This is a genomic window from Streptomyces sp. NPDC055140, assembly GCF_053607285.1.
Window position 1 is genome coordinate 1 of record NZ_JBSGTG010000010.1, and the last position, 56,985, is coordinate 56,985.

The window sequence follows — 56,985 nt, forward strand, 5'->3', positions numbered from 1 at the left end:
ACGAGCACACCGACGGCCGAACACTCGGCTTCATGGGCGAGCCCCGCGTCAACGTCCTCGAACTCAACATCGCCCTCAAGGAATTGGCCGCGAAGAGCTGATGGCATTACGCGACCCCGGCGGGAGTTGGCGGCCCGGGAGGCATCCCGTAGCCGTCAACTCCCGTTGCCACGAGGCTGGTTGCGCTGTCCCCGGCGTCCACGGCTTCACGTACGACTCGAAAGGCGCACACTCATGACCCGGGTGCTGGTGGTGGAGGACGACCCGCAGCTCGTACGGGCACTCGTGATCAACATGGAGGCACGACGGTACGGAGTGGACGCGGCGCGCGACGGCGCCACGGCCCTCCGGCTGGCGGCCGCTCGCCGGCCCGACGTGGTGCTGCTCGACCTCGGGCTGCCCGACATGGACGGCGTCGACGTCATCAGGGCCCTGCGCGGCTGGACCCGGGTACCGATCCTCGTCCTGTCCGCCCGCCAGGCGTCAGACGAGAAGGTCGCAGCCCTCGACGCCGGCGCCGACGACTACATCACCAAACCGTTCAGCATGGACGAGCTGCTGGCCCGGCTGCGCGCGGCCGCCCGTCGCACGGAGGCCGTGCCGCCGGCCCCGGAGACAGTCCTGGTTGCCACCGAGGAGTTCACCGTCGACCTCGTCGCCAAGAAGGCCACCCGCGCCGGACGCGACATCCGCCTCACCCCGACCGAGTGGCACCTGCTGGAGATCCTGGTCTCTCATCCCGGCCGCCTCATCACCCAGCGGCAGCTGCTCGAAGAGGTGTGGGGCGTCTCCCGGAGCAACAAGACCAACTACCTCCGGGTCTACATGGCCCAGCTGCGGCGCAAGCTGGAGGCCGACCCCTCCCACCCGCGCCACCTCATCACCGAAGCGGGCATGGGCTACCGCTTCGAGAACTGAACGATCACCCCCGCGGTCCCTCCCGGCCGCATAGACGCAAAAACACAGAGAACGCAAAGACGCAAAAGCACAGCGAACGCGAAGACGCAGAGAGCGCAAAGACACAGAGACGAAGAGACGAGAAGACGAGAAGATGGCACGCGGCAAGCTTCGGATCTACCTGGGCGCGGCGCCTGGGGTCGGCAAGACGTACGCGATGCTCTCCGAGGCGCACCGCCGTGTCGAGCGGGGCACCGACTGCGTGGTCGCCTTCGTGGAACACCACAACCGGCCGCGCACCGAGGTCATGCTGCACGGCCTGGAGCAGATCCCGCGGCGGGAGCTGGAGTACCGCGGCAGCGTCTTCACCGAGATGGACGTGGACGCGGTACTCGCCCGTCATCCGCAGGTGGCCCTTGTCGACGAGTTGCCCCACACGAACATCCCCGGCTCACGCAACACCAAGCGCTGGCAGGACGTGGAGGAACTGCTGGCCGCGGGCATCGATGTGATCTCCACGGTCAACATCCAGCACCTGGAGTCGCTCGGCGACGTGGTGGAGTCCATCACCGGCATACGGCAGCAGGAGACGGTCCCGGACGAGGTGGTGCGGCGGGCGGACCAGATCGAGCTGGTCGACATGTCACCGCCGGCGCTGCGCCGCCGTATGGCGCACGGCAACATCTACCAGTCCGACAAGGTCGACGCGGCACTGTCCAACTACTTCCGGCCGGGCAACCTGACCGCGCTGCGCGAACTGGCGCTGCTGTGGGTGGCCGACCGCGTCGACGAGTATCTGACCGAGTACCGCAGAGACCATCAGGTGTCGAAGATCTGGGGCTCGCGCGAGCGGATCGTCGTCGGCCTGACCGGAGGTCCCGAGGGCCGCACATTGATCCGCCGTGCCGCAAGGCTCGCGGAGAAGGGTGCGGGCGGCGAGGTCATGGCCGTCTACATCGCCCGAAGCGACGGGCTGGCCTCCGCCTCGCCAGGGGAACTCGCCCAGCAGCGCACCCTCGTCGAGGATCTCGGCGGCACCTTCCACCATGTCGTCGGGGACGACGTCTCCACGGGCCTCCTCGAGTTCGCGCGCGGGGTGAACGCCACGCAGATCGTCCTCGGAGTGTCCCGCCGCAGGGACTGGCAGTACGTCTTCGGGCCCGGCGTCGGCGCGACGGTGGCCCGTGAGTCGGGGCCCGACCTCGACGTCCATCTGATCACCCACGACGAGGCGGGCAAGGGCCGTGGCCTGCCCGCTGCCAGGGGCGCGCGCCTCGGCGGTCCGAGGATCGTATGGGGCTGGCTCGTCGGTGTGCTCGGCCCCGCGCTCCTCACCGCCCTGCTCACCGGCGTCGCCCCTGAAGTCGGGCTCGCCAACGACATGCTGCTGTTCCTGGCGCTGACGGTGGCCGCGGCCCTGCTCGGTGGCCTGCTGCCGGCACTGGCCTCCGCGGCGGTCGGCTCGCTCCTGCTGAACTGGTTCTTCACCCCTCCCGTCCATGCCCTCACCATCGCCGACCCGAAGAACATCGTCGCCATCGCGATCTTCGTCGGTGTCGCGGTCTCCGTGGCCTCCGTGGTGGACCTCGCCGCCCGCCGTACGCACCAGGCGGCCCGGCTGCGCGCCGAGTCGGAGATCCTCTCCTTCCTCGCGGGCAGCGTGCTGCGCGGCGAGACCAGCGTGGAGGCGTTGTTGGAGCGGGTCCGCGAGACCTTCGGCATGGAGTCGGTGGCCCTGTTGGAGCGAGAGAGCGAGGTGGCTCCGTGGACCTGCGCGGGACATGTGGGCGGGGGAGCGCCGATGGCGCGGCCGGAGGACGCGGACGTCGACATGCCTGTCGGTGACCACATGTCCCTCGCGCTGTCCGGTCGCGTGCTGCCCGCCTCCGACCAGCGGGTGCTGGCCGCCTTCGCCGCCCAGGCCGTCGTCGTCCTGGACCGCAGACGCCTTCAGCAAGAGGCCGGCCGGGCCAAGGAGTTGGCCGAGGGCAACCGCATCCGCACCGCGCTGCTCGCCGCTGTCAGTCACGATCTGCGCACGCCGCTCGCGGGCATCAAGGCGTCGGTCTCGTCCCTGCGGTCGGAGGATGTCGAGTGGTCCGACGAGGACCGGGCGGAGCTTCTGGAGGCGATCGAGGACGGCGCCGACCGGCTCGACCTCCTGGTGGGCAACCTGCTGGACATGTCCCGGCTGCAGACCGGTACCGTCAGCCCGCTGATCCGTGAGATCGATGTCGACGAGGTGGTCCCGATGGCCTTGGGCGGCGTGCCCGAGGACAGCGTGGAACTGGACATCCCCGAGACGCTTCCCATGGTGTACGTGGACAAGGGGCTGATGGAGCGGTCGGTCGCCAACCTCGTGGAGAACGCGGTCAAGTACAGCCCGGTGGGTACGCCGGTACTGGTGTCCGCGAGCGCCATCGCCGACCGTGTCGAAGTCCGGGTGATCGACCGCGGGCCGGGTGTCCCCGACGAGGCGAAGGAGCGCATCTTCGAGCCGTTCCAGCGTTACGGCGACGCCCCGCGCGGCGCCGGTGTCGGCCTGGGCCTCGCGGTCGCGCGCGGCTTCGCCGAGGCCATGGGCGGCACCCTCGACGCCGAGGACACCCCCGGTGGCGGACTCACCATGGTGCTCGGTGTGCGGATGGCGCCGGCGCAGCAGCCCGAGCAGTCCGACCTCTCGGTCACGGCCTAGAGAGGCAACGCTCTTCCGGAGTCAGGTCCGTCGGCCGGGGTTCAGGTCTCGGGCCGTACGGACTCGTGGGCCAAGTGCCGTGCGTCCAGGCGCAGTCGCCAGGTGTTGCGGCGATGCGCGCTGGTCAGTTCGGCCTCCAGCGGGGACGGCGGCACCGCGAGAACCGGGCAGCCGGCGTGAGCCAGGCAGTAGCGGCTCACGGAGCGGGAGAAAGCGCGGTGGCAGTAACTCCGCCGGCCGGCGCCGACAACCAGGATGTCGTCCTCACCGTCGGCGATCTCCACCAGTGCCCGGCCCGGGGTGCCTCGTGCGACAAGTGCGCTCATCGGCACCCCGGGGCCCGTCCTGCCGAACGCGTCGTCGAGCACGGTGAGCAGGTTCCGGCACGCGATGCGCCGCCAGTCGTCGAGCAGTACGTACGACGAGGAGCGCCGGGCGGCGAGATCCCCGCCCGGCGGTTCCCAGGCCAGGACGGGCCACAGCGCGGCACCGCGGCGCCGGGCCTCGACGGCGGCCCGGCACAGAGCGGTGAGGCTGCCGAGGGAGCCACTCACCCCCACCACGACGCGAGCGGCTGTGGGGGTGCCGGAACCAGACATGACTCCACCGTTCTTCTTCGCGCGCGCCCATGGGTTGTTTCCCGCGGGCAGTCCTGAGGGGCCGGTTCCATCTCACTCCTGGTCCGGGGCCTTCGGACAGCCCGAACGCCACTTCTTGGCGCTCCTCTGACGGGTGTCCCCACCGTCGATCGCTCCTCGTGTCAGCGTCCCGTATGCGTCGGCCCGATCACCGTCAGCGTCCCGTTATGAGGTGTCGGCGAGCGGGGGTGGGCGGGCATAGCTTCAGCGGTGAAACCCGGGTAGCCGTCGGCGTCCCGGGCTCTCGAACCCCGCATGTGAATCACCCCGGATCCTCCAGGAGGCATCCCATGTCACGACCCTCGTACCCCGAAGACCCGGAGCCCCTTGATCGGTTCCCGGCCGGACCGTTGTTTGTTCCGGTCCGGCCGGGACCGGCAGGATGCGCGGCCCGGCTCTTCCGTACCCCCCTCGGCGACCGCACGGCCGTCGGCTTCACCTCGGAGCGGAAGCTGACCGCGACGCTCGGGTCCGAGCAGGCGTGGATCAGGCTCGCCGAGCCCGCGCTGCGTGCGCTGGCGGCGCCGCTGGGAGTCACCACTGTCACCGTGGACCCCCAGTTCTCGGCGCTGGCTCCCGCGCCCGCCAGGCCCGTCGCCCCCGTGCCGGACGGGGTCTCCCGTTCACGCGTGAGCACATGGGATCCGCAGGCCGTCGGGGCACTGCGGGTGACCGGCGCCGCCGCGCTCGTCTCGGCGCTCGCTCTGTGGATCGGTTGAGAGGGAAACGCACGATGACCACTGTTCACGAACCCGCAGTCACCACCGCCACCGCCGACGAGTTGTCGGTGTGGCCCGCCTCCACCACCGAGCCCCACCCGGGCGACCTGACCGTCGGCGGCGTACCGCTGGCCGGGGTCGCCGACCGCTTCGGCACCCCCGCCTATGTACTCGACGAGGGCGAGGTACGCGAGCGCTGCCGCACCTACCGGAACGCCTTCCCGGACGCCGAAGTCCTGTACGCGGCCAAGGCGTTCCTGTGCCGGGCCATGGCCCACTGGGTGGACGACGAGGGTCTCGGGCTCGACGTCTGCTCGGCCGGTGAGCTGGAACTCGCGGTCACCACCGGGTTTCCGCCCGAGAGGATAGTGCTGCACGGCAACGCCAAGTCCCCGCACGACCTGGAGTCCGCGCTGCGCCTGGGCGTCGGGCGCATCGTGATCGACAGCCCCTCCGAGATCGCCCGGCTGGCCGCCGCGGTCGGTCCCGACGGACACCAGAAGGTCATGGTCCGCGTCGTGCCCGCGATCAGCGCCGGTGGCCACGAGAAGATCCGCACCGGCACCGACGACCAGAAGTTCGGTCTGTCGATCTCCGACGGCTACGCCCAGCACGCCATCGCCCGCATACTGGACCAGCCGCAGCTCGAACTCACCGGCCTGCACTGCCACTTGGGCTCGCAGATCACCAGCGTCAAGCCGTATCTGGCGGCTGTGCGGCGCATGGTGGGGCTGATGGCCCGGCTGCACGAGCAGCACGGCATCGCCCTGCCGGAACTCGACCTGGGCGGCGGACATGGAATCGCCTACCGGCCTGGTGAACAGGCCATGGACCTCACCACCTTGGCCCGCAAGGTGCGAGCGGAGCTCATCGGGGCGTGCGCGGCGGCCGGACTCGATGTGCCCCGCCTGGTCATCGAACCGGGGCGCGCGATCGCCGGACCGGCCGGTATCGCCCTCTATCGTGTACTCGCCGTCAAGCGCACCGGTGCGCACACCTTCGTGGCCGTGGACGGCGGCATGAGCGACAACCCTCGGCCGGCGCTGTACGGCGTGCGCTACGCACCCCGCCTGATCGGCCGTCACAGCACCGCGGACCGGACCGCGATGACCGTGGTGGGCCGCCACTGCGAGGCCGGAGACGTCCTGGCCACCGACGTCGAACTCCCCGCCGACGTACACCCCGGAGACCTGCTCGCGGTGCCCGTGGCCGGCGCCTACCACCTGTCCATGGCGTCCGGCTACAACCTGGTCGGCCGCCCGCCGGTGGTCGCCGTGGACGGCGGACGCGCCCGCCTTCTGGTCCGCCGGGAGTCCCTCGACGACATCCGCAGCCGCGACGTGGGGCTGTAGACGCCGGCCCTCCTGTACAGCCTCCGGTCGAGTGACGGCCCGGCCCTCGGCCGGAGGCTCCCAGCCACCCCTGCCTCCCGCGGGCCGCGAAGCCTTCGCCACCACCGCGGAATGGCTCAGCCCATCCCGTAGCGCGCCTCGATCCCCGCGATCACCAGGGCGAGACCGTCCTCGAAGTGCTGCTCGTAGTCCTCGAAGATCTCCGCGCCCGCCGCGGCCGACAGGGGGAAGTCGGCCATCCGGCGGGCGCGTTCGTCGATGTCGTACCCCTCGCGGCGCTCGCCCGGCAAGGGCTGGACGCCCTGCTCCTCGGTGACGAAACCGAGGGTGTACATGTACGCGGTCGTGGTGGCCCGCACCGCCTGGGTGAGCGTGAACCCGGCGTCGGTGAACAGACGCAGCGTCCGCTCCATCTCGACCGCGTGCAGCGTGCCGGTGAAGCGTGAGCCGCTGAAGACCTTGGCGCCGTCGCGGTGACTCAGGAGCGCGGTGCGCAGTCCACGGTTGGACGTCAGCAGGCGCTCCCGCCAGGTGGCGTCAGGAGTGAGCGGGTCGGCTGCCGTCATGCGGCGGTACATCTCCGTCGCCATCTCGTCCAGCAGTTCCTGCTTGTTCTTGAAGTGCCAGTAGAGCGCGGGCGCCTGGACGTTCAGTTCCTTGGCGATGGCGCGGAGCGTGAGGCCGTCGAGGCCGACGTCGTTGAGCAGGCGCAGCGCAGTGTCGACGACCTGCGTCTTGTCCAGCTTGGGGGATCTCGGGGTAGCCACACTTGACAGTTTAACGCCGTTAAGCGCATGCTGCGAAGCATGGAACTTAACGGCGTTAAGGGGTTGGTCATGGGCACCAGTACAGACGCGATCACGCACACCGAGGTCCTCGTCGTCGGCGCCGGACCGACCGGCCTCGCCCTCGCTGTCGACCTCGCCCGGCGCGGGGTCGACGCCCTCGTCGTCGAGCGCGCCGACGCGCTCTTCCCCGGGTCACGCGGCAAGGGGATCCAGCCGCGCACCAGGGAGGTCTTCCACGATCTCGGCGTGCTGGACGCGATCCACGCCGCCGGTGGCCCCTACCCCGTCGGCATGATCTGGCAGGACGGCACGCGGGCCGGCGAGCACAGGATGTACGACCCGGCGGAGGCGAGCGACGACTCCCCGTACGCCGATCCGTGGATGGTGCCGCAGTGGCGCACGCAGCAGATCCTGTTCGAGCGGCTCACGGAACTCGGCGGCCGGGTGGAGTTCGGCCGTGAGCTGGTGGCGGTCGAACACGACGCGGACACGGTGACCGCGCACTTCGCTGACGGAGACCCGGTCCGCGCGCGGTACGCCGTCGCGGCCGACGGCGGCCGCTCGACCGTGCGCCGCGCGCTGGGCATCGGCATGACAGGCGAGACCGTCGACCCGCATCCGATGCTCGTGGCGGACGTGCGCATCACCGGCCTCGACCGCGACAACTGGCATGTGTTCCCGCCCCGCGAGGGGGGCGACGGCTTCCTCGCGATCTGCCCGCTCGCCGGCGTCGAGGACTTCCAGGTGACCGCGCAGTTCCCCGAGGGAACGGTGCCCGACCTCTCCCTCGACGGCATCCGCAAGGTGGTCGCCGCGCGCTCCCATCTGGCCCCCGAGGACGTGACCGAAGTGCGCTGGGCCTCGGACTTCCGGCCCCGGGCCGCGCTGGCCGACCGCTTCCGCGCGGGGCGCGTCCTCCTGGCCGGGGACGCCGCGCACGTCCACTCGCCGGCCGGTGGCCAGGGGCTGAACACCAGCGTCCAGGACGCGTACAACCTGGGGTGGAAGCTGGGCGCGGTGCTGCGCGACGGCGTCCCGGACTCTCTCGTCGAGACGTACGAGGAGGAGCGGCGTCCCGTCGCCGCGCACATGCTCGGCATCTCGACGGGCGTGCACCGCGGAGAGATCCGCCGCGGCGAGGCGACCCGCCAACTGGGCCTGGGCTACCGCGAATCGTCCCTCGCCGTCGACGCCCGCTCCGCTGCGGGCCCGGTACGCGCGGGAGACCGGGCGCCGGACGGAACGCTGGACGGCGGCCGGCTCTTCGACACCTTCCGCGGCCCGCACTGGACGCTGCTCACGGTGGGCACGGACGCCGAACTCCCCGTGCTCGGCGTCCCCACCGCCCGCATCCCCGCCTGCGAGGCGTACGGCACGGGCGTGTACCTGGTCCGGCCCGACGGCTACGTCGGGTGGGCGGGCGACACGGCCGACGGCCTCGCGGAGTACGCGCGGGGGATGGGCCTTCAGGGCACGCGAGCGACCCCGACGTAGAAGCCGCTCAGCTCCTCCTCGGGTGCGGGTGTGTCCTTGTACCACTCGGTCGCCGTGACCAGTCCCGGCTCGACCAGCTCCAGGCCCTCGAAGAACGGCTCGACCTCGGCCCGCGTACGCATCCGCAGCGGGATCGCGCCCTGCCGGTACGTGTTCTTCACCGTCTTCGCGAGGTGCGGGTGCTCATCGGTGGTGCCGTGGGAGAACACGAAGTAACTGCCCGAGGGCAGGGTGTCGATGAGGGTCCGCGCGAGACCGTACGGGTCCTCCTCATCGGTGATGAAGTGCATCAGGGCGAGCATCGACAGCGCGAGGGGCCGGGTGAAGTCCAGGAACGTACGGGCGTGGTCGAGGATGACCTTGGGCTGACGGACGTCTGCCTCGATGTAGTCGGTCGCCCCCTCCGGAGCACTGACCAGCAGCGCCTCCGCGTGCCGCAGAACGATGGGGTCGTTGTCGGTGTACGCGACCCGCGCCGACGGCACGATGCCCTGCACGATCTGGTGCAGGTTCGGCTTTGTCGGTATGCCCGTGCCGACGTCGAGGAACTGGTCGATGCCGTTGCCCGCCAGCCAGGCCGCCGCACGGTGCATGAACGCGCGGTTGCGCTGGGCACTGAGGCGCGACTCCGGCGGCAGCTTCTCCCCGACTTCCTGATCGACCGGATAGTTGTCCTTGCCGCCCAGCAGCCAGTCGTAGACACGCGCCGGGTGAGCCCTGCTCGTGTCGATGCGGCTTCCGGAGGACTGTGCCGTCATGCGTGACTCCAGCGTGTACTAGATCGCTGACCGACTCACCGGGACCGCTGCGCGCACCCTGGGTCAGGCCGGGAAGGACCTCGCGATTATGTCACTGGCCACGTCTTCGCGCAGAGCCGTCGGTGAACGGTGCTGGGGCCATCTCGCTTACGGTGACCGTGAGTTGGGGGAAAAATGCCGGGGACTCGGTACGGCGGGCGGCGCCTCCGACGCCGTACCGAGCCCGGCTCCTCAGTGCGGTGGTCAGGCCGTGGTCAGCGTCAGACCGTACCGGTTGAGGATCTCGTTGATCGGCTGGTACCAGGTCTCACCGCCGCCGGAGCAGTCGCCCCAGCCGCCCGAGGTGACACCCTGGGCCTGGTCGCCGCTGATGAACGAGCCGCCCGAGTCGCCCGGTTCGGCGCACACGTTCGTCTTGGTCATCTCGTGCACCGCGCCCTGGCTGTAGTTCACGGTCTCGTTCTTGGCCAGCACATTGCCGCAGTGCCAGTGCGAGGTGGAGCCCGAACGGCAGATGGACGCGCCGATCGGCGCCTCGGCCGAGCCGCGCACCAACTGGTCCGGGACGGTGCCCCAGCCGAGGACCACGGGGACGGTCCACCAGCCGCTGCCGACGTTGACCCAGGCGTAGTCGTTGTCCGGGAACGACGACCCCTGGAAATTGCCGATGTACGAACCGTCCCAGCCGTTCACGGCGGCGCCGGCGCCGCTGCAGTGACCGGCCGTGACGAATCCGCCGTTCACCGAGAAGCCGATCGAGCAGCGGACGTTGCCCGTGTAGTAGGGATCCCCTCCGACCGTGCCGGCGGCGAGGGTGCGGGGCGCGTGGGCCGTCTTCTCGACGGTGACGGGGCCGGCCTCGCGGGCCTGCGCGAGGAAGTGCTTGACATCGTTGTCGCCCTGCCGTCCGGCCAGGGTCTCGATCACGATCCGGTTGGACGCCGGATCGACGTGCCAACTTGCCACGCCCTTCGGTGCCTTGAGGGCGTCGATGCGTTCCTTGGTCGCGTCGAGCTGCTTGGCGCTGTACTTCACCAGCTTGGCCTCGGCGCCCGTCGACCGGACGGCCGCAGCCTTGTTCCGGTCGGTGACGGCCACGGTCAGGCGGCCGCTCAGCGGTGTGAACCAGGCGCCGCCGTAGGACGATCCGGCGGCTCGCCGTGCCTTTCCCTCGACGGCCGTGGCCTTCTTCTCCGCCCTCAGCCGAGCCTCGGCCTGGCTCTTGGTGAGGCCGAAGTCGCGCTGCATGGCGGCGAGCATGGACCCGGAGGCCGGTGCCTTCTCGTCCGCGGGGGTGGCGGCACCGGCCGAGGCCGGTACGAACCCGGCAGACACTCCGGCGACGAGTAATGCGGACAGGGCGATGCGCAGGGGTTTCGTGCGTCTCATGGGGTTGGCCCTTCGTTGTTCCAGCATCGTGGGGGTGGAACAGCAAAGCCTGGGAGCGCTCCCAGGAAATGCCCGATGGGGAGCATATCGAAGGATCATGGACAGGTCCATGCCAATGTGTTGGCGATGTGCTTGGGGTGTGACGCGTACTGGCTCCGGTCCGGTGCGGGTGCCTCAGACCTCCGTCCCGCGGATCAAGCGCACGGCTGCGCTGGACCAGTCGCCGGGCGGCAGATCGAGGTGCGTTCCGTACTCGGTGAGTACGGCGGCATGGTTCACGGCGCCGGTGCGTGCGTCGGGGTAGCGGGCCTTAGGGGTCAATCCCCACAAATACGCGGGTAGTTGTGGACTTCCATGACCGGAGGTGCGCCGCCATGCGAGCAGCAGGGTCTCCGTGGCGTCCGGCGCGCTGTACTGCACCACCGAGGGGGTGCCGCCAGAGGGCGGCGACAGGCGGTCCAGCCTGCCGTGCTGCACGAGACGGCGCACGTTCTTGTACTCGGCCACCAGCGCGGCCGCCTCCCGCAGTTCGTCCTCGGGCCGCGTGGTCCAAGTCCGGTTCGGTCACCGGCATGGGCGCGTGCAGAGGCCTCGTCGTCGATCTGCGCCGGCGGCACGGCAGGCCCGCGGAGGCCAGGATCCGCAGCGTCGGCGGGTGCACCACCACGGTGTCGTACGGCGGGACGTCCCGGGAGGTCAGCCTGTAGCCGGGCGAGGCCACGGTCCCCGGGGGGTTCGGCCGGTGAGGGGTCAATTGGTCATGCGTAGTACGTCAGTTGGCCTGTGGCGTCGCCTCTCCGCCATCGCCGTCACGCTACTGATCGCCACTGCCTGGGCACCCGTGGCCGAGTCCGCCACCGCCCGTGCGGGCCCCTCGGGAGCCCGGCGCGATGTGATCACCTGGACCGCGAGTGCCGACCGTATGGGCGACGCGGTCAACGTCAAGGGCCTGACGGCCTGTTGGCGGCAGCACCGACTTTTCATCACTGCGCCACGCAGCCGGGTGCCGCTGGGCAACTGAAGCGCAGACAATGACGCGGGCATGCCAGATTCGTTCGCGCCTGTCCACACCCCCCACGGTTCATCAGGAGGACGCAGTGAAGAAGAGCTCGCGGATCCGCAGAGCGGCACTCACCCTCGGCAGCGCCGTCGCGCTGGTCATAGTTTTCCCGGGCATCGCGCTCGCGGACCCGCCCCCGGCGCTGCCCGCCAACGCGGACGGTCTGGAGCAGACGTTCCAGCCGGCCTACGACTACGACGGTGACGGCTGCTACCCGACGCCCGCCATCGGCCCGGACGGCACCATCAACCCCGGCCTCAACCCGTCCGGGGCCGTCAACGGCCAGTGCCACGACTCCTGGGACCTCGACAGCACCAACGGATACGCCCGCTCCAAGTGCAACAACGGCTGGTGCGCCATCATGTACGGCCTGTACTTCGAGAAGGACCAGGCGGTCGCGGGCAGCGGCCTCGGCGGGCACCGCAACGACTGGGAGCACGTCGTGGTGTGGGTGCAGAACAATGAGGCCAAGTACGTCTCCACCTCGGCCCACGGCAACTTCGACGTGTACAGCAGTGACCAGATCCGCTGGGACGGAACCCACCCCAAGGCCGTCTACCACAAGGACGGCCTGGGCACACACTGCTTCCGCCCCGCCACCGCCAACGACGAGCCGCCGGAGAACCACCGTCACACCTGGCAGTTCCCGAGCCTCGTCGGCTGGAACGGCTACCCCTCGGGCCTGCGGGAGAAGCTGAGCCAGGCCGACTTCGGCAGCGCCGTCTTCGGCCTCAAGGACGGCAACTTCAACTACCACCTCGAGAAGGCCAAGCCGGCAGGCATACCCTTCGACCCCAACGCCTGAGCGGGCAGCATCGCCCGAGCGCGCAGCTGAAAAGGTTTGGGCGGGATGCCTGCCGGTCGGTAGCGTCCCGCCCAGGCCGCGGCAGATCACCCTCCCGATCGAGTTCGCGCTCCGGTGGGACGACGAGCACATCCCGCGCGAGTCCGGTCCGGCGTTGTTCGACGCCTTCGCCTCGAAGGACAAGACGCTGCGCGCCGACGCGGGCCGGCGCGAGGAACTTCCCAGCTTCGAGGCCGACAGCGCGGTCCACTTCTTCGTCCGGCATCTCGGCGGGGTGGCCACAGCGCCGTCGTGACCTGATCCGACCTGACGGCTGCGGCGTCCGGGTGCCGCAGCCCGCCGGTGGATCATCGGCGGGTGGCGGCTCCCGGCGGATGGAAGTTACCCTGCGCTGCGGCGCTGATCGGCGGAGATTGGTCGCCGATCCCATGGGAGGTCATTCGTGGACGTGTCACTTCCGGTCCTCCTCGAGGACCACCCGGTCGTCGCCAGCGTCATAGACGACGACGGGCTTCACGCCGTCATGGACTCCGAGTGCAAGGTCGTCTTCCTGCTGTACGGGTCCCTGTTGAACCTCCCTGCGATCGTGCAGCAGCTCAAGGACAGGGGCAAGGTGGTCCTGGTCAATGTGGACCTGCTCGAAGGGTTCAGCGGCAAGGACATCGTGGTGCAGTACGTGAAGGAGCACACCTCCGCCGACGGGGTGCTCAGCTCCAAGGCGCACATGGTGCGCGCCGCCCGCGAGGTCGGCCTGTTCGCCGTCCACCGGTTCTTCCTCATCGACTCGAAGTCGTACCGCAACCTCGCGCCGCAGGTTCGCCAGTCCAAGGCCGACTGCGTGGAAATCCTGCCGGGCTGTATGCCGCGGGTCATCTCCTGGGCCGTCCAGGACATCGACGTGCCCCTCATCGCGGGCGGGCTCGTGTGCGACCGCGAGGATGTGTTCGCGGCGCTGAAGGCAGGGGCCGCGGCCATCGCCTCGTCGAATCGTGACGTCTGGGCCATGTAGACGTCACGGCCGTCCAAGGGAATGTGTCACAGGACTCTATTGACACTTTCGAGCGGCCCTGCCTAGCATGGCGAACGCACCCGGAGTTCATGTCATGGCCACGGGCGCGACAATCAAATAAAGGTTCCGGCCTCGCGCCGGGACAGTTACTAGAGACCAGAGAACAGTAACCTCCGAACATCGGAGTTTGCTGTTCTTTTTTTGTGCCCATTTCCTGTCCACGACGAGGTGGCTGCGATGATCCGGATGAACAAGGCCCAGAAGTGGCTGAGCTTCTTCGCGCTCTCCATGACCGGCGGAATCATTTTCCAGGTCGCCTACATCAGGTTCGTGTACCTCGAACCTACCTATACGGCGCTGAATCTCAGCTCGCAGCAGTACGGAAACATCGTCTCGGCATTCGGCGCCGTGGCCATCGTCATGTATTTCTTCGGCGGCTGGTTCTCCGACAAGTTCTCGCCAAAACTCCTCATCGTGATTTCGCTCGTCGGAATGGGAATCGCCGACCTCTATCTCGCCACCGTTCCCGGATTCTGGGGAATCGTGGCGGCGCACATCCTGATGGCCGTCGTCGGCATGGGTCTGTACTGGTCGGCGCTGGTGAAGTCGATCAGCATGCTCGGCGACTCCGGCGAGCAGGGCCGGCTCTTCGGCTTCCTCGAAGGCACCCGCGGCATCGTCTCGACGGCCATCGGCTTCATCGGCACCGCGATCGTCTCCGCCTCCGTCGTGCCCGCGCACGGCGTCCTCACGCTGATCCGGATCTACGGCGTGCTGAGCTTCGTGTTCGCCGCCGTCGTGTTGCTCGTCGTACGCGAGGACAAGACGAGGCTCGCCGGGCTCGGTTCGGCGACCGTCACCCTCAAGCAGCTCCTCGCGGCGGCCCGCAACCGGTACACCTGGCTCATCGGCGGCACGGCCATGCTGATGTACTGCTTCTACACGACGCTCGGCTACTTCTCGCCGCTGCTCCAGGACAACTACGGCGTCTCCGCCTCCATGATCGCCGTCATCGGCGTCGTGCGGTCCTACGTCTTCCAGTTCGTCGCCGGACCCGCGGGCGGCGTCGTCGTGGACAAGGTGACGCGCTCGTCCGCGGTGTTCCTGCGCTGGATGTTCGCCGGCGGCGCCGTGCTCGCCGCACTCTTCCTCGTACTGCCGCGCACCGCCTCGCTGGCCTGGCTCGCGCTGGTCATGATGTTCGTCCTGTGCGCACTGGTCTTCGCCTCGCGCGGCGTCTACTGGTCCACGGTCGGCGAAGTGGAGATCCCTGAGCAGGAGCGCGGGGGCGTCATCGGCCTCGCCTCCGGCCTCGCGTATCTGCCGGACGCGTTCCTGCCGTCCCTGTGCGCCTGGTGGATCGGTGACGCCTCGGCGAGCCCGAAGGTGCCCGAACAGGGCGGCGGCTACAGCGCGCTGTTCGTCTTCCTGCTCGTGGCCGCACTGCTCGGCCTGGTGATGACGACACTCACCGCCCGCACCCGCCGGCGCGAACTGGCCGCCCGCCGCAGGCCCCCCGTCAGTGACCGCGTCCTGGCAGGGGTGTGATCGCCGGGTCCTTCGGGTCACCGCCCCGAGCGCGTAGAACGTATCCATACAGAGATTTACAAAGATGTACAAAGACCAAAAAGAGTCACGAAGAGTAAGAAGATCGGCAGGCATCACATGGACATCACGGACTTCTCCCGGGACTTCTTCTCCCTCGACGGGAAGAACGCGATCGTCACCGGCGGCAACACCGGCCTCGGTCAGGCGTTCTCCCTCGCCCTCGCCAAGGCGGGCGCCAACGTCCTCGTCCCGGCGCTCGCCGACGACGGCGGCGAGACGCGCAAGCTGATCGAGGCCGAGGGCCGGCGTATGGAGTTCCTCGAGGCCGACATCACCGGGGCTGGCGTGGCCCGGCAGGTCGTCGAGCACTGTGCGGACACCCTCGGGTCGGTCGACATCCTGGTGAACTCGGCGGGCATCTGCAATCTCGCCTCCGTCGAGGAGTTCGACCGCCGCGCGTGGGACCCGATGCTGGCCGTGAACCTCACAGCGCCCTTCGAACTCGCCCACGAGGCAACGAAGTTCATGATCCCGCAGCGCTCCGGGAAGATCATCAACATCGCTTCCCTGTTCTCCTTCCTGGGCGGGCAGATGTCTCCCGCGTACGCCGCCACCAAGCACGGCATCGTCGGCTTCACCAAGGCGTACTGCGACGAACTCGCCCAGCACAACATCCAGGTCAACGCGATCGCCCCGGGCTACTTCGCCACCAGGATCACCGAGGCCACGCGTGCCGACCCGCAGACCAACCAGCGCGTCCTCGACCACATCCCGGCCGGCCGCTGGGGTGATGTCGCCGACCTCATGGGCGCCACCGTCTTCCTCGCCAGCCGCGCCGCCGACTACGTCAACGGCCATGTCCTGACCGTCGACGGCGGCTATCTCGTCCGCTGACCCCGACCCGACACCCACTTCTCCCTCACCCCCACACGTACACACACACGTACAAAGAAGGTTGATCCACATGGTGCAGTCCGCATCGAAGCTGAACCGAGAAGAGATCGTCGACCGCCTCACCTCCCTGGTCGGCGCGGGCGCGGTCGTCACCGACGAGCAGCAGCTGCGCGAGGCGAGCGTCGACCGCTTCAAGAAGTACCAGGCGGTGCACGGGATCTACGACGCCCCGCCGCCGGCCGCGATCGTCAACGCCACCAGCGTGGACGACGTGTCCAAGGTGCTCGCGTTCGCCGACGAGAACCGCATCAACATCGTGGCCCGCACCGGCCGCACCGGCACCGAGGGCGGCCTGGAGACGGCCGTCACCGACACGATCGTGCTCGACGGCTCGGGCCTCGACGAGATCATCAAGATCGACGAAGAGAACATGCAGGTCACCGCCGGGTGCGGCGTTCAGCTCCAGGTCCTCGAGGACACGCTGCGCGCCAAGGGCTACACGACCGGGCACTCCCCGCAGTCCAAGCCGCTCGCACAGATGGGCGGGCTCGTCTCGACGCGCTCGATCGGCCAGTTCTCCACCCTGTACGGCGCGATCGAGGACATGGTCGTCGGTCTGGAGGCGGTCTTCCCCGACGGCACCGTCAGCCGGATCAAGAACGTCCCGCGCCGCGCGACCGGCCCGGACATCCGGCACATCGTCATCGGCAACGAGGGCGCCCTGTGCTACATCACCGAGGTCACGGTGAAGATCTTCAAGTACCAGCCGGAGAACAACGAGTTCCACGGATTCCTCGTCGACGACATGGCGACCGGCACCGCCATCATCCGCGAGGTCGTCGTCGGCGGCTTCAAGCCGTCCGTCGTGCGCGTCTACTCGCCCGAGGACGCCGGCCAGCACTTCTCGCACTTCTCGAAGGACAAGTGCGTCGTCGTCTTCGTCGCCGAGGGCCCCAAGGGCATCGTGCGCGCCACCAGCGAGGAGATCGAGCGCGTCGCCGGCCGGCACGCGCACGAGAAGGTCGACCCGAAGCTCATCGAGGCGTGGTTCGACAACCTCAACTGGGGCCCGGACAAGATCGAGGCGGAGAAGGAGGTCATGCGCGCCAAGGCCGAGCTCGGCTACACCACCGAGGTCTCCTGCGACTGGTCGAAGGTCACCGAGCTGTACGGCGCCGTCATGAACCGCATCCGCACCGAGTACCCGCACGCCGACGACCTCACCCTGCTCGGCGCCCACTCCTCGCACAGCTACCAGACGGGTACGAACCTCTACTTCGTCTACGACTACAAGATCAACTGTGAGCCGGAGGAGGAGATCGACAAGTACCACGTGCCGCTCAACGCGATCATCGTCGAGGAGGCGCTGCGCGTCGGCGGTTCGATGGTCCACCACCACGGCGTCGGCAAGTACCGCACCGCGTGGACGAAGCAGGAGCACGGAAGCGCGTACCACATGCTGGCCAAGCTCAAGGAGGCGTTCGACCCGAACGGGATCATGAACAAGGGAACGATCTTCCCGCTCGACGCCTGATCCCCAACTGTCGTACAGGGGGTCGCCGTCGGTCGGCGGCCCCCTCCTCTCTCGCACCCCGGAGTGGGCCATGACTCGCTACTTCATCGGCATCGACAACGGCTCCCAGAGCTCGAAGGTGACCGTTTTCGACGAACACGGCCGGGCCGTCTGCGAGGGACGGCAGAGCCTGCGTCCGTACGCCACCCCGCGCCCCGGCGTCGTGGAACATCCGGACGACGACCTGTGGACGTCGATCGGAGAGGCCAGCCGCCAGGCCATGGCCCGCTTCCCCGGCGACGTGGCCGACATCGTCGGCGTCGGCCTGTGCACGATCCGCTTCTGCCGGGCCGTCCTCAAGGCCGACGGCACACTCGCCCAGCCGGTCATGAGCTGGATGGACGCACGGGTCTCGCGCCCCTACGAACACACCCTCCCCGAAGCGCGCTACGTCACCACGTCCTCCGGCTACATCAGCCACCGCATGACCGGCGTCTTCCAGGACACGGCGGCCAACTACGCGGGCGACTCATGGCCGTTGGACTCCGACACCTGGCAGTGGACGACCGACGACACCGTTCTCGCCAAGTCCGGCATCCCGCGCGAGATGCTCTTCGGCCTGGTGATGCCCGGCGACGTCCTCGGCACGGTGACCGCCGCCGCGGCCCGCCACACCGGCATCCCCGAGGGCCTCCCCGTCGTGGCGACCGCCAATGACAAGGCGGTCGAGGCCCTGGGCTGCGGACTGCGCTCCAGCGACACGCTCCTGGTCTCCCTCGGCACGTACGTGGCCGGCATGACCGTCGGCGACAGGAACGTGCCCGACGCCTCCGACTTCTGGACCAACTACGCCTGCATGCCGCACTCCTACCTCTACGAGAGCTTCGGCGTGCGCCGCGGCATGTGGACGGTCAGCTGGCTGCGGGACCTGCTCGGCGAGGAGGCTGTCGCGGGAGCGCGTGCCGCGGGCCTGTCCGTCGAGGACTACCTGAACGCCGAGGCCGCGAAGGTCCCGCCCGGCTGCGACGGCCTGATGACGGTGCTCGACTGGCTGGCGCCCACCGACGCCCCGTACCGCAAGGGCACCATCCTCGGCTTCGACGGCCGGCAGGGCAGCTTCCACATGTACCGCTCGATCCTCGAGGCGCTCGCCCTGTCCATCCACGCCACCGGCACCCACATGGCCACCGAACTCGGCACCACCTACCGGCACACGGTCATCTCCGGCGGCGGCTCCGGGTCCGACCTGATGATGCAGATCTACGCCGACGTCTTCGGTGTCCCGGCCCACCGCGCCGAGGTCAACAACGCGGCGGGGCTCGGCTCCGCGATCTGCGCGGCGGTCGGACTCGGCGCGTACGAGATGTTCGACGAGGCGATCGACGCGATGGTCCGCCCCGGCGCGGAGTTCACACCCGACCAGGCCAACCACGACGTGTACCGGCGACTCGGCGAGGTGTACCGCGACATCCGTGAACACACGGACGGGATCTACCGACGGTCGTACGACGTCTTCGGCTGACGGCTGCGCTCATCACCCCGGCGTGACGCCCACGGCGGGGCGCGGGTCGTAGCGGACCGTGGGTTCGACGCGTTCGGGCATGACCGACTGTCAGTGGCGGGTGTCACGATGGCGCGTATGGAGATCTTCGAGTGGGGGCCGCTGCTCAAGCGGTGGAGCGAGGAATGGCTGGAAGGGCTGGCCGCGAAGGAGCCTGAGGAGTTCGAGGAGCTGGACGAGGAGCTCGTCCGGGGCCGCTGGCTCGGGTTCGGGCCGGCCGATCCGGCACGGATGACGGCTTTGGAGGAGCGGGTCCGGGCGCTGGGGACAGAAGTGCCGCTGCCGCCGTCCCTCCGCTCCTTCCTTGAGACGACGGACGGCTGGCGCCACGCCGGGGGCTTCGTCTACCTGCTTGCGGGGGCGGACCGCATCGCTCCGTACGGCGATCCGTACGGCCTTCAGGCGATGTACGAGGAGCATCTGGACGAGGACCCGACCGAGGAAGAGGTGCTCAGGGCCGGAATGTGGGGCCGGGCGCTGCAGCTCTCGCTCGACTCGGACATGACGGATGTGCTGCTCGACCCGGGCGATGTGGGTGCCGACGGGGAGTGGGCGGTGTACGTGTACCACGGGTGGGGTGGTGAACTGCCGGACCGGTACGACTCGTTCCGCGCGTTCATGGAGGACATGTACAGGGAGTTCTACCGCCTGGGCGGCGGCCATGCAGGTTTCGAGAACGTGGTGACGCGTGAGCTCGACGCCAAGGTGGAGCAGGCCCGACTCGCTTGTCTGAGAGGCGAGTTGGACGAGGCGCTCGGCGTCCTCGGTGAGGCGGGGGAGCTCGGCAGACCGCGGGCCGGTCTGCTGGCGTCACAGCTTCGGGCGCTGCTCGACGGGCGCGGCTGGGTGCCGGTCGACCCGCGCATGGACGATCCGCTGTACGCGGGCGAGGTGCTGCCCCTGAAGGTGTGCGATCACCTGCGCGAGTACCGGAGGGACGACACCTTCGTGCTCGGCCCGGTGACCGAGGACTACGCGACGGACCGGGAGCGGGCCGGTGCCGTCCTGGAGCAGATCAGGCAGCGCACGTACGAGTACGCGTCGCCCGGTCCGTTCGGGCGCGCGGTCGAGGAGGCCAGGGAGCTGGCGCGCTGGGGCGACACGGACGGCGCCTGGCGGGTACTCGCGGCGGCGGTCCCGCGCTGGGAGCCGTATCGGGAGGACCATGTGGCGCCGTTCGGCCTGCTCGGGGACCCACTGCTCGGGCCACTGATCACATCGGAGCGGGGGCGGCAGCTGCTGATGACACCCCGGGCCGGTCAGGCGGGGGCGATGCCCGCGCCGGTCGCCGTCGAGGGGGAGACGGTGCGCGACGGGCTCGCGTGGCTGACCCATCGGCAACCCAGGGTCGAGCTGCGCAGGGACGCGTACCGGTTCGTACTGGTGGAGGGCATAAGGCCCGAAGTGCTGGCGGAGCGGTTCGGTACGGGCCCGCTGGAGCTGGTGGCGAGCGAGCGGGACTTCTGGGATCTTCCCTTCTCGCGGGAGCGGGAGCGCCGCGGTCCCGTAGCCCGGATCGGCGCCCTCGGCGGCTGGAGCTTCGCCTTCGAATCGGCCCGCCGGCCAGGCTTCGACCGTACCCGTCTGACCCACCCCGGCACCGAGCTGTCGCGCGGCACCCGGGCCCTCACGGTCTGGTGGGAGCCGGGCCTGTTCCACTTCGCCTGTGCCGAGGACGGGGAGCAGCAGTACACGTTCACGGTCCACGAGGCGGAGCGCCACCGGACGGGCACCATCCCCGAGGAGCTCTCGCCCGACCACCTGTTCCCTGACCCGGCCGGACCGGCCACCGACCTCTCGGACGAAAGCCGGGCCCTGGACGCGATAGCGACGACGTTCGGCGTCTCCCTGCCCCAATTCGCCCTCAACCACGGCAGATTGCCGACGCTCCCCACGCACCCGTGGCTCAGGCCGCAGGCACCAGGTGGAACGGAGGCGAGGCTCACGTTCACGCGCCACAGGTAGGCCCCGCCGAGTTCGGTGTGGCGGTGACCCCGGCTCGACGTCGGAATCGGGTTTGTACGGGGTGGTGAGGTCTCGTACGGTCACGAGCATGAACGTCATGGTTGGTGACCCGCGCAGGCTCGGCGTACCCGCGTCCGAGGCGAGACTGCGGATCGACGCTGAGCCGCCGAAGCTGGGGACGGGGCCGGGGCGCAGGGTGCTCGCGGTCGACGGAGAGCCCGCCTTCGAGCTCAGCTTCTGGTGCGGGTCGTGCCAGTTCCTGTTCCGCCGCCTTGAGGGCGCCAATGAGAAGTTGTCGTTGGAGAGCATGCAGGTGCGCCTGGCGGGGCAGCTCCCGGACCTGGACGGCGGTGTGCTCGATGCGTTCGGCGCTCTGCTGCCGGAAGGCGACTACCTCCCCATGCTGCTCAGCGTCGAGCCACACCTGGTCGTCCCGGGACAGGAGGGTGACTACTTCAGCCACGAGCAGGTGGCCACGTGGGGCCTCGACGCGTTCTGGGGGCTCCCGGAGTACCCGCACACGCCGTACTACCGCACGTTCGAGACCGCGGTCGATGACGAAGCCCATCTCTACGAGTTCGTCGTGCCCATGGTGCCCCCGACGTGGAACGACCGGGAGCGGGTCGAGGGGTACGCCGAGCAGATGGAGCGGGGACTGCTGCCGACGGCCGTGGCGGTGTCGACCCTGGATGTGTGCCTGCCCGAGCTGGACCGGTCGACCGACTACTACACGCACTGGGGGCTGACGCACTTCCTGCTGGACGGCCACCACAAGCTGGAGGCGGCGGCTTCCGCAGGGCGCCCCGTGCAGCTCTTGTCGCTCCTCGCGCTGGGCGACTGCCTGGCCGAGGCCGGTGACAAGGACCGGTTGGCAGCTCTGCGTTCTCAGCCTTCCTTGATCCGCGGAACTCGACGGTCTTGAGTGACGCTCGGGCCGCGCTTCGAGCGGGAAGCCTTCGCCCTGGTGCTGTGAACAGGGGCGTTCAGGCGTGGACCAGCTCCAGCGCTTCGTTCAGGTTGTGCTCGGCGATGGCGGCCATGAACGCCCGGTGGGGGAAGTCCCCGTCGAGCAGCCTGAGCGGTCCCGCCGTCAGTGAGAGTCGCTGGGCCAGCATGTAGAGCGCGAGCCGGTCCTCGTCCAGTCCGTCCATCCCCAGTGGCCGGTACGCGTCGTGCAGGCGGATCCGCAGAAACACGTGCTCCCACTCGACGTCGAAGTACATCAAGCCCTCGATGTCGATCGTCACGGGGTTCCCGCCCGCGTCCACGAGCACGTGGTCGGGTCCCAGTTCGCCGTGGACGACCGAGTACTCCGCGCGCGGTCGTACTGCCGCCGCGAGACGCAGCAACCGCTGCTCCAGCCGTTCGCGCGCTTCCGCGATCCGTGGATCACGCGACGCCGCCTCGGTGAGGTCCCGCAGCGCACGGTCCAGGACGACCCCCTCGCACGACGCTCCGCGCGACGTACCTCCCCCGTCGACGACGGCCACCTTGCCGTATGTGGGAGCTCGATGACGCCGCATCGACGCCAGTGCCTCCCCGAGCCGGGCCATGACCTGCTCGGCCGCGCGCGGGTCGCGTGCGAGCAGTTCCTCCAGGTTCTCGCCCTGGAGGTCCTCGACGATCGCGAGGTCGGCCGGACAGTGAGTGCCGTCGCGGTCGACGAGACGGATCGCCGGGACGCGGACGCCGAGCGTGTCCAACCGCGCGTGTGCGGCCTCGAACAGGCCGATCCCGAGACCGGGGGAGAACGGGTCGGTGAGGTCGTCGTCGCCCTCGGCCGCTGGCCAGTAGTTCTCGGTGTCGTCCCACAGATAGGCGATCGCCGTGGTCGCGTCGTCCATCACCAGGCGGTACACGCCCTTCTTGCTCCCACCCGAGACCCGCTCAACCGCCGCCAACCGCCGCCCGCCACCCAGCGCGGCCTTCGCCGCACCCGCCAACTGCTCCCGCGTCACTGCTCTGGGTGCCACGTCCCCGACCGCCTCTCCGCCGCAGCCACAACAACCCGCGCAACCTACGGGATCAGCGACGCGGAGGCGATCGGTTTGTGGGTGTGGGTGGTGTTGCTCAGAACGCCCAGCGCGTGTGGGAGTAGACCCCGTCGTCCCGGCCGAAGCCGTATGCCGTGGCCGGGGACACCGCGAACACCATCGCGTCGCCCTTACGGAACGCGTCCCCGATCCCGTGGAAGGTGCCCTCGGGGGAGGTGATGTGCGCCCCGTACTTCGCCTCGTACGCCGTGATCACCTCCTCGAGCACCGCCGGATCGGCAACCGGCGCGGCCTTGCCCTCGACCACGACGTCGAGCCCTTCGGTGAGCGAATTCCGTCCGGTGGTCAGCGCGCAGTGCCCGTCATGAGCGAGGTTCCTCGCCTTCTGTTCGCCCGCGCCGGTGGAGAAGTACAGCACCCCGTCGTGCCAGGCGGCGATGACCGGAGTGACGTGCAGGCGACCGTCGGGGCGCACCGTGGACACCCAGAAGATCTCGGCGGCCTCCAACTGCCGCTGAGCTTCGGCCCATTCGGTGGCGGTGACGTCGGTGGCACCCGGGCGGGGGTTGAGCGCGGAGCTGTAGCGGGCGTCGAGCTCGGTCGTGGGCTGCTTCGCAGGTCCCTGGGTCGGCATGGTGGATCTCCCTTCCTCTCCCCTGTAACGATCCGTCGCCCGCGCGGTCATCGCGTGACGTCGGCCGTCAGGCACGCACGGCGGTCACGTCGCGGCGCGGGACGCGTAGGCGCGGACGTCCGCATCGGGGTCGGCGGTCGCGGTGGCGAGGGCCACGCGGGCGTCGGGGTCGGCGCGCTGGGCGAGGAGTGACAGGACGGCCGCCTTGCGGACGTCCGCGTCGGGGTCCGCGGATGCCTTGGCGAGGGCGGGAACCGCGCCGGTGGGCCGAGCTGTTCGGAGGGCGGTCGCGGCGCCGGCCCGAACCTGCCAGGCGGGGTCGCCGAGCGCGGCCACGGCCCGTTCGGCATACCGGGGCGGGCAGCCCGTATCGGCGAGTGCGGTGAGAGCGGCTGCCCTGACCAGCGGGTCGGAGTCGTCGAGGAGCGGGTCGAGCGGGGTCGGCGACGGTTCGCGCACCGCCGCGAGACCGCGGGCGACCGCGACTCTGACCTCGCGGGCCGGGTCTGCCGTGGCCGCCGAAAGCTGAGCGGCCGCGTCCACCGAGACCAGGGCCCGGACGGCTTGGATACGTACGTCGATGTCGTTGTCGGCGAGCGCGGCGGCGTACACCGAGGCGTCGCCGAGCCGCAGTTCCCGCAGGACGTCGAGCGCGGCACCCCGCACCGCCGGGTCCGCCACACCGAGGGCTGTTCGCAGACCTGGCCCCAACTCGGGCTCCGGGGACAGGACTTCGACCAGTTCGCGCAGCGCGCCCGCGGCGGCCTCCCGGACCTGGGGCGCGGCATCCCGCAGCCGTTCGGCGAGCGCGGGACCGGTCCCGGCGGGCACCGTCTCGGCGAGGACGGCGACGGCGGCCGTCCGCACCGCCGGGTCGGAGTCATCAAGGTAGGGGGAGAGTGTGTCCAGGTCGGGGGACTCTTCGGCCAGGGAGAGGAGAGCGAGGAGGGCGGGGCTCGACGCGGGGGTCTGGGCCGCCGAGGGCGAGGGAGCCGGCGCAGCGGCCGTGGCCGGGCGGGCGGCCGGAGCGGCGTCCCGCTGCCCCGCCGTCGCCACCGGCACCAGCGCGACCTCGCCCAGCACCCGCTCCGCCCCGGTCACCACCGGCTCGAACTCCGGCACAGGAACGACATACGGTTCGACCGGCCGAGCCCTGAACTCCATAGCCCCCGAAGGGGACTTGTACAGGTCGAGATGGTGCAGCCACCCCGCGTCGTCGCGCTCGGGATGGTCGAGCCGCTCGTGATACAGACCCCAGCGCGACTCGGTCCTCGCCAGCGAGGCGCGCGCGGCCATCTCCGCGCAGTCCCGGATGAACGACACCTCCGCACACCGCATCAGCTCATGGGCGGTGCGCGCCCCCATCCCGGCGATCTCGCCGGTCATCCGCTCGAAGGCCTCCACGGCCAGGGACAGCTTCGCCCCGGCCTTCGGCGGCGCCACGTAGTCGTTCACGAACCGCCGCAGCTTGTACTCGACTTGAGGCTGCGGAGGCCCGTCGGGGTGACGCAGCGGCCGGTAGATCAGCTCATGCGCGGTGGCGAGCTGCTCCACGGGCAACTCGCCCTCGTGAGCTCGGAATTGGGACGCGTCCGCACCTGCCAGGTCCCCGAAGACGAACGCGCCGATCATGTAGTTGTGCGGTACGCAGGCCAGGTCGCCGGCCGCGTACAGGCGGGGCACGGTGGTGCGGGCGTGCGCGTCGACCCGCACGCCGGACGCCGAGTGGCCGCCGCACAGACCGATCTCCGAGATGTGCATCTCGATGTCATGGGTGCGGTAGTCGTGGCCGCGGCCCTCGTGGAAGGTGGCGCGCGTGGGCCGTTCCGTAGTGTGCAGGATCGATTCGACGGCGTTGATGGTCTCCTCCGGCAGATGGCTGAGCTTGAGGTACACCGGGGCGCGGTCGGAGGCGAGTTCGGCCGCGAACTCGGCCATCATCTGCCCCGACCAGTAGTCCGACTCCACGAACCGCTCGCCGTGCCGGTTCACCTGGTAGCCGCCGAAGGGGTTCGCGACGTACGCGCACGCCGGGCCGTTGTAGTCCTTGATCAGCGGGTTGATCTGGAAGCACTCGATCCCGGTGAGCGCGGCGCCCGCGTGGTACGCCATGGCATAGCCGTCGCCCGCGTTCGTCGGGTTCTCGTACGTCCCGTAGAGATAGCCGGACGCGGGCAGGCCGAGGCGGCCGCACGCCCCGGTGGCCAGGATCACCGCGCCCGCCCGTACGGTGACGAACTCGCCTGTACGGGTGTTGAATCCGGCCGCACCCACGGCACGGCCGTCCACGGTGAGCACCCGTACCGGCATCACCCGGTTCTCGATGCGGATCCGCTCGCGCATCTCGCGGCGCCGCAACTGCCGGTAGAGGACCTTCTTGACGTCCTTCCCCTCCGGCATCGGCAGCACGTACGAACCGGAGCGGTGCACCTGGCGGACCGCGTACTCGCCGTGTTCGTCCTTCTCGAACTTCACGCCGTACGACTCCAGGCGCTTGACCATCGCGAAGCCTCGGGTCGCCGTCTGGCGGACGGTGGACTGGTCGACGATGCCGTCGTTGGCGCGGGTGATCTCCGCGACGTAGTCGTCCGGTTCGGCCCGGCCCGGGATGACCGCGTTGTTCACGCCGTCCATCCCCATGGCGAGTGCGCCGGAGTGCCGTACGTGTGCCTTCTCCAGGAGCAGTACGTCCGCGCCGCGTTCGGCGGCGGTCAGGGCGGCCATGGTGCCCGCGGTGCCGCCGCCGATGACGAGGACGTCGCAGGAGAGTTCGGTCGCGTCGGAGAGGGCGGGGATGGCCAGGGGGGTGTCCACGGGCGGGCCTTTCACAGGGGTGCGGGTGGTCAGAGGGACGTGAGGATGCGGCGGCGGAGGCCTGTCGTAGCGGGCGCGTTGCGTGCGTCCCGCTGCCGGGGGTGCGGGACGTCCAGGACCTCGCCGGAGGAGAGCAGGACGATCCGGTCACCGAGGTGGAGCGCCTCGTCCACGTCATGGGTGACGAAGACGACGGTCGCGCCGGTGCCGCGCAGGATGTCCACGAGCAGGTCCTGCATGCCGGTGCGGGTGTGCGGGTCGAGCGCGCCGAACGGCTCGTCCATGAGGACCGCGCGAGGCTGCCCGGCCAGGGCGCGGGCCAGCTGGACGCGCTGCCGCTGCCCGCCGGAGAGCTGGCGCGGCAGCTTGCGGGCGTGCTCGGCCAGTCCGACGCGCTCCAGCCACGCGTCGGCGACACCGCGTCGCTCCTCCCGTCCCAACCTCCTTATCGCCAAGGGGAGTTCGACGTTGGTGCGGACGCTGCGCCACGGCAGCAGGGCGTTCTCCTGGAAGACCAGCGCCCGGTCGGCGGCGGGTCCGCCGATGGGCGCCCCGTCCTGCGTGACCTGACCGCCCAACGGGGGCAGCAGCCCGGCGAGGGTGCGAAGGAGCGTGGACTTGCCGCAGCCGGACGGGCCGAGCACGGCCACGAGTTCGCCCGGCGCGATCCGGAGACGCACGGTGCCGGGCAGGGGTTGTCCTTCGTGGTGGCCGAGCCGCACGTCATCCAGGGCGAGTTCGGCACCACGGCGGAGGGGAACAGTACCCGTGGGACTCATGAGACGGGCTCCTTCTCCAGGGCCGGGGCGGGGGACGAAACCGCCGGGGGAGCGGCGCCGCGGTGTACGGCACGGGACGGCGCCCGCTCGGGCGGCCGCGGCCGCGGCAGCCAGGCGGTGGCGCGGCGGCCGAGGAACTCCACCGCCGTGGACGTGAGCCAGCCGAGGGCTCCGATGGTGACCATGCCGACGAAGACGCCGGGGTAGTCGACCACCGTGTAGTCCTGCCAGGTGCGGTAGCCGACCCCGTACTCACCGGAGATCATCTCCGCCGAGATCACGCAGATCCACGCGACGCCGATGCCCACCGAGAGCCCGCCGAAGATGCCCGGCAGCGCCCCGGGCAGCACCACCGAGAACAGCACCCGCAGCCGGCCGCCGCCCATGGTGAGCACGGCCTCCTCCCACACCGGCGTCAGCGCGCGCACCGCGTGCCGGGTCGACACCAGCACCGGGAAGAACGCCGCGGTGAACGTGATGAACACGATGCCCTGCTCGTTGCTGGGCAGCAGCAGGATCGCGACCGGGACCAGTGCGATCGCCGGGATCGGCCGTGCCACCTCCATCAGCGGGCCGAGCAGATCGGCGGCCCATCGTGACCGCGCGATCGCCGTGCCCGCCGCCACCCCGAGCAGCGAGGCCAGCAGGAACCCGATCACGATGCGGCGCAGGCTGTAACCGAGGTCCTGCCAGTACGGGGCGGTGCCGAGCCGGCCGCCGAAGGCCGTCGCCACCTCGCCGACCGTGGGGAACTGCCCGAACCGCAGCCAGAGTTCGACGTCCAGAGAGGTCAGCAGCTGCCAGAGCCCGAGGGCCGCGGCGAGCGATGCCGCCCGGACCAGCCAGCGGCCCGCGCTCATGACGCGAGCCCGACGGCGTCCGCGTAACCGACGACCCGGGCGCCGGCGTGGCGTTCGACGTACGTCTTCGCATGGCTCGGGGTGACGAAGGCGCGCAGGTCGGAGCCGTCCGCGACCCACACCGCGCGGTCCGCGAACCATAGGGTGCCGGTCAGCGCGTCGGGCACGTACGCGGCCCGGACCTCAGCTCCCTTCAGCGCCTTGAGGAGCTGCTTCGGACTGTCGAAGGTGCGGGTGGTGTCCTGACCCTTCAGCCACAGCTCGGACTTGGCGGCGCCCGCCTTCGGATACGCGGGTGTGTGCGTGGCCCGCTTGAGCGGCTCAGGGTCGACGAAGGAGTCCACGTCGACGTCGCCCACCAGCTTGGCCGCTTTGAGGATCGGTACGTCCTTCTTCAGCGCGGCGATCAACTCCGGTCGCAGCGCCGGGTCGAAGGTGGCGATGCCGTGGGCGCCGTTGTAGAGGTAGACCGCTTCGGCGGGCAGCCCGGTCTCCTTGGCCACCGACTCGGCAGCGGCCACCGGCTTCTTTCGGAGGTAGTCGGTGGCCCGCCGCTGAGCCTGGAGGAAGTCGTCGAGGACCCCGCCGCGCTCCTCGGCGAACTTCTCCCGGACGGTGACTCCGTGGAACGTCGGCAGATTCAGGTCGGCCCCGTCGTACAAGGCCTTCGCCTTGCCCTCGTACGCCAACTGGCCCGGCCAGGCGACGAATTGGGACAGTGCGTCGACGCTGCCCCCGGTCAGGGCGGACGCGCCCACGCTGGGCTGCTGGTTGAGCTTGCTGATGCCCTTCTCCGGGTCGATCCCGGCCTTCTTCAGGGCCCGCACCAGGGTGCCGTCGGCGGCCGAGCCGACGCTGGTGGACACTTTCCTGCCGCGCAGGTCGGCCAGTGACCTCAGGTGCGAACCGGGCGTGGTGACCACGGTGTTGAGGCCGCCGCGCAGGTTGTAGCCGGTGACCGAGACGAGCCGCGTCGGCTGCCCCAGCTGCTTGCCCCGGGCCGCGTTGATCAGCAGCGGGAAGTCACCCATCGACCCGATGTCGATCTTCCCGGCGGTCATCTGGGCGGTGATGGGGGCGCCGGTCGCGTAGTCCTGCCACCTCACCTTGTAGGTCTTGCCGTCCTTCTTGCCGCGGGCCGCGAGTTCGTCCTCGAAGTAGCCGAGGGAGCGCAGCAGTGTTCCGGCGGTGACGGTGTTGATGGTCTTCGACTGGTATCCGACGGTCACCGTGACGGTCTTGGAGTCCTCGGCCCCGGCGGTGCCACCGCACGCCGTGGCCAGCGGGAGCAGCAGGGTGAGCGGCAGAAGCCGGGCGATCGTGACAACGGGTTTGTCCAGCACGGTGGTTGGGCCTTTCACCGGAGCAGATAGGGCATGTTGACGGTGACCGCGCCGGTGGGGCACCGGGCCGCGCACGGGCCGCAGTACCAGCACTCGTCGACGTGCATGTACGCCTTGCCGTTGTCCTCGCGGATCGCGAGCGAGTCGAGCGGACACATGTCTACGCAGAGCGTGCAGCCGTCGATACACCGTGACTCGTCGATCGTCACGGGTACGTCGGCGCGCTGCGGGACAACGGGCATGGCTGTCTCCAGGGAGGGTGGTAGGAGGAACGTGGGGTGGGTCAGACGGAGTGGCGCGGAAGGACGCCGCTCATGGTGATGCGGTCGCCGCGGAAGCGGATGAACTCCAGGTCCACGGGCCGCCCGTCGGGCAGATGAGTGAGCCGCTCCAGCATCAGAACGGCGCTCCCGCGCGGTGCCTCGAGGACCGCGGCGGAGTGCGCGTCGGCGTTCACGGCTTCGAGGGTGATCTCGGCATGCCCCAGCGGGCCGCCGGTCAGCGTCTCCAGGAGCCGGAACACGTCCGTGTTCTCCAGATCGCAGCCGAGCAGGTCACCGCCCACATCCATGGGCAGATACGACAGGTCCAGGGACAGTGGCAGTCCGTCGAGGCGCCGCAGCCGCTCGATACAGAGCACGTCGGTGTGGTCGGGCAGACCGAGCCGGTGCGCCACCGGGCCGGGCGCGCTGACCGGCCCGACGGTCCGGACCTCGTTGGTGACCCGGCCGTGCTCGTGCAGGGTCTCGGCCAGGCCTTGCAGCCGGTCGAGGCCGTGCGGGTACTTCTCGCAGACCACGACGGTGCCGACGCCGGCCTTCCGCTCGACGAGCTGCTCGCCGCGCAACAGGTCGAGGGCCTGCCGGACGGTGTTGCGGCTGGCCCGGTAGTCGGCGGCGATGACGTCCTCCAAAGGGAGGACGCCGCGCGGGAATCCGCCCGACAGGATCTGGTGGCGCAGCAGATCCGCGAGCTGCCGGGCCTGGTCCGCACGCAGCCGCCGACGGCGCGCGGCGGCGACCGGAAGCGAGGCGGGGATACGTTCGGCTGGCATGGCAGGGAACGTACCGGCGCCGCGGCTCCGATGGTGTTGCGGCAGCATTGCGCCACCTGACGGCTCCGGTCGCACCGCTCTGACCTGCTGAATCGATGGCCGACGACCAAGATCCGCCACCTGACCGCCCAGCACGTGGACAGCGGTGGATCGCGGTGCGGGCGGGGGAGTGCAGCCAGGGGGCGGGAGCCGGCTCGCCCCCCCCCGCGACGGCGGGCGACGATGGAGGACGGGGCCGGTTGCGGGGGCCAGGTACTGGGAGGTACCCGTGGAGCACACCCGAGCAACCGACGTACTGATCGTGGGCGCCGGCCCGGTCGGGCTGAGCGCGGCCGCGGAGCTCCGGCGGCACGGGGTGCGCTGCCGTCTCGTCGACCGCTACGCCGACGGACGCGTCTTCGTCGCGGGCGACGCCGCCCACATCCACCCGCCCACCGGTGCCCAGGGAATGAACACCGGCATCCAGGACGCCTGCAACCTGGCCTGGAAGCTCGCCCTTATCGTCCGGGGCGAGGCCGGACCCGCCCTGCTCACCAGCTACGACGCCGAGCGCCGCCCGGTCGGCGAGGAGGTCGTCGGCCGGACCGTGCGGCACGCCACGAAGGGTATCGAAGCCGACCGCGACGCCCCGCAGTCCATCCTGCTCCGCGAGGCCCAACTGTTCATCGGCTACCGGGACGGACCGCTCGCCCGGAACCCGCACGGCCCCGCCGACGCGCCCCAACCCGGCGACCCCGCCCCGGACTGCACCGGGCTGGCCGAGCCCCTGGGCGCATACCCCCTGCGCCTGCTCGACATCCTGCGCGGCCGCACGGCGCACGTCGTGCTCCTGTACGGGACCGACGCCGCCGGCCTGGCCGAGGCCGCCGAGACCATCAGGGCTGCGGGGGAACCGCTGATGACCGACGGACCGGAGACCGTCGCCGTCCTCGCCCGCGACGCCGCCGGGGAGTTCGCCCGGCTCTACCGCCCCGACGGCCCGACCGGCTTCGTCGTACGCCCCGACGGATACCTCGGCGCCCGCTCCCCCCTCGCCGACACGGCGGCGGCCCTGTCCGATTACCTTGCGGCTCTGTCCCCGCAGACGTGATCACGACCGCCGCCCGTCCGCTCCTGTTTGAGTAGCCGTACTCAGGTCACCCGGCCTCCGGGCCGCCACGATGAGGTGACCGAGAAGAAGGAGCGCCCCGATGTCCCTGATCGCAGCTGCTCGTCGCCGGGCGGCGAACACTCCGGCCGCGATCGCGGCCCCGTCCCCCGTGCTGCCCCGTGTCTGCGTCGCCGTCGTGGTCGTGGGGCTCGCCGTCTCCGCCTGGGCACCTCACGACCGGACGACCTGGTTGCTGGAAGTGGTGTGGGTGCTGATCGGACTGCCGCTGGCCGTCCTGGCCCGGCGGCGGTTCCCGCTGTCGGGGCTGCTGTGCTGTCTGCTCGCGGCGCACGCGCTGGTGCTCGCGCTGGGCGGGCACTACACGTACGCCCAGGTGCCGTTGGGTGAGTGGGTGAAGGACGGACTGGGGCTGTCCCGGAACCCGTACGACCGGTTCGGGCACCTGATGCAGGGCTTCGTACCGGCCGTCCTGGTACGGGAGTTGCTGGTCCGGACGTCTCCGCTGCGCGGCAGCCGATGGCTGGCGCCGCTCACGGTCTGCGCGTGTCTGGCGTTCAGCGCGGTCTTCGAGATGTTCGAGTGGGCGGCGGCGGTCATCGGTGGGCACGCGGCGGACGCCTTCCTCGCCACCCAGGGCGATGTGTGGGACACCCAATGGGACATGTTCTGCGCACTGATCGGCGCCACGGTCTCGCTGCTGCTGCTCAGCAAGTGGCACGACCGGCAACTGGTCCGTCCGGCCGGCTGAGCCGAAGCGCCTCGTCAGGGTCGTCAGGGGCACTTGAGGGGCAGGCGCTGTTGCCGGCCCGGGTCGAGGGATCCCGGGCCGGCCCGGATGCACGTGGTGATCAGTTCGCGATGGTGGCGAGGTTGCCGGGCTCGTAGGAGCCGCCCTGGTTGTTCAGGATCACGCCGAGCCGGTTGGTCGCGTTGATCATGGCGATCAGGGAGACCAGCGCGATGGCCTGGTCGTCGTCGTAGTGCTTGCGCACCTGGGCCCACGTCTCGTCGGACACGCCATGACCGTTGTCGGCGATCCGCGTGCCCTCCTCGGCGAGCGCCAGGGCGGCCCGCTCGGACTCGGTGAACACCGTGGAGTGGCGCCAAGCAGCCACCAGGTTCAGGCGTGTCGCGGTCTCGCCGCCGGACGCTGCGTCCTTGCCGTGGATGTCGACGCAGAAACCGCAGCCGTTGATCTGGCTGGCGCGCAGCTGCACCAGCTCCTGGGTGGTCTTCGGCAGCGGCGACTCCTGGATCACCTGGCTGACGGCGTACATCCGCTTGCCGATCTTGGTGCCGATCTCGTTGCCGAACAGGTTCATACGGAGGTCCATGACCAAGTCTCCTCATGGGTGAATCGCGTGCCGTGCGCATCGTTCGCTCGGCTGCCTGACGAACACGAGATGCCGCCCGCCCGAATCCTGTGACAGCACGGCGATGTGACGTAGACCACCCAACTCGGGTGTCACAAGACGGGGAGGGGCGGCGTCTTGTGCGTGACACGGTCCAAAGAGAACAGGCAGGAGCCTGCAATGAGCGAGCGCACCGAGCGAACCACCGACACGGCCGATGACCACGCTCGCGGCGGCCACGCCGACGACCATGCCGGAGACGGGCGCACGGACACCGCAACCGAGGCGTTCGTCGCCCATCGCAATCTGCTGTTCACCGTCGCCTACGAGATGCTCGGCTCGGCCGCCGACGCGGAGGACGCCCTTCAGGAGACGTGGCTGCGCTGGGCGGACGTCGACCTCGAAACGGTGCGGGAGCATCGCGCCTACCTGGTCAGGATCACCACGCGCCAGGCGCTGACCCGGCTGCGTACGCTGCGCCGGCGCAAGGAGTCGTACGTCGGGCCCTGGCTGCCCGAGCCGCTGCTGACTGCGCCGGATGTGGCGGACGACGTCGAGCTGGCCGACAGCGTCTCGATGGCGATGCTGCTCGTACTGGAGACGCTCGCGCCGACCGAACGCGCGGTGTTCGTGCTGCGCGAGGTGTTCGATCTCGGATACGACGAGATTGCGGAAGCCGTCGAGAAGAGCCCGGCCGCGGTACGCCAGATCGCGCACCGCGCCCGGGCCCATGTGGCGGCGCGCCGGCCGCGCGAGGTGATCTCCCCGGCCGAGACCCGCGGCGCGCTCGCGGCGTTCCAGCAGGCGATCGAGACGGGCGATCTGCAGCGTCTGCTCGACCTGATCGCCCCGGACGTCGTCCTGCTGACCGACGGTGGGGGAGTCGTGCAGGCCGCGCTCGCGCCCGTCCTGGGCGCCGACAAGGTGGCCCAGGCGCTGGGCAGGATCGACGCCGCGACATCGCTCCAGCCGGCACAGGTCAATGGCTACCCGGCGCTCGTTCTCCGGCGGGGCAGCGACATCGACTCCGTCATCGCGGTGCACATCGACAACGGCCTCATCACCGGTCTCTACGCCGTGCGCAACCCCGAGAAGCTGTCGCGCATCGACCGCGAGACCGCCGTGAGCCGCTGACCCCGCAGCGAATTTCGGGAGCGTCGGACGGGTTGCGTGTCAGCTCCATCCGCCGCCGACGCCTGGTGGGTCGGCGGTCCATCGGTCGTTCCCGGGACGAACGTCGTCAGGCGACCGTTGAGGTCACGCGGGCTCGGACGCAGGTGGCCGTGTGGGGCCCGGGAGTTGAGCGGGGCGGTCGTGTTCGTACTGGTCGGCCTGGAGGCGGTACATCTGCGCTTGGCTCGTACTCCCTCCTGAAGGACTCCGTTGGGAAATCCGTGAAACGGCCGCATGGGCGGTGTTTATGCGGCGAGGCCGAGCCGGGCCAGGTGTGAGGTGCGGGTTGGGCCGAGGGGTGTTTCGGTGAGCCAGGCGTCGAGCCGGATGATGTTGATCGCGGTGGCGGCGAAGATGTGTCCGAGGTGGGTCTTGGGCAGGCCGGTGAAGCGGGTGCGGCGGATCTGGGTGCGGCGGACGGCCTGGGAGATCGTGCCCTCCACGCCGGCGCGGATGTTGTAACGCTGCTGCCATTGGTCGGTCAGCTGCTCACGGCGCCGGGTTTCCAGCGCCTCCTGCTGGTCTTGGGGGAGCAGGGTCAGGCTGCGGCCCCACTTGCCGTTCGCCGCCTTGGTGCACTTCTCATGCACGGGGCAACTGCCGCAGTCCTGGGCTGTGAAGTGCACCCGTGCGAGGGCAGTTCCGCAGCTCTTGCGCTGGGAAGACCAGCTGGCGCTGGTCTTCCCCTGGGGACAGGTGACTGTGCGGGCCTGCCAGTCGACGGTGAACGTGCTCTGCGCAAAATGTTCGCCCTGATGGTTCTCGTGGTGTGTGTCCAGCCCGACCGGCCCCAGCAGCTCGATTCCGTACCGGTCCTGGGCTGCGACTATGTGTGCGGCGGTGACGTAGCCGGCATCGACGTCGTGCTCGGCAGGCAGTAACTCCCTTGCAGCCAGGCCCTGATGGAGGGTCTCGGTGACCTCGGTGTCGGCGACCGTCGCGTCCGTGGTGATCACCTGGGTGATCAGGTGCGGGGCGTCCGGCTCGCAGGTCTCGGACAGGTGGGTCTTGTAGCCGCACCAGCCCGAGCCCCGCTTGACGCTGTAGCGGGCGTCGGGGTCGTAGGGCGAACAGAGCCGGCGTCTGCCTGGCGGGAGGTCTTTGCCCTCCCGCCAGCGCACCCCCTCGCCATCGCGGTGGTACTGCTCAACCCAAGCCCGGCGCAGGACCTGGACGGCGGGGATCTCCCGCAGCCAGCCCGGAGAGCCGGGAGCGAAGGCAGCCTCAAGGATCGTGAAGCCGTCACGGCCTACCTGTTCGGCCCACTCCTGGCGCACGTTCTCCCCCTTGGGGAAGCGGTAGGAGTCGATCCGGGCGCCGTATCGTCTGACCCAGTCTGCGGTGACCAGGGCGGACAGCCACTGCGGGGCCGCCACTGACAGGGCTTCCAGGGCAGCCCGCAGGCTCTCGCCCACGAACTCCATCCGGTTCAACGTCCGCACCGCCGCGAGCACATGCGTGGAGTCGGTCCGCTGACGGCCCCCCGCACGCAGCAGCCCGAGTCCGGAGATTCGCTCAAGGACCAGGTCCAGGACCTTCTCCTCCAGACCGTGCTCGATCAGCCGGGCACGGAAGTTGCAAAGGACGGAGAAGTCGAACCCCGGGTCGTCCAGCTCAAGACCGAGGAGGAACTTCCAGTCCATCCGGGCGCGGACCTGGTCAGCGGCCTGCCGGTCGGTGAGCCCCTCGGCATACTGCAGCACCGACACCAGCGCCAATGCCCCGGGCGAGACCGCCGGTCGCCCCCGTCCGGGGAACGCCTCGGCGAACGACTCGTCCTCGAACAGCGGACCGAGCGCCTCACGAACACGGACCGCAAGCGTCCCCTTCGGGAACGAAGCCCGCACCACCCGCGCAGTCAGCTCCGGCACTCCGCGATCGGCCCGCGACTCCAGCGACATCCAGCCCCACCCTCGATCGGCGAACAGGCCGATCATGGCAGCCCGGCACACTCGTCATCACCGGTTTACGGATTCCCCAACGGAGTCCTGAAGGAGGGAGATTCTGGCCGTCCCGCTCGTTGCTGTGCCGCTACGCGGCGCGTGCTTGGGGCGGGATTCCGTGACTTCCTGTTTCTTCGCGCTGTGCCAGAACGGGTTCTGGTCTTACCGGCGCTCCGCAGGCCGATGCCGTCAGTCCGGCGGCCGCTTTCACATTCTTGGCGGCGTTGACATCCCGGTCGTGATGGGTGCCGCAGGCCGGGCAGGTCCACTCCCTCACGTCGAGCGGCTTGGGCCCGTCCCGGTGTCCGCAGGCCGAGCACACCTGGCTGGTGGGCTCGAACCGGCCGATCTTGATGAAGGTCCGCCCGTATCGCTTGGCCTTGTATTCGAGCATGGCCACGAACTGCGACCAGCCTGCATCGTGCACGCTCTTGGCCAGCCTGGTGCGCGCGAGCTCACAGACCGCCAGATCCTCCACCGCGGACCGCTTGATTCTCGCGGATCAACTGTGTGGAGAGTTGGTGGTGGAACTCCTTGCGCGCATCGGCCACTTGAGCGTGGGCGCGGGCGACCTTCAGGCGGGCCTTGGCCCGGTTCTTCGAGCCCTTCCGCTTACGCGACAGCTCCCGCTGGGTCTTCTTCAGCTTCTTCTCGGCCCGGCGCAGGAACCGCGGGGAGTCTACCTTCGTTCCGTCGGAGAGGACCGCGAAGTGGGTGAGTCCCAGGTCGATACCGATCGCACTGTCGGGGGCGGGATCGTTCCAGCGGGTCCGGTCGGTGTCGGGGTCGGTGTCGATGACGAAGGAAGCGAAGTACCGGCCGGCCGCGTCCCTGATCACCGTCACACTCGACGGCACGGCAGGAAGCGCCCGCGACCACTTCACCTTGATCTCGCCGATCTTCGGCAGTGACAGCCGCCCACCCCCGGTGATCTTCCAGCGGGCGTTCGCGGTGAACCGGATCGACTGCCGCTGGTCCTTTCGCGACCTGAACCGCGGCGTACCCACCTTCCGGCCTTTGCGCTCCCCGTTGAGAGAGGCGAAGAAGTTGCGGTAGGCGGCCTCCGCGTCCCGCAGGGCTTGCTGCAGGACGACCGAGGAGACCTCGGCGAGCCAGGAGCGCTCGGGGCGGTTCTTCGCCCGGGTGATCAGCTGCTGGGACAGGGTGGCCGCAGTCGGGAAGGGTTCCCCTGCGGCGCGGGCCTCCTCACGGGCGCGCACCGCGTCGTTGAACACGACGCGGGCACACCCGAACGCCCGTACCAGCGCGCTGCGTTGACCAGGCTCCGGGTGCACGCGGAAGGCGTACCGAAGCTGCATACGGTGATCGTACGAACGGCCGCATTCAATGCCGTCGGGAACACCCGTTCGGATCTGCGAGCGTCGTCGGGTCAGGTTCCCGAAGGCTCCGGCGGGGCGAGCGCGATGTCCCGCTTCAGGATCTTGCCGGTCGCCCCCTTGGGGAGCTCGTCGACGAATCTCACGATCCGCGGGTACTTGTAGGCTGCCACCCGCCGTCGTACGTAGTCGCGCAACTCGTCCGTCGTGATGCGGGCGCCGGGCCGGAGAACCACCACGGCGGCCACCTCCTCGCCGCGCGCCGGGTCGGGCACACCGATCACCGCGGCTTCCGCGACGTCCGGGTGCCGGTACAGGACCTCCTCGATCTCGCGCGGATAGACGTTGTAGCCGCCGCGAATGACGAGGTCCTTCTTGCGGTCGACGATGAAGTAGTAGCCGTCGTCGTCGACGCGGGCGAGATCACCGCTGTGGAACCAGCCCTCCTGGAACGCCCGCGCGGTGGCGTCCGGTCGGTTCCAGTACCCCTTCATGACGTTCTCGCCCCGGATCGCCAGCTCGCCCACCTCGCCGGGGCCGACCACACGGCCGCCCTCCGCAACCAGGCGCAACTCGACCCCTCGGACGGGAAGCCCGATGGAGCCCGGCTTGCGGGGCCGGTCCGGCGGGTTGAAGCAGGCCACCGGCGACGTCTCCGACAGGCCGTAGCCCTCCAGCACCGTGATCCCCAGCTCCCGCTCGGCGGCGTGCAGCAGTTCCACGGGGAGTGCGGAGCCGCCCGAGACCCCCAGCCGCAGCCGCGGTAGGGCCGGCCCGACGCCGCTCTGGAGCAGCGCGGTGTACATCGTGGGCACGCCGAGGAAGACGGTCACCTCGTCGCGGCGCAGTATCTCCAGTGCTGTGGCCGCGTCGAAGCGAGGCAGGAGGGTCAGACAGGCGCCCGCCGTGATCGCGGTGTTCAGGGCGCAGGTCTGCCCGAAGGCGTGGAACAGCGGGAGCCCGCCGAACAGGACGTCGTCCGGCCCCACGCACAGCAGCGTCCGGGCCGCCGTCAGCGCGTTGCTCACCAGGTTGCGGTGCGTCAGTTCAGCTCCCTTGGGCGTCCCCGTCGTGCCGGACGTGTAAAGGATCACCGCGGTGTCGTCGTCGGCGTTCCCGGCCGCTCCGGTCATCGGCGGGGCCAGGCGCAGCTGCGCGTCGAGGGCCGCCGGGTCCGCGACCAGGTACTCCACGCCGGCCGTCGCCGCCGCCGGAACGGCCTCGTCGGCGGAGGACGGCGAGGCCACCAGGAACCGGGTGGCACAGTCGTGCAGCACAAATGCGATCTCGCCCGCCTTCAGCAGCGGATTCATCGGGACGACGACGCCGCCCGCGCGCAGGATGCCGTAGTACACGACGGGAAAGTGCAGGACGTTGGGCAGGACCATCGCCACGCGGTCGCCCGCCCGCACGCCCCTGGCCCGCAGCAATGTCGCGAACCGGGCGGTCAGGTCGTCGAGTTCCCCGTACGTGAGGACGCGGTCGCCCTGACGGACAGCGGTCCGGTCAGTGTGGGACCGGGCGGATCGCGCCAGGAGTGCGCAGAGGTCGGACATGTGGCTTCCCTTTCGTCGGGGGGTGCGGGGTGATCACGTCGCGCGGCGCGACCCCGCCGCGGCCGCCGGTCGAGGACTGCTCATCGCCCCAGAACTCAGGTGGCAGAGAGCGTGGCTGATGCGGCGTCAGCCACAACTGGAGCAGATGACACGGGCGTTCGTGATCCGGTCCGTCCTCGTGCGGCGTGCGGGCGTGCAGGACCGCGTGGTTGTTGAGCAGCAGCAGGTCGCCGGGCGCGAGGTCGATGTCGAGGCGCAGCTCCGGGGAGGACGTCGTCTCGTCCATGAGGTCGAAGAGCTCCCGCTCGGCCGAACTCAGGCGCGGTACCTCGGGATACCGCTGCGCGGACTCCAGGCGGCCGCGGTCGTAGCGCAGGCTGAGCCTCTCCCCGTCCCGGTGGGCGAGCGGCACCGCCTGCCAGGGGAGCCCACCCGGGAGCTGTTCTCCGCGACGGTCGAGGAAGTGTGTACGGCTCAGGCCGTCGAGAAGCTCGGGCCCGCGAGCCAGTACGGCATTGTGCACCGCCGCCGAGCTGGCGAGTGTTGTACGCCCCCTGGAGCCGGCCGCCCGCAGGCACAGCAGCGCCAGCGCGTCGGCGGCTTCGGTGCGCGGCGACAGCGCGGCCCGGGCGTCGGGCCCGTCCCGCAGATGCCCGAGCATGTGACCGGTCGCGTCCTGCGACACCGGGATCCCGAGGTGCTGTCCGACACCCCACAGGAGGACAGCGGCCGCCTCCTGGCTGTACCGCTCCACCGGGATGCCTCGTACCAGTACGAAGCCCCGGCCGTTCTCCAGCTCGTCGGCCGCACTCCGCAGCTCGCCTGCCAGGGTCGGCAGCGGGAAGTGGTCGGCGGTCACCTTCAGCAGAGGGGTGCCCCGGGCGCGCACCGTCCGCAGGGCCGCGTCCAGTTCGTCGAGCCGCGCCGGTGACAGGTGCAGCGCCCAGGCCGGGGAGGCCGAGAGATCCCTGCCCCGCCACACGGCCGGACCGGTGCAGGGGCGGCGGGGGAGTTCTGGGAATTTCCCACGCACCACATTCATCCTTTCTCCGCCGGGGAATTCCATGAGAGGTAATTACTGGGACACGGATTCACCGACTCTTTCGCGGTCTCTTCTTCGTGATACCGCCCCCTTTTCGCGGGGCCTATACTTTGCCAAGGTGTCTCCCATCGGAATTCCGTGCGGCCTACGCGGTGGTGCCACGCTAAGTCACGACCCCGCGCATCGCTTGACCCCACGGGACAGATGACTTATCAATCTGGGACACAGCCCTGGAGCGCGCCGATGAAACCGCTGGTCCGCAACGCAGCCCTGAGCAGCTACGTCGAGCTCAGTCAGTCCCTGGGTATCGACCCCCGTGCCCTCATGAAGCAGGTGGGCCTCGACCCCGTCGGACTCGCCGTCCAGGACCGCTGGATTCCTGGCGCGGCCGTCGCAGAGCTGCTCGAACTGTCGGCGGCGGCAGCGCGGCGCGAGGACTTCGGTCTGCTCCTCGCGGAGCGGCGCCGTTTCTCCAACCTCGGCCCGATCAGCCTCGTCCTGCGCGAGGAACCGGACACGCGCAGCGCCGTCCGGCTCCTGGTGCGCCAAGAGCGTATGTACAACGAGATGCTGCGCAGCCGGCTCACGGAGGCGAACGGGCTCGCCACGGTGAAGGTGAGCCTCGCGCTCGGCGAGGTGCGTGAGGCCCGGCAATCCGTCGAGCTGGCCGTCGGCGTGCTGCACGGATTTCTCCGGGTGTTCCTCGGCGCCCGCTGGCAGCCACTGTCCGTGTGCTTCTCCCACGGGGCACCCCACGACATCGCCGCGCACCGGCGCTTCTTCGGTCCCGTCGTGGAATTCGACCAGGAATTCAACGGCATCGTTTTCTACGCGACCGAACTCGACACCCCCAATACGATGTCGGATCCCCTGCTGCGCGGCTACGCCCGGCAGTACTTCGACTCGATCGCGGTCTCCGAGGACACCACCGAGCTCGACCGGGTGCGCGAGCTGATCGAGGTCCTGCTGCCGACGGGGCGCTGCTCCATCGAACAGGTCGCCGGCAGCCTCGGTGTCGACCGCAGGACCGTCCACCGGCACCTCGCCACATCGGGCGAGACCTTCTCCTCGCTCGTCAACGCCACGCGCAAGCAGCTTGCCGAGCAGCTCGTGGCGAATCCGAGCCGTTCCCTCACGGAGATCGCCGGACTCCTCGGCTTCTCCGCGCCCAGCGCCTTCTCCCGCTGGTTCCGGGATCAGTTCGGCAGCAGCGCCCGCGAGTGGCGCGCCCAGCGGTCCGCCCCCGGCCCCGTCCCCAACTGACAAGTCTCCTGTCACCTGCGGTAAAGCGCCGCGCGTAACCCGCTCTTAACGTGGCCGTACCGCAAGGGCCACTTCGGCTCCGTCGATCAAGACCCTTGCCCCAGCCACGAGTCGGGTCGCTGTGCCCACGAAGGCCCGCCCCCGGCGCGTCCGCGTACCAGGAGATGACGATGCACTTCCTCGATGACTCCCTGCTGCCCGAGAACCAGCAGAAGCTGGTGATCCAGGTCGCCCCCTACGGCCCCGAGTGGCTCCCCGGCGACGCCGACGACCTGCCCCTCACCATGGACGAGCACGTCCAGGCCGCCGTGGACTGCTACAACGCCGGTGCCACCGTCCTCCACATCCACGTGCGTGAACTGGACGGGCACGGCTCGAAGCGCATGTCCAAGTTCAACGAACTCATCGGCCGGCTGCGCGAGGCCGTCCCGGACATGGTCCTGCAGATCGGCGGATCCATCTCGTTCGCCCCCGAGGACGAGGGCTCCGAGGCGAAGTGGCTCAGCTACGACACCCGCCACCTGCTGGCCGAACTCGACCCGCGGCCCGACCAGGTGACGATCGCCATCAACACCAGCCAGATGAACATCGTCGAGATCATGTCCGACGACGACCTCGCCGGGACCTCCATCGCCAAGCCCGACTACTACGCGGCGTACCGGGACATGGTCGTCGAGGCGGGTCCCGACTTCTACCTCGAACACCTCAAGCGCCTGCACGCGAACGGCATCCAGCCGCACTTCCAGCTCGCCACCCTGGCCCAGCTGGAGACCGTCGAGCGTCTCATCCGCAGCGGCGTGTACACCGGCCCCCTGGTCCTCAACTACGTGGCCATCGGCGGCGGGTTCTCCGGGCGCCACCCGGCCGACCTGATCGAGTTCGTCCGCCGTGTTCCCGACGGTGCCGTCCTCACCATCGAGTCCTCGATGCGCGCCGTCGCCCCCATGAACGCCATCGGCATCGCCCTCGGCGTCCACGTCCGCGTGGGCAACGAGGACAACCTGTGGGCCCGCAAGGGCGAGCGCATGAGTTCCGTGAAGCAGGTCGAGCAGATGGTCAGCATCGCCGACACCCTCGGCCGCGACGTCGCGAACGGCGCGGAGGCCAAGGAGATCTACCACATCGGCGAGTACTACTCCGGCACCGACCAGACCCTGGCCGCACTCGGCATGGTGCCCAACCGGCGTCCCGGGCAGCGCGGCTTCATGCTCGGCGGCACCACCGGCTGACGTCGGCCGATCGTCGACGAACAAGCACAGCAAGCCGAACAAGCACAGCACGCCCAACAAACACAGCAAGCCCCCCAGGACAGCACGCCGAACAACCCGAACGAAGAGAGCATTTCCGTGGCATACGCCATCCGCTTCCACGAGACCGGCGGCCCCGAGGTCCTGCGCCGCGAACAGGTGACCGTCGGCGCCCCCGGCCCAGGCGAGGTCCGGGTCCGGCACGAGGCCGTCGGCCTCAACTTCGCCGACACCTATTTCCGCACCGGCCTGTACCCGGCGCCGCTGCCCGCGGGAATCGGCGTCGAGGCCGCCGGTGTCGTCGAGGCCGTCGGCCAGGGTGTCACCCACGTCGCCGAGGGCGACCGTGTCACGTACACCGGCAGCCCGCTCGGCGCGTACAGCTCCGAGCGGGTCATGCCCGCCGACTCCCTGATCCGGCTCCCCGACGGCATCGACTTCGAGACCGCGGCCGCCATGACCATGCGCGGCCTCACCGCCTCGTACCTGCTGCGCCGCATCCACCCGCTGAAGCCCGGCGACACGATCCTGCTGCACGCCGCCGCGGGCGGCGTGGGACTGATCGTCTCCCAGTGGGCGAAGCTGCTCGGCCTCACCGTCATCGGCACAGTCTCCACCGAGGAGAAGGCCGCACTCGCCCGTGCCCACGGCTGCGACCACACCATCCTGTACCGGCAGGAGAACGTCGCCGAGCGCGTGCGGCAGCTGACCGACGGGGCCGGTGTCCCGCTCGTCCTCGACAGCGTCGGCAAGGACACGGTCGCCGGGTCCATGGCCTCGCTGCGCCGCCGCGGCCTGCTGGTCTGCTTCGGCACCTCGTCCGGAGTGCCGCCGCTGGACGCGATGAAACTCGTCCAGCACGGATCGCTGTTCGTGACCCGTCCGGCGCTGGCCGACTACATCGCCGACCCCGCCGAACGGGACGACCTCGCCGGAGAACTGTTCGGCCACGTCGCCGCCGGCCGCATCGGGATCCGCGTCGACCAGCGCTTCGCCCTCGAGGACGCCGTGACCGCGCACCGCACGCTGGAAGCGGGCCGCACGACGGGCTCGTCCATCCTCATCCCCTGAGTCACCCGTCCCCCGTACCCCAGGAGAGCACCCATGCCCCGGACCGCTGCCCGCACCCGGATCCAGGTCGAACCGCTGACCTGCACCATCGGCGCCGAACTGCACGGCGTCCAGCTCAGCGACGCCGTCCATGACGACGCGCTCTTCGCCCAGATCAAGGAACTCCTGCTCCGCCACAAGGTGCTGTTCCTGCGCGACCAGGACATGAGCCGCGCCGAGCACGTCGGGTTCGCCTCCCGCCTCGGCCCGCTGGAGGACCACCCGGTCCTCGGCAGCGACCCCGACCACCCCGGCCTCGTCCGCATCTACAAGGACCTGGACAGCAAGCCCGAGCACTACGAGAACGCCCTGCACTGCGACGCGACCTGGCGCGACCGCCCGCCCATGGGCGCCCTGCTCCGCTGCGTCGAGACGCCCGAGGTCGGCGGCGACACGATCTGGGTCAACATGGCCGAGGCGTACCGCAGGCTCCCCGAGCACATCCGCACCCAGATCGACGGCCTGCGCGCCCGGCACAGCATCGAGGCGAGCTTCGGCGCGGTCATGTCGATGGAACAGCGCCACCAGCTCAGGGCCCGCTACCCGGACGCCGAGCACCCGGTCGTGCGCACCCACCCCGAGACCGGCGAGAAGATCCTCTTCGTCAACTCCTTCACCACCCACTTCGTCAACCACCACACCCCCGAGAACGTGCGGTTCGGCCAGGACCACGCCCCCGGCGCGAGCCACCTGCTCAACTACCTCACGAGCCAGGCGGCCGTCCCCGAGTACCAGGTCCGCTGGCGCTGGACCCCGAACAGCGTCGCCCTCTGGGACAACCGCTCCACCCAGCACTACGCGGTCCAGGACTACTGGCCCGCCATCCGCAAGATGGAGCGCGCCGGGATCGCCGGTGACAGGCCCTGCTGAGCCGATGACGCGTCGCTACGCGTGGTTGGTGTTCGCCCTCAGCTTCGGGCTCTTGCTGTCCGACTACATGTCGCGGCAGGTCCTGAACGCGGTGTTCCCGCTGCTGAAGGCCGAATGGCTGCTCTCCGACACCCAGTTGGGAGCGCTGAGCGGCATCGTCGCCCTGATGGTCGGCTTGCTGACCTTTCCGCTGTCGTTGCTCGCGGACCGCTGGGGCCGGGTCAGGAGCCTGGTCCTCGCGGCGGTGGTGTGGAGCCTGGCCACCCTGGGCTGTGCTGTCTCCGCGAGCTACGGCCAGATGTTCCTGGGCCGTTTCATGGTGGGCGTCGGCGAGGCGGCGTACGGGAGCGTGGGCATCGCGGTGGTGCTGAGCGTGTTCCCGGTGGGCCTGCGGGCCACGCTGTCGGGCGCCTTCATCGCGGGCGGCGCCTTCGGCTCCGTACTCGGTGTGTCGATCGGCGGTGTGGTGGCCCAACACCTGGGCTGGCGCTGGACGTTCGGCATCATGGGCCTGTTCGGGCTGGTCCTGGCCGCGGTCTACGGCGTCGTCGTGACGGAGCGGAGACTGGCGCCGGCTCGCTACGGCACCGGCCCCGCACCGGGTACGGGAGGCCCGGTACGAGCGCTGCTGCCCAGGCTGTTCTCGTCGGTGTCCGTGCTGTGCGCCTACGTCGGCAGCGGCCTGCAGATGTTCATCGCGATGGCACTGCTGGCCTGGATGCCCAGCTTCCTCGACCGCTACTACGGCCTGCCGCCCGGCAAGGCCGGACTCGCCGCCGGAGGCTTCGCGCTGATCACCGGGATCGGCATGATCGGCGGCGGCATCGTCAGCGACCGGCTCGGCCGCAGCAACTCCCACGTCAAGTGGACCGTCGCCATCGTGTGCAGCTTCGGCTCGCTGGCCCTGCTCACCGGCGGGTTCCAACTCCCGCCCGGAGTACCGCAACTCCTCCTCGTGGGCGCCGGGACGCTGCTTTCCAACGCCACGGCGGGCCCTGCCGCCGCCATGGTGGCGAGCCTGACACCGGCCGCCGTCGCGGCGACGGCCATGGCGACACTCACCCTCGCCAACAGTCTGCTGGGCCTGGCGCCCGGCCCCGCGGTCACCGGCATGCTGGCCGACCGCATGGGCCTCGACGGCGCACTCCGCCTGGTCCCGCTCGTCGCCATCGTGGCGTGCCTGGCGTTCGCCCTCGGCAGACGCCATTACGACAAGGGCCTCATCTCGGCATCGGCCCCGGCCCTCGAAAAGACGGAGATCTCCGCATGAACCCCCTTCCCGCGCCCACGGTCGTGCTCGTGCCCGGCCTGCGCGACCACGTCCCCGACCACTGGCAGACGGCTCTCGCCGCCCGCCTCCCCGGTTCTCTGACCGTGCCGCCCCTGACGGACCTCAGGCTGAGCTGCGACGCTCAGGTCACCGCTCTGAACGACGTGGTGTCCGGTATCGAGGGACCGGTCGTGCTCGTCGCGCACAGCGCCGGCGTGCACACCACCGTCCACTGGGCGGCCCGGCACACCCATCCGGTGCGCGGCGCCCTCCTCGCGACGCCGCCCGACTTCGAAACCCCGCTGCCGGAGGGCCATCCCGCACCGCAGACCCTGCGCGACAACGGCTGGCTGCCGACGCCGAGCGCCACGCTGCCGTTCCCCAGTGTGGTCGCGGCGAGTACGAACGACCCGCTGGCCCGCTTCGACCGGGTCACCGCACTGGCCGACGCGTGGGGCAGCCGCCTGGTCGACCTCGGCCCCGTCGGCCACCTCAACCCCGCCTCCGGCTACGGCGAGTGGCCCCGCGCGCTGGAATTCCTCCAGGCCCTCGGCTGCCGTACGACGCCGGACCCAAAGGTGTCGGCATGAGCACTCGGCACTCCAACATCACCGAGTTCCTGGCCTGGTTGGCACAGGAGCGCGGACTCTCGTTCACCGACTACGCCGAGCTGTGGCGGTGGAGCACCGACGACCTGCCCGGCTTCTGGTCGGCCGTGTGGGAGTTCTACGGCCTGGACACGGTCAGCGACTACGACGAGGTGCTGGCCGACGCGAGGATGCCCGGCGCGACCTGGTTCACCGGAGCACGCCTCAACTTCGCGCAGCAGTGCCTCGCCCACGCCACCGACGAACGCCCCGCGCTCATCGCCGTGTCCGAGACCAGCGACCCCGTGGAGATCTCCTGGGACCGGCTCACCAGGGAAGTGGCGGGCACGGCCGCGGCCCTGCGAGACATGGGGGTGGGCCCCGGTGACTGCGTCGCCGGGTACCTGCCGAACATCCCGCAAGCCGTGGTCGCCCTCCTGGCCACCGCCGCCGTCGGCGCGACCTGGACCGTCTGCGCACCCGAATTCGGCACGCCCAGCGTCCTCGCCAGACTGCGCCAGGCCCGGCCGACGGTCCTGGTGGCCGCGGACGGCTACCGCCACGGCGGTAAGAAGTACGACCGGCGCCCGCACATCGCCGAGATCCTGGACGGTCTGCCCACGGTCCGCCACCTCGTCGCCGTCGACCGCCTGAACGCGTCCGCCGCCGGACCGGCATGGTCACAGCGGCCGGACGTGACGCAGCACGACTGGTCCGGCATGACCAACCGCGAGGCCCAACTCGACTACGTCGACGTCCCGTTCGAGCATCCGCTGTGGATCCTCTGGTCATCGGGCACCACCGGCGTCCCGAAGGGAATCGTTCACGGCCACGGCGGCATCGTCGTCGAGCTGCTCAAGGCGCTCGGGCTCGGCGTGGACCTGCGAGCCGACGACCGCTACCTCTTCCACACCTCCACCAGCTGGATGGTGTGGAACTTCATGGTCGCCGGCCTCCTCCACGGCAGCACGCTCGTCCTCTACGACGGCAGCCCCACCCACCCCGACGTCAACGGCCTCTGGCAGATCGCGGAACGCACCCGCGCCACGACGGTCGGCGTCGGCGCCGCCTACCTGATCGCCGCGGAGAAGGCGGGCGCCCACCCGGCCACCGCCACGGACCTCGGCGCGCTGCGGACCATCCTGCAGACCGGCTCGGCGATGCCCGACAGCACCTGGCACTGGGTCCACGACCGGCTCGCCCCGAAGGCCCGGCTCCAGTCGATCTGCGGCGGCACCGACATCTGCTCGGTGCTCGCCGGCGACTCCCCGCTGCTGTCGGTGCGCACGGGCCGGATCTCCGGCCCGTCCCTGGGCGTCGCCCTCGCCTCCTGGGACGCCACGGGGCAGCCGCTCGTGGGGGAGCAGGGCGAACTCGTGGTCACGGCACCTCTGCCGTCGATGCCGCTCCGCTTCGTCGGCGACCCCGACAACGCGCGCTACAGGAGCAGCTACTTCGACGTCTACCCCGGCGTGTGGCGGCACGGCGACTGGGTCACCATGAACCCCGACCTGTCCGTCGTCGTGGCCGGCCGCTCCGACTCCACGCTCAACCGCATGGGCGTGCGCATGGGGTCCGCCGACCTCTACGCCGTCGTCGAACGGCTCCCGCGGATCGCGGACAGCCTCGTCATCGGCGCCGAACTGGCGGACGGCCGCTACTACATGCCGCTGTTCGTCGTGCCCGCGGACGGCGAGCGGTTCGACGACGCACTGCGTGCCGAGATCGTCGGCGCGATCAGGCACAGCCTGTCACCCCGGCACGTCCCCGACGACGTCGTCCCCATCGAGGCCGTGCCCCGCACCCTCACGGGCAAGAAGCTGGAGGTCCCCGTCAAGCGCATCCTCCAAGGGGCCCGCGTCAGCGAGGTCAGCGCGGAAGGGGCTGTGACCCGGCCCGACATGCTCGCCTGGTTCGCGGAATTCGCGGCCGGCCTGGGACAGCCCTGAGGACGTACGGCAGTGCGGCGTCTGACGGGCACAACCTGGTCAGGCGCCTTCGCCCCGTACGGAGAACTCCCGGCGGACGTGATGTGCGATCGCGTGATGCCTGGCGCCACGTACTCAACGGAAAGGCGACCGCCGGACGCACAGGATCGCGACGTCGTCGTGCTGACCTCGCTCCCCGGCGAACGCGCTCGCGTCGTCGTAGAGGGCGTGTGGCAGGTCGGTGGGGGAGAGGGACACCCGCTCGGTGAGGCGTTCGGCGACGGGGTAGAACGTGCCGTCGGCGCCGCGGGTCTCGGTGAGCCCGTCGGTGGTCAGCAACAGTGTCGCCCCGGCCGGGAAGGTGAACCAGTCGACGGTCACCGGTTCGGTGGCGAGTTCGGCGAGACCGAGGGGAACGCCGGAGTCGAGGGCCGGCGTGCTGATGGTGGCGTTGTGCAGCAAGTGGGGCGCGATGTGTCCGCAGTTGATGACTTGTACCTCGTCGTGCGCGTCGACGTTGAGGATGAGCGCGGTGACGAACCGTTCGTCGTCGCCGGTCCGTGCGGCGTAGGAGTTGTGCCGTACGACAGAGGCATCGAGGGCGTCGACGAGCGCGGTCAGGGTCGGCTCCCGATGGGCCGCCTCCCGGAATGCGCCGATGACCGCGAACGCGGCACCGACCGCGGGCAGGCCCTTGCCCTGGACATCGCCGATCAGAACCCGGGTTCCCCAGGGAGACTCGACGACGTCGTAGATGTCGCCGCCGACCAGCCGGTCCTCCTGGACGGGCTCGTACGCGCCGTCGACCAGGACGTCGTCGGTGAGCAGAGGCAGCGGGCGCAGGATGTGACGCTGCATCGCCGCGGCGGTGGAGCGCAGCCGCAGCATCTCGTCCTCGCGGCGGATACGACGGTGGCAGGCATAGACGGAGGCCGCGCCCAGGGCGAGGGTGAGCAGCATCATGAGGCTCCTGTCGAGCCACGACCGCCCGTCGCCGTGCCGGAGCAGCACCACGACCACGACCACGAGCGCGATCCACGCAGCCACGAACTTCGTCTGGCGCACGGTGCACAGCGCGGACGCCGCCGCCGGCAGGAATACAAGGAGCCCGAGAAGCCACACCGGGGAATCGGACAGGGCACCGAGGATCAGCACCAAGAGGGTTACCAACGCAACGCCGATCACCACCTCGACGCTGCGCGGTGGTTCGATGCTCTCGACGGGGCGCGCGAAACGCTTCGGATGGTTTTGCGGCACGGAACCTCCCGGGCAGGTGGTGTACTCCCCGTACGTTAGGCAGGCCCGGACGTGGGTGAGCCGCGCCCCGCCGGACGATGCCCCCGTGCGGTGAACGGCGTGACCAGCGATCCGGGACCCGGGATCCGGGTGTGCGGGCCGTGCGAGGCACACCCCCGGTCCCGGCGATTCAGGCGCGTCCACAACAGGTTCTGGGAAAGGCGACTTCCTGAGAGTGGGGTAATGTGCCGCCGCGAAGAATCCGCCCGAGCCGCGCCGAGGCCGGACACGGTGGCCGTCCGAGGGGGAGCTGGATGCTGCAGTCATTGGGGCTGGGCCCGGCCGAAGAGGCCGTCTACACCGCACTGCTGGCCCGCCCGACCGCCTCCGCGCAGGACCTTGTCCGGCAGACGGGACTTGACGAGGCCGAGACCACCCGCATCCTGCTCGACCTGACGACACGTGGTCTGGCCGCGGTCGCCACCGAGGCCCGGAGCGGAGTGTCCGGCCCGTCCGAATGCGACGCCGGCAGCCGGCCCGCCCGCTACCGGCTCACACCGCCCTCAGTGGCCCTGGCCCCGATACTCGTCGAGCAGCGCAACGCACTGCACCGGGCCGAGACGGCGTTCTCGATGCTCACCGAGCAGTACCGCAGTACCGCCGCGCACCCCGCGGGCAGTGTCGTGGAGGTGGTCGTCGGCGTGGAGCAGGTGGCACACCGGTTCCACCAACTGCAGCGTGGCGCCCAGCGGGAGCTGCTCGTCTTCCTTGTCGGCGCTCCCACCGCGGTGCCGCGCGACGACGCCGACTTGTCGGAGAGCTCAGCCCTGGACCGCGGAGTCGACTTCCGTGTCGTGGCTGCCAAGGACTATCTCGACGGTCCCGACGTGGCGCGGGACGTGAAGGCCGGCATCGCCGCGGGCGTCGAGGTGCGCCTCGCGGACTCGGTGCCGCTGAAGATGGTCGTGTCGGACCGGGAGCGTGCCATGGTGCCCCTCGACATGACGGACTCCGGCGGTGAGCCGAGCGCCATCGTGGTGCACCGCAGCGGTCTGCTGACGGCCCTGGTCCACCTCTTCGAGAGGGAATGGGCCGAGGCCCGGCCCCTGTACGCCACCACCACGGGAGTGCGCGCGCAGCCGACCACCGATCAGCAGCCGACCGAGGGGGAACTGGAGGTCCTCGCCCTCCTGCTGGCAGGGGTCTCCGACCGGCGGGCTGCCTCCCAACTCGGCCTCTCCATACGCACCGTGGAGCGGCGGACGCGTCGTCTCATGGACCTCGCGGGCGCTGACTCGCGCCTGCAACTGGGGTGGCACGCGGCACGCGCGGGCTGGCTCTGACGTCCTGACCGGTCCTGAGCGCCCCCTCCTCGACGACCTCGATCCGGCCGAGGCTGCGGCGTGCGGCCCGGGTTTCCACGGTGCTGAGGAACCTGTAGACGGGACCGCGTGTCGGAAAACCGACATGCGGGAATCCCGTCACGCGCGGCATCACTCCACGATCCGGATGTCTGCCAGGCTGCAGCGGCAGCACGGCATGTTCACGGTTTCGAGTGGGGAGATCCATGCGCTCCATAACGCGTATAGCCATGGGCGCGGCTACCGCCGCCGCCCTGGCCGTCACGGCGGTCGCGCCTTCCGGGGCGGCGGATACGCCGCCTGACGGCGCCTCGAGGAAGAGACCTGTCATCGGCAGCGGGGCCGGGGCGACGGGCGGCAAGCAGACGACGGTCACGCTCGTCACCGGCGACAAGGTGGTGGTGACCACCGACAGGTCGGGCCACAGCTCCGCGGCCGTACTGCCCCGTGAGGACGGCACGCAGCCGATGGTGCAGACGTACCAGATGGGCAAGGATCTCTACGTCTACCCCGAGGACGCCTCCACGGCGATCGCCGAGGGCAAGGTCGACGAGCAGCTGTTCAACGTCACCGGGCTCATCCGTCAGGGATACGACGACGCGCACACCGACACGCTGCCGCTCATCGCCACCTACCGGAACAGTGTGGACGTCGCGAAGAGCGCGCCTGCAGCCCCTCGCGGTTCCGAGCGGGGCCTGAGCCTCCCGGCGGTGGACGGCGTCGCGCTCAAGACGGGCAAGGACACCGCCGCCACGTTCTGGCGGGACATCACCGACACCCGCTCACGTGCTGCCTCCCCGCTGAAGAAGCTGTGGCTGGACGGCAAGGCCGAGGCCACGCTGGACCGTTCCACCGCGCAGGTGCACGCGCCGGAGGCCTGGGCGGCCGGCTACGACGGCAAGGGCACCAAGGTCGCCGTGCTGGACACCGGCGTGGACGCCGAGCACCCGGACCTGGCGAGCCGGGTATCCGCGTCCAAGAACTTCACGGACTCCAAGACCACCGACGACAAGGTGGGCCACGGCACCCACACCGCCTCCACGGTCGGCGGGACCGGAGCCGCCAGCGACGGCCGCAAGAAGGGCGTCGCCCCGGGTACCTCCCTGCTCATCGGCAAGGTCCTCAACGACCAGGGCTACGGTCAGGACTCCTGGATCATCGCCGGTATGCAGTGGGCCGTCGACCAGAAGGCCGACGTCGTCTCCATGAGCCTGGGCAACCCCACGATCGGCGACTGCGCCGACCCGATGGCCCAGGCCACGCAGCAGCTCTCGCAAAACACCCACACCCTGTTCGTCGTCGCCGCCGGCAACGCCGGTTCGGCCACCGAGACCGTCTCCTCGCCCGGCTGTGTGCCCGGCGTGCTGACCGTCGGCGCCGTCGACCGTGACGACACCACCGCGGCGTTCTCCAGCCGCGGTCCCGTGGCCGTCACCCACACCCTCAAGCCCGAGATCGCCGCTCCCGGCGTCGACATCTCGGCGGCCAGTGCGGGCGGCCGCGGCGTCTACGCCTACCGCACGATGTCCGGCACCTCCATGGCCACCCCGCATGTCGCGGGCGCCGCGGCCGTCGTCCGTCAGGCCCACCCGGACTGGACCGCGCAGCAGATCAAGGCCGCCCTGGTCTCCTCCGCCCGCACCGGAGGCAAGGTCGCCGGCGCCGACGAGACCGGCGGTGGCGTCCTCGACGTGTTCGGCGCGGTGAACCAGAAGGTGCTCTCCGCGCCCGCCGTCCAGGCCGGCAGCTTCAACTGGCCGCAGGACGCCTCGGACCGCACCACCATGCAGGTGCCCTTCACCAACACCGGCAAGAGCGACCTCACCCTGAGCCTGAAGGTCAGCGGTGTGCACGGCAACGACGGCAGCGAGGTCCGCTCCGGCATCGTCAGGCCGGCTGAGGCCAAGGTGAAGGTCCCCGCGGGCGCCACCGCTCAGGTGCCACTACGGATCGACCCCACCGCCCGTCTGACGGACGCACAGTACGGTGCGGTCACCGGCCGGATCCTCGCCACCGGCGACGATGTGCATGTCTCCGTGCCCGTCACGCTCTACGTCCAGCCGCAGACGGTCGCCCTCCGGGTGAAGGTCATCGACCGTGACGGCAAGCCGGCTACCGGTTCCTCCTCCCTGGACCTCGTCAGCCTCGACACCGACAGGGGCGAGCGCCGCAACAACAGCGGTGCGACCGACCAGGCGTACAGCGTGCGCCCTGGCGACTACTCCCTCAGCAGCTTCGTGACGACGTACGGCGCGGACAACGCGCCCGAGTCGGCGAGCTACCTTGCGAACCCGCAACTGCGGATCACCCATGACACCACCGTGGTCCTCGACGCCCGCAAGGCCCACCAGGTGAGCGTGCGCACGGACCGTCCCTCGACGGTGACCAACACGACGCTCAGCTACGCCCGCACGTGGGACGACACCTGGGAGATATCCGGGTCGCTCGTGGCCGACAACACGGTCCAGAAGTTCTACGCGGACATCGACGGACGTGCCGGGAACGGCACCTTCGAGTTCCGGCCCACCTGGCGTGCCTCCGGCTCCGAGGGCGGCTCGCCGTACGTCTACAACCTGTCGTTCCCGACGCCGGGTCCGCTGCACTCCGACCAGGTCCACCGGCCCAAGGACGCCAAGCTGGCCCAGGTCGCCGAAACGTGGAACGCCATGGGGAAGGAGGCCGACTACCTCGACGCGTTGTTCCTGCGCCCCGCCGGTAGCAGCGGCTCCTACCTCCCCGTGAGCGCGTTCGCCGCATTCCACGTGCCCGGTACCCGCACCGCCTACTACACGACCGGCGACGACGCCTGGTACCACGGCGCGATGACCAGCTTCCCGTTCGCCGCGTTCATGGGCGACCAGGAGCGCAGCTACCGGACCGGGGAGCGGCGTGCCGAGAAGTGGTACGGCGGCGCCCTGCGGCCTGGCGCGGCGCGCGACGCCGACGGCAAGCTGATGCTGGCCGCCGAGCGGCAGGGCGACCTGATGGGCTTCCAGAACGCGCTCTGGGTCGACGGATCGGGCGACCACTGGTCCTACGGCGGGTCGTTCGGCGACCTCGGCAACCTGGAGCTGAAGCGCAACGGTGAGCGGATCGGCGGCAGTTACGATCCGTACGGCGTGTTCCAGGTGCCGGACGAGGACTCCGCGTACGAGCTCACCCAGAAGCTGGAGAAGATCTTTTCCGCGGACCGGAACTGGCTGCGCTCCACCGCTGTCACCACCACGTGGAGCTTCCGCTCCCACCGGGAGCCGCACGTCTACTCGCGCGGCCTGCCGATCCTCTCCCCGGCGTACGACCTGCCGGTGGACGGCCTGAACACCCTGCCCGCGAAGAGCGGCATCAAGGTCGGTCTGTCGGTCGAGGGACACGCCGGATACACCCCGGGCGCGATCACAAAGGCCTCGCTGTCCTACTCCTACGACAGCGGCGCCACCTGGATCCAGGCGCCGACCCAGAAGAAGGACGGCAAGTGGACGGCCGTCCTCGACCACACCGGTGCCACCGGCAAGCAGGTCATGACGAAGGCCGAGTTCACCGACGCCAACGGCAACGCGGTCACCCAGACCATCACCCGCGCCTACGACGTCCGCTGACCCCGCGGCCTCTCGCCGGGCAGCCGTACTGCTCGTGTGATCCGTACGGATAGCGGCGGGGCGCGCCGAGAAGGGCGCCTGACAGGCAGATGCCTGTCAGGCGCCCTTCTTCGCATGGACATGGACAAGGACAAGGACGGATCTCAGTAGCCGCGCCAGACGTTGTCGAACGCCGCGTCCTCGATCGCCCTGCGCTGTCGTACGGCCTGCAGCTCCTGAACGGCGTTCCCGACGGCGGCCAGTACCGCCGCGACCGTGTCCCCGGCGGGCTCGGGCGTGTCATCGGCCGGCTCGTCCCGGATTCCGGCGGCGACGGCCAGGGCGACGAGTACGGGTTCGCCCGTCGCCCAGCGCTCCTCGGCCCGGTGCCGGGCCGCCGAGTCGACCGGCTCCGTCCGCCCGCTCCGCAGTGGATTCCGAAGGCCTCGCGGCCGGGTCGTCAGCCCCTCCCGCTCCAGCTCGTCGACGTACGCCGAGGACAGCCCGCGGCCCCGGCGCCACAACCAGTCCTCGACCGACTCGTACGGCTCCTGTCGCACGAGAGCCGTGGCGGCTTCATCCAGCAGGCGGTCCCCGGTGGGCGCCTGGGCGCTGGGCAGGATGTGGTCGCCGTCCACGATCAGGGCCTTGGCCTCGATGAGATCGAACACCTCGGCCCCGGCGAGCGCCAGCGACAGCTCGCCCTGCTCCACGGGGTGGTCGGGTGTCTCGGCCAGGGCAACGATCGCGAGGTCCCGTGCGGTGGTCATGAGCGGCTCCACGTCAGTCGGCCGAGTGCGGGGCGAGAGCGTCGGCGGCTCCCCGGTCGATTGTCGCCGCGCTCCGGGCGCTGCGTGCCCTTTTACCACCATGTCGTCCGGGAATCGGATCCGCAGCATGGAGGGGGCCAGAAGATCGTCATCTGTGCGGGGGAGAGATCCATCCCCCCGGCATCGGTTTCGTTCCGGGCCGGGCCGGAGGCGTGCTCAGCGGCTCCTGAAGGCATCGAGGATGCGCTCGGCGGCCAGCGTGGCGGTGAGCTGTCCGTCACGGACCTGCTGTTCGAGATCCGGTGTCAGGGAGCGGACCGCCGGGTCGGTGTGGAGTCGGCCGAGGAGCTCGTCATGGACCATGGCCCATGTCCAGTCGAGCTGCTGATCGCGCCGGCGGGCGGCGAGGCGCCCGGCGGAGTCGAGCAGGGCGCGGTGCTGTTCGAGCCGTTCCCAGATGGTGTCGAGGCCGGTCGACTCGCGTGCGCTGCAACTGAGCACGGGCGGTGTCCAGAAGGCGTCCTTTCCGTGCATCAGGCGCAGCGCGCCCGCCAACTCCCTTGCCGCTGTCTGCGCGTCGCGCTCATGCGGGCCGTCGGCCTTGTTGACGCTGATCACGTCGGCCAGCTCGAGGACGCCCTTCTTGATGCCCTGAAGCTGATCGCCGGTACGGGCGAGGCTGAGCAGCAGGAAGGAGTCGACCATGTTCGCGACCGCGGTCTCGGACTGGCCGACGCCGACGGTCTCCACGAGCACCACGTCGTAGCCGGCGGCTTCCATCACGATGATCGACTCGCGCGTCGCCTTGGCGACACCGCCGAGCGTGCCGGCCGTGGGGGAGGGGCGTATGAAGGCCGCCGGGTCGACGGCCAGGCGCTCCATGCGGGTCTTGTCGCCGAGGATGGAGCCACCGGTCCGGCTGGACGACGGGTCGACGGCGAGCACGGCGACCCGGTGCCCGAGACCGGTGAGCATCGTGCCGAAGGCGTCGATGAACGTCGACTTGCCCACGCCCGGCACACCGGTGATCCCGATCCTGCGGGACCGTCCGCTGTGCGGCAGCAGCTCGGTGAGCAACTCCTGGGCCAGTGCCCGGTGTTGGGGCCGGGTGGACTCGACGAGCGTGATGGCGCGAGCGACGAGCGCCCGCTTCCCGTCGAGAACGCCCTTGACATAGGTGTCGAGGTCGATGGCCATGGACTCACCGGCTCACAGGTCGTCGTGCCCGAGCCCGGCCGCCAGCCGCGTCACCAGGTCGTGGGCGGCATCCGGGATCACCGTGCCGGGCGGGAACACCGCGGCCGCTCCCATCTCCAGGAGCGTCGGCACGTCCTGCGGCGGGATGACACCACCCACCACGATCATGATGTCGCCGCGCCCCTCCTCGGCGAGTGCCTCGCGCAGCGCCGGTACGAGGGTGAGGTGACCGGCGGCCAGCGACGACACCCCGACGATGTGCACGTCCGCCTCGACGGCCTGCCGCGCCACCTCGGCCGGGGTCTGGAAGAGCGGGCCGACGTCCACGTCGAAGCCGAGGTCGGCGAAGGCGGTCGCGATCACCTTCTGGCCGCGGTCGTGGCCGTCCTGGCCCATCTTGGCGACGAGGATGCGCGGCCGACGCCCCTCGGCCTCGGCGAAACCGTCGACGCGAGCCCGGGTGCGATCCACCGACGGCGACTCGCCTGCTTCGT

Annotated in this window: 50 protein-coding genes and 1 pseudogene (1 of these 51 only partly in view); 29 read left to right on the top strand and 22 right to left on the bottom strand. The window is 70.1% G+C overall.

Features of this window, described 5'->3' with window-relative positions:
* The 3 genes from ACWFR4_RS20220 to ACWFR4_RS20230 form a co-directional block, all read left to right on the top strand.
* A partial coding sequence (locus tag ACWFR4_RS20220) for a potassium-transporting ATPase subunit C (protein WP_453654022.1) occupies positions 1–101 on the top strand: 101 nt, incomplete at its 5' end.
* Positions 102–234: 133 nt separating this feature from the next.
* Entirely contained in the window at positions 235–918 is a 684-nt protein-coding gene (locus tag ACWFR4_RS20225; protein ID WP_453460274.1) for a response regulator, read from the top strand.
* Between the two features lie 133 nt (positions 919–1,051).
* The gene (locus tag ACWFR4_RS20230; RefSeq protein WP_453460272.1) at positions 1,052–3,592 is read left to right on the top strand and encodes a DUF4118 domain-containing protein; all 2,541 of its coding nucleotides are present in this window, start codon (positions 1,052–1,054) and stop codon (positions 3,590–3,592) included.
* 41 nt (positions 3,593–3,633) lie between these two features.
* On the opposite strand, the gene ACWFR4_RS20235 is transcribed toward ACWFR4_RS20230, so the two are convergent.
* The gene (locus ACWFR4_RS20235) at positions 3,634–4,191 is read right to left on the bottom strand and encodes a universal stress protein (protein WP_453653748.1); all 558 of its coding nucleotides are present in this window, start codon (positions 4,189–4,191) and stop codon (positions 3,634–3,636) included.
* Positions 4,192–4,520: 329 nt separating this feature from the next.
* Here ACWFR4_RS20235 and ACWFR4_RS20240 point away from each other — a divergent pair, with 329 nt between their 5' ends.
* Both ACWFR4_RS20240 and lysA read left to right on the top strand, forming a co-directional pair.
* Positions 4,521–4,949 carry an SAV_915 family protein gene (locus tag ACWFR4_RS20240; protein ID WP_453653750.1) on the top strand — a complete coding sequence of 143 codons (429 nt, stop codon included), beginning with the start codon at positions 4,521–4,523 and terminating at the stop codon, positions 4,947–4,949.
* A 14-nt stretch (positions 4,950–4,963) separates the two neighbouring features.
* Positions 4,964–6,301, top strand: coding sequence for a diaminopimelate decarboxylase (lysA, locus tag ACWFR4_RS20245; protein ID WP_453469518.1), 1,338 nt, complete (start codon positions 4,964–4,966; stop codon positions 6,299–6,301).
* Between the two features lie 116 nt (positions 6,302–6,417).
* Here lysA and ACWFR4_RS20250 read toward each other — a convergent pair whose 3' ends face one another.
* Positions 6,418–7,068, bottom strand: coding sequence for a TetR/AcrR family transcriptional regulator C-terminal domain-containing protein (locus tag ACWFR4_RS20250; protein ID WP_453653753.1), 651 nt, complete (start codon positions 7,066–7,068; stop codon positions 6,418–6,420).
* Between the two features lie 69 nt (positions 7,069–7,137).
* Between ACWFR4_RS20250 and ACWFR4_RS20255 the strand changes: the two genes are divergently transcribed.
* Complete coding sequence (locus ACWFR4_RS20255; RefSeq protein WP_453459640.1) at positions 7,138–8,583, top strand: FAD-dependent oxidoreductase; 1,446 nt, start codon at positions 7,138–7,140, stop codon at positions 8,581–8,583.
* Here ACWFR4_RS20255 and ACWFR4_RS20260 read toward each other — a convergent pair.
* The 3 genes from ACWFR4_RS20260 to ACWFR4_RS20270 all read right to left on the bottom strand — a co-directional run bounded on the left by ACWFR4_RS20260 (position 8,556) and on the right by ACWFR4_RS20270 (position 11,237).
* The gene (locus ACWFR4_RS20260; RefSeq protein WP_453459637.1) at positions 8,556–9,341 is read right to left on the bottom strand and encodes an SAM-dependent methyltransferase; all 786 of its coding nucleotides are present in this window, start codon (positions 9,339–9,341) and stop codon (positions 8,556–8,558) included. The genes ACWFR4_RS20255 and ACWFR4_RS20260 overlap by 28 nt on opposite strands.
* Positions 9,342–9,584: 243 nt before the next feature.
* Positions 9,585–10,730, bottom strand: coding sequence for a S1 family peptidase (locus ACWFR4_RS20265; RefSeq protein ID WP_453459635.1), 1,146 nt, complete (start codon positions 10,728–10,730; stop codon positions 9,585–9,587).
* 174 nt (positions 10,731–10,904) lie between these two features.
* Positions 10,905–11,237: a GH36 C-terminal domain-containing protein gene (locus ACWFR4_RS20270; RefSeq protein WP_453459632.1), complete on the bottom strand. Its 333-nt coding sequence runs from the start codon at positions 11,235–11,237 to the stop codon at positions 10,905–10,907.
* A gap of 65 nt (positions 11,238–11,302) precedes the next feature.
* Here ACWFR4_RS20270 and ACWFR4_RS20275 point away from each other — a divergent pair, with 65 nt between their 5' ends.
* The 11 genes from ACWFR4_RS20275 (at position 11,303) to ACWFR4_RS20325 (ending at position 22,007) form a co-directional block, all read left to right on the top strand.
* On the top strand, positions 11,303–11,437 hold the full coding sequence (locus ACWFR4_RS20275; protein ID WP_453459629.1) for a hypothetical protein: 135 nt from the start codon (positions 11,303–11,305) through the stop codon (positions 11,435–11,437).
* Positions 11,438–11,490: 53 nt separating this feature from the next.
* On the top strand, positions 11,491–11,751 hold the full coding sequence (locus ACWFR4_RS20280; RefSeq protein WP_453459626.1) for a hypothetical protein: 261 nt from the start codon (positions 11,491–11,493) through the stop codon (positions 11,749–11,751).
* Positions 11,752–11,827: 76 nt separating this feature from the next.
* Positions 11,828–12,595, top strand: a complete 768-nt coding sequence (locus ACWFR4_RS20285; RefSeq protein ID WP_453459623.1) for an NPP1 family protein — start codon at positions 11,828–11,830, stop codon at positions 12,593–12,595.
* Between the two features lie 154 nt (positions 12,596–12,749).
* On the top strand, positions 12,750–12,890 hold the full coding sequence (locus tag ACWFR4_RS20290) for a hypothetical protein (protein ID WP_453459620.1): 141 nt from the start codon (positions 12,750–12,752) through the stop codon (positions 12,888–12,890).
* Positions 12,891–13,037: 147 nt separating this feature from the next.
* A complete protein-coding gene (locus ACWFR4_RS20295; RefSeq protein WP_453459617.1) occupies positions 13,038–13,604 on the top strand; it encodes a glycerol-3-phosphate responsive antiterminator in 567 nt (188 codons plus the stop codon).
* A 237-nt stretch (positions 13,605–13,841) separates the two neighbouring features.
* Complete coding sequence (locus ACWFR4_RS20300) at positions 13,842–15,152, top strand: MFS transporter (protein WP_453459614.1); 1,311 nt, start codon at positions 13,842–13,844, stop codon at positions 15,150–15,152.
* A gap of 117 nt (positions 15,153–15,269) precedes the next feature.
* Complete coding sequence (locus ACWFR4_RS20305; RefSeq protein ID WP_453459611.1) at positions 15,270–16,046, top strand: SDR family oxidoreductase; 777 nt, start codon at positions 15,270–15,272, stop codon at positions 16,044–16,046.
* A 70-nt stretch (positions 16,047–16,116) separates the two neighbouring features.
* On the top strand, positions 16,117–17,580 hold the full coding sequence (locus ACWFR4_RS20310) for an FAD-binding oxidoreductase (RefSeq protein WP_453459608.1): 1,464 nt from the start codon (positions 16,117–16,119) through the stop codon (positions 17,578–17,580).
* Between the two features lie 70 nt (positions 17,581–17,650).
* Positions 17,651–19,081 carry an FGGY-family carbohydrate kinase gene (locus ACWFR4_RS20315; protein WP_453653755.1) on the top strand — a complete coding sequence of 477 codons (1,431 nt, stop codon included), beginning with the start codon at positions 17,651–17,653 and terminating at the stop codon, positions 19,079–19,081.
* A 117-nt stretch (positions 19,082–19,198) separates the two neighbouring features.
* Positions 19,199–21,085, top strand: coding sequence for an SMI1/KNR4 family protein (locus tag ACWFR4_RS20320; RefSeq protein ID WP_453459603.1), 1,887 nt, complete (start codon positions 19,199–19,201; stop codon positions 21,083–21,085).
* Positions 21,086–21,173: 88 nt separating this feature from the next.
* Positions 21,174–22,007 (top strand): hypothetical protein, encoded by an 834-nt coding sequence (locus ACWFR4_RS20325; RefSeq protein ID WP_453459601.1) that lies wholly within the window; start codon positions 21,174–21,176, stop codon positions 22,005–22,007.
* A 61-nt stretch (positions 22,008–22,068) separates the two neighbouring features.
* Here the strand turns inward: ACWFR4_RS20325 and ACWFR4_RS20330 are convergent, their stop codons facing one another.
* From ACWFR4_RS20330 to ACWFR4_RS20365, 8 genes are all read right to left on the bottom strand, one after another.
* The gene (locus tag ACWFR4_RS20330) at positions 22,069–23,043 is read right to left on the bottom strand and encodes a phosphotransferase family protein (RefSeq protein WP_453654024.1); all 975 of its coding nucleotides are present in this window, start codon (positions 23,041–23,043) and stop codon (positions 22,069–22,071) included.
* 112 nt (positions 23,044–23,155) lie between these two features.
* Positions 23,156–23,713, bottom strand: a complete 558-nt coding sequence (locus tag ACWFR4_RS20335) for a pyridoxamine 5'-phosphate oxidase family protein (protein ID WP_453459598.1) — start codon at positions 23,711–23,713, stop codon at positions 23,156–23,158.
* 84 nt (positions 23,714–23,797) lie between these two features.
* Complete coding sequence (locus ACWFR4_RS20340) at positions 23,798–26,527, bottom strand: fumarate reductase/succinate dehydrogenase flavoprotein subunit (RefSeq protein WP_453653757.1); 2,730 nt, start codon at positions 26,525–26,527, stop codon at positions 23,798–23,800.
* Between the two features lie 29 nt (positions 26,528–26,556).
* Complete coding sequence (locus ACWFR4_RS20345; RefSeq protein WP_453459592.1) at positions 26,557–27,306, bottom strand: ABC transporter ATP-binding protein; 750 nt, start codon at positions 27,304–27,306, stop codon at positions 26,557–26,559.
* Complete coding sequence (locus ACWFR4_RS20350) at positions 27,303–28,166, bottom strand: ABC transporter permease (RefSeq protein ID WP_453459589.1); 864 nt, start codon at positions 28,164–28,166, stop codon at positions 27,303–27,305. The genes ACWFR4_RS20345 and ACWFR4_RS20350 overlap by 4 nt, the downstream gene beginning before the upstream one ends.
* Positions 28,163–29,509, bottom strand: a complete 1,347-nt coding sequence (locus ACWFR4_RS20355) for an ABC transporter substrate-binding protein (RefSeq protein ID WP_453459586.1) — start codon at positions 29,507–29,509, stop codon at positions 28,163–28,165. The genes ACWFR4_RS20350 and ACWFR4_RS20355 overlap by 4 nt, the downstream gene beginning before the upstream one ends.
* Before the next feature lie 14 nt (positions 29,510–29,523).
* Positions 29,524–29,751, bottom strand: a complete 228-nt coding sequence (locus tag ACWFR4_RS20360; RefSeq protein WP_055563275.1) for a 4Fe-4S dicluster domain-containing protein — start codon at positions 29,749–29,751, stop codon at positions 29,524–29,526.
* A 41-nt stretch (positions 29,752–29,792) separates the two neighbouring features.
* A complete protein-coding gene (locus tag ACWFR4_RS20365) occupies positions 29,793–30,563 on the bottom strand; it encodes a GntR family transcriptional regulator (RefSeq protein WP_453459583.1) in 771 nt (256 codons plus the stop codon).
* A gap of 169 nt (positions 30,564–30,732) precedes the next feature.
* Here ACWFR4_RS20365 and ACWFR4_RS20370 point away from each other — a divergent pair, with 169 nt between their 5' ends.
* The gene (locus ACWFR4_RS20370) at positions 30,733–31,653 is read left to right on the top strand and encodes an FAD-dependent monooxygenase (protein WP_453653759.1); all 921 of its coding nucleotides are present in this window, start codon (positions 30,733–30,735) and stop codon (positions 31,651–31,653) included.
* A 100-nt stretch (positions 31,654–31,753) separates the two neighbouring features.
* The gene (locus ACWFR4_RS20375) at positions 31,754–32,422 is read left to right on the top strand and encodes a DUF2238 domain-containing protein (RefSeq protein WP_453459577.1); all 669 of its coding nucleotides are present in this window, start codon (positions 31,754–31,756) and stop codon (positions 32,420–32,422) included.
* 100 nt (positions 32,423–32,522) lie between these two features.
* On the opposite strand, the gene ACWFR4_RS20380 is transcribed toward ACWFR4_RS20375, so the two are convergent.
* Positions 32,523–33,008, bottom strand: coding sequence for a carboxymuconolactone decarboxylase family protein (locus ACWFR4_RS20380; protein ID WP_453653761.1), 486 nt, complete (start codon positions 33,006–33,008; stop codon positions 32,523–32,525).
* Positions 33,009–33,206: 198 nt separating this feature from the next.
* Between ACWFR4_RS20380 and ACWFR4_RS20385 the strand changes: the two genes are divergently transcribed.
* Positions 33,207–34,160, top strand: coding sequence for an RNA polymerase sigma-70 factor (locus ACWFR4_RS20385; protein WP_453459572.1), 954 nt, complete (start codon positions 33,207–33,209; stop codon positions 34,158–34,160).
* Positions 34,161–34,444: 284 nt separating this feature from the next.
* Here ACWFR4_RS20385 and ACWFR4_RS20390 read toward each other — a convergent pair whose 3' ends face one another.
* The 4 genes and pseudogenes from ACWFR4_RS20390 to ACWFR4_RS20405 form a co-directional block, all read right to left on the bottom strand.
* On the bottom strand, positions 34,445–36,100 hold the full coding sequence (locus tag ACWFR4_RS20390) for an IS1182 family transposase (RefSeq protein WP_453653763.1): 1,656 nt from the start codon (positions 36,098–36,100) through the stop codon (positions 34,445–34,447).
* A gap of 130 nt (positions 36,101–36,230) precedes the next feature.
* Positions 36,231–37,461, bottom strand: a pseudogene (locus ACWFR4_RS20395) (RNA-guided endonuclease InsQ/TnpB family protein).
* Positions 37,462–37,532: 71 nt separating this feature from the next.
* Positions 37,533–39,035, bottom strand: coding sequence for a long-chain-fatty-acid--CoA ligase (locus ACWFR4_RS20400; protein WP_453459566.1), 1,503 nt, complete (start codon positions 39,033–39,035; stop codon positions 37,533–37,535).
* A complete protein-coding gene (locus ACWFR4_RS20405) occupies positions 38,986–40,068 on the bottom strand; it encodes a TauD/TfdA family dioxygenase (RefSeq protein WP_453459563.1) in 1,083 nt (360 codons plus the stop codon). The genes ACWFR4_RS20400 and ACWFR4_RS20405 overlap by 50 nt, the downstream gene beginning before the upstream one ends.
* Positions 40,069–40,320: 252 nt before the next feature.
* Between ACWFR4_RS20405 and ACWFR4_RS20410 the strand changes: the two genes are divergently transcribed.
* From ACWFR4_RS20410 to ACWFR4_RS20440, 7 genes are all read left to right on the top strand, one after another.
* Positions 40,321–41,340, top strand: coding sequence for an AraC family transcriptional regulator (locus ACWFR4_RS20410; RefSeq protein ID WP_453459560.1), 1,020 nt, complete (start codon positions 40,321–40,323; stop codon positions 41,338–41,340).
* Positions 41,341–41,510: 170 nt separating this feature from the next.
* Positions 41,511–42,569 carry a BKACE family enzyme gene (locus ACWFR4_RS20415; protein WP_372560835.1) on the top strand — a complete coding sequence of 353 codons (1,059 nt, stop codon included), beginning with the start codon at positions 41,511–41,513 and terminating at the stop codon, positions 42,567–42,569.
* A 117-nt stretch (positions 42,570–42,686) separates the two neighbouring features.
* Positions 42,687–43,658: a quinone oxidoreductase family protein gene (locus ACWFR4_RS20420; protein ID WP_453459557.1), complete on the top strand. Its 972-nt coding sequence runs from the start codon at positions 42,687–42,689 to the stop codon at positions 43,656–43,658.
* A gap of 33 nt (positions 43,659–43,691) precedes the next feature.
* Complete coding sequence (locus ACWFR4_RS20425; protein ID WP_453459554.1) at positions 43,692–44,567, top strand: TauD/TfdA dioxygenase family protein; 876 nt, start codon at positions 43,692–43,694, stop codon at positions 44,565–44,567.
* Positions 44,568–44,571: 4 nt separating this feature from the next.
* Positions 44,572–45,837 carry an MFS transporter gene (locus tag ACWFR4_RS20430; RefSeq protein ID WP_453459551.1) on the top strand — a complete coding sequence of 422 codons (1,266 nt, stop codon included), beginning with the start codon at positions 44,572–44,574 and terminating at the stop codon, positions 45,835–45,837.
* Positions 45,834–46,427 (top strand): RBBP9/YdeN family alpha/beta hydrolase, encoded by a 594-nt coding sequence (locus ACWFR4_RS20435; protein WP_453459548.1) that lies wholly within the window; start codon positions 45,834–45,836, stop codon positions 46,425–46,427. The genes ACWFR4_RS20430 and ACWFR4_RS20435 overlap by 4 nt, the downstream gene beginning before the upstream one ends.
* The gene (locus tag ACWFR4_RS20440) at positions 46,424–48,373 is read left to right on the top strand and encodes an acetoacetate--CoA ligase (RefSeq protein ID WP_453459546.1); all 1,950 of its coding nucleotides are present in this window, start codon (positions 46,424–46,426) and stop codon (positions 48,371–48,373) included. The genes ACWFR4_RS20435 and ACWFR4_RS20440 overlap by 4 nt, the downstream gene beginning before the upstream one ends.
* 114 nt (positions 48,374–48,487) lie before the next feature.
* Here the strand turns inward: ACWFR4_RS20440 and ACWFR4_RS20445 are convergent, their stop codons facing one another.
* Positions 48,488–49,609, bottom strand: a complete 1,122-nt coding sequence (locus ACWFR4_RS20445) for a PP2C family protein-serine/threonine phosphatase (protein WP_453653765.1) — start codon at positions 49,607–49,609, stop codon at positions 48,488–48,490.
* A 293-nt stretch (positions 49,610–49,902) separates the two neighbouring features.
* Here ACWFR4_RS20445 and ACWFR4_RS20450 point away from each other — a divergent pair, with 293 nt between their 5' ends.
* On the top strand, positions 49,903–50,931 hold the full coding sequence (locus ACWFR4_RS20450; RefSeq protein ID WP_453459540.1) for a helix-turn-helix domain-containing protein: 1,029 nt from the start codon (positions 49,903–49,905) through the stop codon (positions 50,929–50,931).
* A gap of 224 nt (positions 50,932–51,155) precedes the next feature.
* Positions 51,156–54,545 carry a S8 family peptidase gene (locus tag ACWFR4_RS20455; protein WP_453653767.1) on the top strand — a complete coding sequence of 1,130 codons (3,390 nt, stop codon included), beginning with the start codon at positions 51,156–51,158 and terminating at the stop codon, positions 54,543–54,545.
* A 143-nt stretch (positions 54,546–54,688) separates the two neighbouring features.
* Here ACWFR4_RS20455 and ACWFR4_RS20460 read toward each other — a convergent pair whose 3' ends face one another.
* The 3 genes from ACWFR4_RS20460 to scpA form a co-directional block, all read right to left on the bottom strand.
* Positions 54,689–55,294 carry a GOLPH3/VPS74 family protein gene (locus ACWFR4_RS20460; protein WP_453468411.1) on the bottom strand — a complete coding sequence of 202 codons (606 nt, stop codon included), beginning with the start codon at positions 55,292–55,294 and terminating at the stop codon, positions 54,689–54,691.
* 216 nt (positions 55,295–55,510) lie between these two features.
* Complete coding sequence (gene meaB / locus ACWFR4_RS20465) at positions 55,511–56,491, bottom strand: methylmalonyl Co-A mutase-associated GTPase MeaB (RefSeq protein ID WP_453468410.1); 981 nt, start codon at positions 56,489–56,491, stop codon at positions 55,511–55,513.
* 12 nt (positions 56,492–56,503) lie between these two features.
* On the bottom strand, positions 56,504–56,985 hold the end of the coding sequence (gene scpA / locus ACWFR4_RS20470) for a methylmalonyl-CoA mutase (protein ID WP_453468409.1). It continues 1,705 nt past the right edge of the window; 482 of the gene's 2,187 nt are visible here — the last part of the coding sequence; the start codon falls outside the window, past its right edge — the gene reads right to left on this strand; the stop codon is at positions 56,504–56,506.

What these genes read in the sequence shown, in the direction of transcription:
- ACWFR4_RS20425 (WP_453459554.1), top strand. Translation starts at nt 43,692, where the DNA reads ATGCCCCGGACCGCTGCCCGCACCCGGATCCAGGTCGAACCGCTGACC.
- ACWFR4_RS20390 (WP_453653763.1), bottom strand. Translation starts at nt 36,100, where the DNA reads ATGTCGCTGGAGTCGCGGGCCGATCGCGGAGTGCCGGAGCTGACTGCG.
- ACWFR4_RS20385 (WP_453459572.1), top strand. Translation starts at nt 33,207, where the DNA reads ATGAGCGAGCGCACCGAGCGAACCACCGACACGGCCGATGACCACGCT.
- ACWFR4_RS20325 (WP_453459601.1), top strand. Translation starts at nt 21,174, where the DNA reads ATGAACGTCATGGTTGGTGACCCGCGCAGGCTCGGCGTACCCGCGTCC.
- ACWFR4_RS20460 (WP_453468411.1), bottom strand. Translation starts at nt 55,294, where the DNA reads ATGACCACCGCACGGGACCTCGCGATCGTTGCCCTGGCCGAGACACCC.
- ACWFR4_RS20400 (WP_453459566.1), bottom strand. Translation starts at nt 39,035, where the DNA reads ATGTCCGACCTCTGCGCACTCCTGGCGCGATCCGCCCGGTCCCACACT.
- ACWFR4_RS20300 (WP_453459614.1), top strand. Translation starts at nt 13,842, where the DNA reads ATGATCCGGATGAACAAGGCCCAGAAGTGGCTGAGCTTCTTCGCGCTC.
- ACWFR4_RS20320 (WP_453459603.1), top strand. Translation starts at nt 19,199, where the DNA reads ATGGAGATCTTCGAGTGGGGGCCGCTGCTCAAGCGGTGGAGCGAGGAA.
- lysA (WP_453469518.1), top strand. Translation starts at nt 4,964, where the DNA reads ATGACCACTGTTCACGAACCCGCAGTCACCACCGCCACCGCCGACGAG.
- ACWFR4_RS20410 (WP_453459560.1), top strand. Translation starts at nt 40,321, where the DNA reads ATGAAACCGCTGGTCCGCAACGCAGCCCTGAGCAGCTACGTCGAGCTC.
- ACWFR4_RS20375 (WP_453459577.1), top strand. Translation starts at nt 31,754, where the DNA reads ATGTCCCTGATCGCAGCTGCTCGTCGCCGGGCGGCGAACACTCCGGCC.
- ACWFR4_RS20230 (WP_453460272.1), top strand. Translation starts at nt 1,052, where the DNA reads ATGGCACGCGGCAAGCTTCGGATCTACCTGGGCGCGGCGCCTGGGGTC.
- ACWFR4_RS20440 (WP_453459546.1), top strand. Translation starts at nt 46,424, where the DNA reads ATGAGCACTCGGCACTCCAACATCACCGAGTTCCTGGCCTGGTTGGCA.
- ACWFR4_RS20310 (WP_453459608.1), top strand. Translation starts at nt 16,117, where the DNA reads ATGGTGCAGTCCGCATCGAAGCTGAACCGAGAAGAGATCGTCGACCGC.
- ACWFR4_RS20265 (WP_453459635.1), bottom strand. Translation starts at nt 10,730, where the DNA reads ATGAGACGCACGAAACCCCTGCGCATCGCCCTGTCCGCATTACTCGTC.
- ACWFR4_RS20455 (WP_453653767.1), top strand. Translation starts at nt 51,156, where the DNA reads ATGCGCTCCATAACGCGTATAGCCATGGGCGCGGCTACCGCCGCCGCC.
- ACWFR4_RS20235 (WP_453653748.1), bottom strand. Translation starts at nt 4,191, where the DNA reads ATGTCTGGTTCCGGCACCCCCACAGCCGCTCGCGTCGTGGTGGGGGTG.
- ACWFR4_RS20450 (WP_453459540.1), top strand. Translation starts at nt 49,903, where the DNA reads ATGCTGCAGTCATTGGGGCTGGGCCCGGCCGAAGAGGCCGTCTACACC.
- ACWFR4_RS20225 (WP_453460274.1), top strand. Translation starts at nt 235, where the DNA reads ATGACCCGGGTGCTGGTGGTGGAGGACGACCCGCAGCTCGTACGGGCA.
- ACWFR4_RS20240 (WP_453653750.1), top strand. Translation starts at nt 4,521, where the DNA reads ATGTCACGACCCTCGTACCCCGAAGACCCGGAGCCCCTTGATCGGTTC.
- meaB (WP_453468410.1), bottom strand. Translation starts at nt 56,491, where the DNA reads ATGGCCATCGACCTCGACACCTATGTCAAGGGCGTTCTCGACGGGAAG.
- ACWFR4_RS20415 (WP_372560835.1), top strand. Translation starts at nt 41,511, where the DNA reads ATGCACTTCCTCGATGACTCCCTGCTGCCCGAGAACCAGCAGAAGCTG.
- ACWFR4_RS20305 (WP_453459611.1), top strand. Translation starts at nt 15,270, where the DNA reads ATGGACATCACGGACTTCTCCCGGGACTTCTTCTCCCTCGACGGGAAG.
- ACWFR4_RS20335 (WP_453459598.1), bottom strand. Translation starts at nt 23,713, where the DNA reads ATGCCGACCCAGGGACCTGCGAAGCAGCCCACGACCGAGCTCGACGCC.
- ACWFR4_RS20360 (WP_055563275.1), bottom strand. Translation starts at nt 29,751, where the DNA reads ATGCCCGTTGTCCCGCAGCGCGCCGACGTACCCGTGACGATCGACGAG.
- ACWFR4_RS20350 (WP_453459589.1), bottom strand. Translation starts at nt 28,166, where the DNA reads ATGAGCGCGGGCCGCTGGCTGGTCCGGGCGGCATCGCTCGCCGCGGCC.
- ACWFR4_RS20365 (WP_453459583.1), bottom strand. Translation starts at nt 30,563, where the DNA reads ATGCCAGCCGAACGTATCCCCGCCTCGCTTCCGGTCGCCGCCGCGCGC.
- ACWFR4_RS20260 (WP_453459637.1), bottom strand. Translation starts at nt 9,341, where the DNA reads ATGACGGCACAGTCCTCCGGAAGCCGCATCGACACGAGCAGGGCTCAC.
- ACWFR4_RS20315 (WP_453653755.1), top strand. Translation starts at nt 17,651, where the DNA reads ATGACTCGCTACTTCATCGGCATCGACAACGGCTCCCAGAGCTCGAAG.
- ACWFR4_RS20255 (WP_453459640.1), top strand. Translation starts at nt 7,138, where the DNA reads ATGGGCACCAGTACAGACGCGATCACGCACACCGAGGTCCTCGTCGTC.
- ACWFR4_RS20430 (WP_453459551.1), top strand. Translation starts at nt 44,572, where the DNA reads ATGACGCGTCGCTACGCGTGGTTGGTGTTCGCCCTCAGCTTCGGGCTC.
- ACWFR4_RS20345 (WP_453459592.1), bottom strand. Translation starts at nt 27,306, where the DNA reads ATGAGTCCCACGGGTACTGTTCCCCTCCGCCGTGGTGCCGAACTCGCC.
- ACWFR4_RS20380 (WP_453653761.1), bottom strand. Translation starts at nt 33,008, where the DNA reads ATGGACCTCCGTATGAACCTGTTCGGCAACGAGATCGGCACCAAGATC.
- ACWFR4_RS20280 (WP_453459626.1), top strand. Translation starts at nt 11,491, where the DNA reads ATGCGTAGTACGTCAGTTGGCCTGTGGCGTCGCCTCTCCGCCATCGCC.
- ACWFR4_RS20435 (WP_453459548.1), top strand. Translation starts at nt 45,834, where the DNA reads ATGAACCCCCTTCCCGCGCCCACGGTCGTGCTCGTGCCCGGCCTGCGC.
- ACWFR4_RS20275 (WP_453459629.1), top strand. Translation starts at nt 11,303, where the DNA reads ATGGGCGCGTGCAGAGGCCTCGTCGTCGATCTGCGCCGGCGGCACGGC.